The following is a 57,671-nucleotide window of genomic DNA, read 5'->3' as shown; positions in this document are numbered from 1 at the left end:
GTGTTCTGGAAAGTGACGCTGTTCAGCACATCGTCACCCGTGCGCAGGCGGAAGAGCGCGACATCGCGGCGGATGCTGAGCATTTCTTCAAAGTGGCTGATAGCGCTCTGGATGTTCTCCGTCGTCGGCTGCAAATCCGGGTTGGCGAGCAGCGGTTGCCACTGCGACCAGTTGTCCTGCGTCGTCCACGACGGCGGCAGACCGTGACCCCACCCGTTATCCTGATAGGTAAAGTCGAGCGCGTTGTACCAGTCGCCGGAGTCGTAGCTGTTCTTGTCGCCGGACTTGGACCGCAGCATTTCATCGCCCGCGTGGAAGAAGGGCACGCCCTGTGAGAGCATGACCACGTCGATCGCGAGGTTGTTCATGCGCACGCGATCTTCCAGCGATGCAGCCAGCGGCGCTTTGACCTGAATGATGTCGAACAACGCTTCGTTGTCGTGCGCGGCGGCGTAGACGATATGTTCCTGCGGGTCGAGCGTGTAGCCTGTTGGGCTGCCGTTATAGTAGACATCCGCGCCCGTCCCGATGGTGCCCTGGTAGTTTTCGAAGGTGTAATCGCGCAGGTTGCCCGCCAACGCCACGCGGATTCGATCCTGGAACAGCATGAGCAGGTCAAGCTGCACGGCGGGATCGCGCGTTTCGTCTTCGCTCGGGTCGGTATACAACCCGTTGATGAAACCCTGTTCCTGCAAGCCGCCAAACGGACTGCCGCCGCGGAGTGAGTCACGGATGCGGTCGTTGAACGTGCCGATGCCGGTGCCGCCGAGATTGAGCTGGGTCGCGTTGAGGCCGCGTGCGTTCTGCGCGACTTCGCCGAAATCCCAGCCTTCGCCGTACACGTAAATCCGTGCGCCGTCCACGCCGTCATTGTCGACGGTCAGACCGTCCAGCGCCGCCCGCACATCGACCATATTCTGGACCATGTGGTGACCCATGAGGTCGAAGCGGTAGCCATCGACCTTGTACATGGTCGACCACGTGATGAGCGAGTCGATCATCAGCTTTTCCATCATCGCGTGTTCGGTCGCAGTATTGGAGCAGCAGGTGCTCGATTCCACGCCGCCCGAGGCGTTCAGGCGGTGGTAGTAGCCGGGGACGATGCGGTCCAACACGGCGTTGGCGGACTGCCCGGCCGCGTTGGTGTGGTTGTAGACGACGTCCATGACCACGCGCAGCCCCGTTTGATTGAGCGCCATGACCATCTGGCGGAATTCGAGGATGCGCTGTGCGCCGTTCGGGTCAGTGCTGTAGCTGCCTTCCGGTACGGTGTAATGCAGCGGGTCGTAACCCCAGTTGAAGCCGTCTTCACCGCGCACCGGGCCGATGAGCGCCTGCTGCTCTTCCGAGTCAGCGGGCAGGGCGGCCAGTTCAGCGCGGTCGATCTCACTGCGTTCAGCGCTGTTCTCGTTAATCGTAGCGATGTCGAACGACGGGAGCAGGTGGACGTGTGTCAAACCCGCGTCCGCCAGCGCGCGCAGATGCTGCATGCCGTTCGATTCGGTCTGCGTGAAGGCGAGGAACGTGCCGCGCAGGTCTTCCGGTACGGATTCGTCGTAGATGCTGAAGTCGCGTACGTGCAGTTCATAGAGCACGATGTCTTCGAAGGCGTCGAGCTCCGGCTTGGCGTAGTCGCTCCAGCCTTCGGGCATGAGCGCAGGGTCGTTCAGGTCAACGATCTGGCTGCGCTGGCTGTTCAGAGACAGGCTGAACGAGTACGGGTCGGTGACGAGATTGCTCTCAATCGCCTGCGTGGTCGGCGCGTAGACCGTCACGTCGTACAGGTAATACTTGTTCTTCCAGTCGGCTTCACCTGTGACGCTCCAGACACCCGTGGCCGCATCGAAGGTCAGGTTCTGGCGGGTGAAGTCTTCGGTCGTGGCATCATCGAACAAACGGACGCGCACCCGCTGCGCGGTTGGTGCCCACACGCGGAGAGTCGGCACGTCGCCATCCCACGTCACGCCGAGCGCACCGTCATAGGTGTACAGATTGTCGAGCACGCCGGGGATCTGGATGCCCGTCGCGTCGAGCAAGCGGCCTTCCGACGAGATCGCGGCGACGGCGAACTGCATGCGCAGGATGCCGGGCACTGCCGCGAGATCCGACTCGGCGATTTGAAGGGCGCTGTAATTCGCCAGATGCGGGAACTGCGCCAGCACGTCGGCGCTCAACCCTTCGGGGTTATAGCTGAGTTCAATGGATTGGCCGCCGCTGATGCCATCGCCGGCCAACTCCATGCCCGCTTCGAAGGAATAGTACAGCCGGTAGGTCGCGCCTTCCTGTGGGTCGATATTCCACGCGATGGTATCGGCGGACACCCACTGGGCCAGCGAGGTGAAAAGGCTGCCCACGGCGGCACCTCCAGTATCAATCGACAGGATGTTGGTCGAGGTGTCAAACGAGAACTGGGTCAGCGTCCCTTCTTCGGCGACTGTGAAAGCGATATTCGCGCCATCCTGCGCGCCGTCCAAGCCGTAGTTGAGCGCCCAACTCTCGTTGACAGCAACTTTAGCTTCGTAGGCACCGGGGGGAATCGCCGCGGTGGCATAGACGTATACGCCGTCACCGTCCGGGTCTTGCAGCAGTGTGCGCAGGCAGTCCGGTGCCCAGTCGCCGGGGCAGCCGATCTCATCCTGGAATGAACCGGGCACATTGGCGATCAGCGAATTGACGCTGTCTGTCACCCAATGAGTCGTGTGGCTGTACACAAACTTGACCGTAGTGTCTTCCGCCAAAGAGAGCGGAATGTTGGCGCCGCCGGGCAGCGCGTTCAGCCCATAGTTGACATCCCAGGTGCCGTTCAGCGCGACTTTGTATTCGTAATCGCCTGCGGGGAGGTCAAACGTCGCCTGCCAGAGATCATCGTCGGCGTCGTAGACGAGGGCCGTGACATCACAATCGGTCTGCCAATCGCCAGAGCAGCCGAGCACACTCTGAATCGTGCCGGGGACGACCACCATATCCGGCTGGGGTTCAGGTTCGCTCGGCGCAGCGGGCGCTTCGACGATCACGGCTTCACCATTGACGCTGTGCGTCACGGTATGCGCTACCGGGTCAAACACAAACTCGACGGACGAGTCCGCTTCCAGCTCCAACGGAATGTTCGGGCCGCTGGGCACACCATCCAGCCCGTAGTTGACCGTCCAACTGCCGTCGAGTGCCACCTTATATTCATAGCTGCCCGCCGGGATGTCGAAGGTCGCGCGCCACAGCCCGGTATCGGGGTCAAGTGTGAGCGCCGTGACTTCGCATTCCGGTTGCCAGTCGCCGGGGCAGCCCAGGACACTTTGAATGGTGCCGGGGACAACCACTAAGGTCGGTTGGTCTTGAGCGAGGGCGAGAGAGGTGGAGAGCAGCAGCAAAACGAGTAATAAGAGGAACCGTTTCATATTCTTGCAATCACTCCTTTGAAAAATCGACGTTTAGAGCGATATTACGCATCATGATTGTAGCTAGAACTCAGCCTCTAAACCACTTAGAGAGGAATGAATATGAATCCACGCATTTGTATGGTTGGCAGCTCAAATATTGACTTGATCGCGCGGGTGCCGCGCATCCCCGCGCCCGCCGAAACTCTAATTGGTTCGCGCTTTCAAATGGGCTTTGGCGGAAAAGGCGCGAATCAGGCAGTGATGGCGGCGCGCTTGGGGGCGGAAGTCACCGTGGTGACGAAACTCGGGCGTGACGTGTTCGGAGAAAGCACGCTGGCCAACTACCGCGCTCAGGGCATCGACACCAACTATGTGTTGTTTGATGAGAAAGAAGCGTCGGGCGTGGCGCTGATCGCTGTCGAAGAAGGCAGCGGCCAGAACTCGATCATCATTGCGCCGGGAGCGAATTTCACGCTCACGCCCGCCGAGGTGCGCCTTGCCAGCCGCGCGATCCAGAGTGCTCAAATCGTCATGTGTCAATTGGAAGTTCCCATCGAGATTTCACTGGAAGCGTTTCGTGTGGCGAAAGGCGGGGGCGGGGTGACGACCATCCTCAACCCCGCGCCCGCCGCGAATCTGCCGATGGAACTGCTCCAGCTCACCGATATCCTGATTCCGAATGAGGTCGAAGCAGCCATGCTGACGGGGCTGCCGACGACTACCGACGCCGAAGTGATCACCGCGGCGCGCAAATTGCAGGAATGGGGTGTGAAAACGCTGGTAATCACGCTGGGGAGCCGCGGCGCGCTGCTAATCGATGGCAACGAGGAGCCGGTATTCGTCCGCGCGGAAGCCGTGCAAGCCGTCGATTCGACCGGCGCAGGCGACTCGTTCGTGGGCAGCTTTGCCTATCTGTTGGGATCGGGGCGCAGCGTGCGCGACGCGGTCGAACGCGGGTGCGCCATTGCGACGCGGTCAGTGCTGCGAACAGGCACGCAGACCTCATTCCCGCAGCGCGATGAGGTCGCTGACCTGCTGTAACCGAGGGCGATAAAGGCATCGGGCGATCTACTGGATCGCCCGATGAGTTATTTCTTCTTTTTCTTGGTGCGTGGGTCGTCCTGTTCAGTTTTCTGGACGACTTTATCAAGTTTGCCGAGAATGTTGTCGGCCTCAACTTGGGTACCGGGCTGCTTGGCGGGGGCTGCCGGTTTCTTCTTGCGCTGCTTCTGATTCTTATCTGGCATAGTTTGATGCTCCTCTGGATGAAATTCATCCTGTAATGATTATATGCCCGAACACTAGTCTAGCTCGTGAGAACCGTGTGAGTATCAATCAGTAGGGTAACTATAATGAAGCGGGCGATCCACTGGATCGCCCGCTGGTCACTTGCTCTTGTTTTTGAGATCTTCTTCGATCTGTTCCCTATCGCCTTCGGCGGTATCGGGGTTATGCGAAACTTTGCGATCCCGACTGCCGAGCGGCTTGTCACCTTCCGCCTGGCTCGTTTCGCGCGAGCCTTCTTCGGCTAACGGATCTTTGCGCTGCTTCTCGTCTTTGTCAGGCATAGCCCATCTCCTTGTAATGTGAGATGTCATTGACTATACCTCTGAAACGTAATGCTCGTCGTTAGAACCGGGTGAGCGTCCTAGATCATCGGGTGGTCGTGCAGGTACTCGATGAAACGCGTACCGTGCGCGCGCCCGTAAAGCAGCGTGAGATCGCGCAGACCGTCACGCGCCGCCTGATTGCCAAAATCGCCTTCGCTCATGCGCCACATCCAATTCCCTGCGGGGACGTTGGGCGTGTTCATGCGCGCATCCGTGTCGAGGCTCAGCACGTCCTGCATCGGCACAACCGCCATGTGACTGACCGAGGCCTGAGCGATGCGCATGAGCGTCCAGTTCGCTTCGGTGACTTCCTGATTCACGTATAACTCCACATGGCGGCGGATGTGTTCGTTCGTCTCTTTGTCAGAATGCCACCAACCCAGCGTCGTGTTGTTGTCGTGCGTTCCGGTGTAGACCACGCTGTTTTCGATATGGTGATGGGGCAGGAACAGGTTCGCCTCGGGCAGGTTGCCCCACGCGAACTGCAGGACCTTCATGCCCGGCAGACCGAGACCGTCGCGCATCGCTTCGACGCCGGGGGTGATCACGCCGAGATCTTCGGCGATGATGGGCAGGGCCCCGAGCGCGGCTTCAATGACACGGAAGAAGGGAATATCCGGCCCCTTGACCCACTGCCCGTTGACAGCGGTTCGTTCCTCATTGGTCGGAATTTCCCAGTAGGCTTCAAAACCGCGGAAATGGTCAATGCGGATGATGTCGACCTGAGTCTGCACCGCCTTGAAGCGACGAATCCACCAACTGTAACCATCTTTCGCCATTTCCTCCCACTTGTAGAGCGGGTTGCCCCAGTACTGACCGGTCGCGCTGAAGTAATCCGGCGGGACGCCCGCGACGACGGTCGGGTTGCCGACCTCGTCGAGATAGAACAGATCGCGGTTGGCCCACACATCCGAGCTGTCATGGGCGATGAAGATCGGCACGTCGCCGATCAGCTTGATACCTTTGTCGTTGGCGTACTTTTTGAGCGCGCTCCACTGCAAGGCGAACTGCCACTGGCGGAACTTGTAGTCTTCGATGTTTTCTTTATGGCGGTTAAGCGCATCTACGAGCGCCTGCGGGTCGCGCAGTGCGACATCGGCTTCCCATTCCACCCACGGGCGGCCATCGTGCTCATCCTTGAGCGACATAAACAGCGCGTAATCGTCGAGCCAATCTTTGTTTTCGGCACACCACTCGGTGAACTGCTGCTGCTGGGCTGGCGAGGCTTTTTTAGCAAAATTCTGATAGGCGAGCGTGAGTTTGTATTTGTGATAAGTGAAGATCCAGCCGTAATCGACATGATCGGTGGGGAAGGGCGGCAGGTCGGCGAGGTCTTCCGGGGCGAGCCAGCCATCCGCAATGAGCTTGTCGAAGCTGATCAGGTACGGGTTGCCGGCAAAGGCCGACAGCGTCTGATAGGGCGAATCACCGTAGCTCGTCGGGCCGAGCGGCAGAATCTGCCAGAGGGTTTGATACGCCGATTCGAGCCAATCGACGAAATTGTATGACCACTGGCCGAGGTCGCCGATACCGTAGCGCCCGGGCAGGGAGGTTGGGTGCAGCAGCACACCACTAGAACGAGGAACGAGCATCCATGTGTCCTTTCAAAAACACGCAATTTGCCCTTAAACATAGCACAAAACCCCCCGCGTGTGATAGATTTTAGGCTTGAGAGCGAAATGACAAAGATCACCAATGGAACATATCACAGGTACGGTTGAGCGCATCACCTTCTATAACGACGAGAACCATTACGGCGTGATTCGCATCAAGGCGGAAGAAAAATTCCCGACGATTGAAGGGCCGGATGGGACGATCACGGTGGTGGGAGTGCTGCCGGGGATCAACGTGGGGGAAACAGTGCGCTTCAGCGGCGCTTGGGTGAGCGACCCGCGCTATGGCAAGCAGTTCAAAGCGGAGACGCTCACCCCGGTGACGCCGTCGACCGAAATCGGGATCGTCAACTATCTCGCCAGCGGCATCGTCAAGGGGATTGGCGCGAAGACCGCGCGCAAAATCGTCGATCACTTTGGCACCGAGACGCTCAATGTCCTTGACCGCGAACCGCTGCGCCTGCACGAGGTGCCGGGACTCAAACGTGAACTGGCGCGCGATCTGGCGCTGGCGTGGCAAGAGAACCAAGCTATCCGCCAGACGATGATCTTTCTGCAAGGTTATGGTGTGACCAGCAAGATGGCCGCGCGCATCTTCAAGTTTTACGGCGCGGCGGCGATTGCGACCGTCAAAGAGAACCCCTATGCGCTGGCCGACGAAGTGAACGGCATTGGTTTCATCCGCGCTGATGAAATCGCGCAGAACATGGGGCTGCCGGCGGACGCGCATTACCGCATCCGCGCCGGGCTGGTCTACGCCTTGAATCAGATGACCAAAGAGGGGCATGTCTATATGCCGCGCCTTGAGCTTGTCAACAAGGCCATGGAGATGCTCAAGATCGACAACGTGGGGCGCGTGCAGGCCTCGCTGAGTCAGGAGACGCTGGCGGGTAACCTGATCATCGACGCGAACATTGGCGACGGCGCATTAGGCATGGAAGCGGTCTACCTGCCGCTTTTCTACCACGCGGAGCGCAAAGTGGTGCGCCTGCTGCGAGAACAGGTCAGTGAAGAGTCGGACATTCGCCGCCACGTCAAAGGCTTGAAGTGGGCGAAGTTCCTGAAGGATCTGGCCGAGTTTAATGAGGTTGATTTAACCGAGCAGCAGCAAAGTGCCGTGCGCGCCGCGCTCGAACATAAGGTCACGGTGTTGACGGGTGGCCCCGGTACCGGCAAAACCACGACGCTGCGCATGGTCATCCACGCGCTGGATTCGCTCAAGCACAAGTTCGCGCTGGCCTCACCGACGGGGCGCGCGGCCAAACGCCTCGCCGAAGCCACGGGTCATCCTGCCAAGACGATCCATCGCCTGTTGGGTTGGACGCCCGGCGAAGGCTTTGTGTACGACGAAGATCAGCCGCTGGAAATCGACATGCTGATCGTGGACGAAGCGTCGATGATCGACTTGCTGCTGTTCAACGATCTGCTCAAGGCACTGCCGCCGAACGCGCATTTGATGCTGGTCGGCGATGTCGATCAGCTCCCGAGTGTGGGCGCGGGCAACGTGCTGCGCGATGTGATCGACAGCGGCGTGGGCTATGTCACGCGGCTCAATGCGATCTTCCGTCAGTCGAACACCAGCCATATCATCGTCAACGCGCACCGCATCAATCAGGGTGAACCGCCGCTGACGGATAACAACAGCGCCGATTTCTTCTAGTTCGGCGAGGACGACCCGGCACGAGCGGCGGAATTGGTGGTGGATATTGTCAAGAACCGTCTGCCGACCAAATTCGGCGTGGATCCGATCAACGATGTGCAGGTGATCGCGCCGATGTATCGCGGCGTCATCGGCGTGAACGCGCTCAACGAGGCGCTGCAACGCACGCTCAACGGCGATAAACGCATGGCGGAAAAGGTGCTCGGCGGGCGGGCGTTCCGCGTGGGCGACAAAGTCATGCAGACGCGCAACAACTACGAAAAAGATGTGTTCAACGGCGACATCGGGCGGTTAGTCGAAATCGATTTTGAGGAGCAGGCGTTCGGGATCGACATCGACGGTTCGTTCGTGATGTATGACTGGACGGAGGCTGACCAGTTGATTCACGCCTACGCCATCAGCACGCATCGCAGTCAGGGCTCGGAATATCCAGTGGTGGTTATGCCGATCATGACGCAGCACTACATGATGCTGCAGCGCAACCTGCTCTATACCGCGGTCACCCGCGCGAAAAGCTCGTCGTGCTGGTGGGCAGCCGCCGCGCGGTACAAATGGCCGTGGAGAACAATAAGGTCGCCGAGCGGTATAGTGGACTTTTGCAGCTTCTACGAGGATAGGTTGTAACAGCATGGCGAAATTTGTATCCCGTTCCGGACAGCTGCCGATGACGGCGGACGTGGTGATCATCGGCGGCGGCCCCGCAGGCGCTAGTGCCGCGTGGGCGTTGGAGTGCGCGTCACCGGGAATTCGCACAGTCATCATTGAACAGGGGAGTCAGCTTGCGTCCGGGGCGTCGAATGCCTCGCTGGAGAACTTCCGCACGTGTTGGACATCGCTAGGAAACGCCCGGTTGATGGGGCGCAGCATTGACGTGTTTCGTCATGCACAGGATTTGTTGGGCGCGGACATCGGCGTGAAGGAACGCGGTTACCTGTTCCTTGGCTTTAACGAGGAGCAAGCTGATGGTTTGCGCGCCGATGTGCAGCGTTTGCACGAGATCGGATTGACGCATGTCGAATATCTCGATGCCGCCGAACTGCAGGCGCGTTTCCCGCAGGCTGGACCACGCGCGGTCGCGGGCAAATATGACCCCATTGCCGGATGGTTGGATTCACACGCGCTCGTGCATGCCTTTGTCCGTCAGGCGGCGAACTGCCAGGTGCTGCTCGATGTGCCCGAGACGCGTATTGAGGTAGAGGGCGGGCGCGTGGTCGGCGTGTGGACGCCGTCTGGACGCATCAGCACGGCCACGGCGATCATCGCAGCCGGTGCGCGGTCGCGGCAGGTGGGGCGGATGGCGGGGGTCGAATTGCCCGTGGTGGTACGCCCGCGCCAAAGCTTTACGACCCCGTGGCGCCATGCCGACTTTCCCGAACATTCGCCGATGCTCATTGGCGCGGCGCCGTTCGCGCACGTGCGTCCCGAGGCGCAGACTGGAGCGATCTTCGGTCACGAGTACAACTGGAATGATAAACTGGTCAAGGCGGATGGCGAACCCGCCCATGATTACCTGATCGACCCGATTTATCCCGTCTAACAGCTCAAAGACCCGCGGTTCCCTTCGGTGACGCTGGCGATTCTGGCCCGGCAGTTTGGGCATGCGGACGGCGAAGGTTTCGCTAATCCTCGCTATTTACGCGGCATCGATCACCGCATCAACTACTACGTCTTCCGCGACAACGCCTACTACGCCGATGAGCAGGGCGTTCGCCGCAAGTATGTGAGCCAGCGCGCCATCATTGACGCGTGGTCGGAGGTCGGCGGCCTCTACCTATCCATTGCGCATGCGGGACACGGTATCATGTCCAGCCCGGCGGCGGGCGAGATCATGGCGGCGCGGGTGCTCGGTCAGCCGCTGTCCGACCCGGCATTTGCCGATTTCAATGTTGATGCTCCGTACGCCGATTATGATCGCGGCGGCCTATCTAAAGATTAGCACCCCATAACGATAAGGATACCGAATGCAAGGCGCAGCACCCGGCGGACCTGAGTCCGCCACTTTGTTGATCTCGTGCCCCGACCAACCCGGTCTGGTGGCGACCGTTACCGAATTCATCTTTCGTAACCAGGGCAATATTCTGCATCTCGACCAGCATGTGGATACTGAAGCCAATGTGTTTTTCATGCGCGTCGAGTGGGATTTGACCGCTTTCACCATTCCAGCCGCGGCGATTGCCACGGCGTTCACCGCCATCGCTGAACCGCGTCAGATGACGTGGGAACTGCATTTCTCGTCGAATGTGCCGCGCATGGCGGTGTTCGTCTCCAAGCTCGGCCACTGCCTGTATGATATCCTGGGGCGCTACCAGTCCGGCGAATGGCGAGTAGAAATTCCGCTGATTGTGAGCAACCACCCGGATATGCGCGCTGTTTCCGAGAAGTTCGGGATTCCATATGTCGAATTCACGATCACCAAGGAGAACAAGCGCGAACAGGAAGACCAGCAGATCGCACTGCTGAAGCAGCACCATATCGATTTTGTGGTGCTGGCACGCTACATGCAGATCATCTCGCCGGAAATGGTGGCACAGTTCCCCAACCGCATCATCAACATCCACCACTCATTTTTGCCTGCGTTCATCGGCGCGAAGCCGTACCATGCGGCGTTCGCGCGCGGTGTGAAGATCATCGGCGCGACGAGCCACTACGTTACGTCCGATCTCGACGCTGGCCCGATCCTCGAACAGGACACGGTGCGCGTGAATCACAAAGACTCAGTTGAGGATTTGGTGCGCAAGGGGAAAGATGTGGAGAAACTCGTGCTGGCACGGGCGATTTGGTATCACCTGCAGCGGCAAATTCTCGTTTATAACAACAAGACGGTGATCTTCAACTAAGCTTGTGTCTGAAGGACGCCAAAAGAGGACGAGATATACAGGGTGTCTAAAAAGCGCACAGTTATCCCGGTTAGGGGGCCGCCCAAGGCCCCCACCAACACCCCCCCCCCCCCCGGGGGGGCCCCCCCCCCCCCCCCCCCCCCCCCCGGCCCCGGCCGGGGCCGGGGGGCCCTCAACCCCGAACGGCCGCAAACCACAGCCCCTACAACTTTCGGAAGACCACTTGAGGATCCTTCGAACCGTAATAAAAGGGCGCAGCACGCTGCGCCCCGACAATCAATTCACTCACGAAAGCTACCCCTCAATCAACAGTGATTCGGGGTCTTCGATCAATTCCTTCACGCGGACGAGGAACTGTACGGCTTCGCGACCATCCACGATGCGGTGATCATAGCTCAGCGCGACGTACATCATCGGGCGGATGACGATCTGGTTGTCGACCACGACCGGACGCGGCTCGATTTTGTGCAGGCCAAGGATGCCGACCTGCGGCGGGTTGAGGATTGGCGTGCTCATCATTGAGCCGAAGACGCCGCCGTTGGTGATGGTAAACGTGCCGCCGCGCAGGGCTTCGAGAGAGAGTTCGCTACGCCAATATCGTAGTACTTCTTCAGCACGATTTCGTCGGTCTGGATTTCGGCGTTGATGCGCGGTTGGAACTTGAGCGCGCCGATCACCGCCTTGACGAAGAACGATGAGAGGCCGAGGCTAACGCCGTAGCGTTCCTTGAAGGCGTTCTTGCGGCGCTCGCGCAGTTCCTGCACCGCGCTCATGTCAATTTCGTTGAAGGTGGTGAGCATGGCTGCGGTGTGCTGCGCCTCGACCAAGCGCGCGGCAATCGTGCGGCGGCGGCGCGACATCTTGATGCGTTCTTCGGCGCGACCATCGTTCGCCGTGACAGGCATGGGCGGCTGGAACGGCGTCGGCACCACCGGGCGCGGCGCGGGCGTCTGGGTGGCGGGCTGATGCTGCGCTTCGAGGTAACGCTGCACGTCGCTCTTGGTCACGCGTCCACCGGGTCGACCGGGCGGCACCTGCGCGAGATCGATGTCCTGCTCTTTAGCGACGCGCTGGGCGACCGGGGTCGCGGTGATGGCTGGTTTGGCGTCGACGGGTTCCTGCGTGGCCGGGGCAAGCGTTTGTTCCGGCGCTGGATTGGGCGCAACGGCGGCATTGTCGTCGATCGAACCGAGCACGTCACCGATTTTGACGTCTGTGCCAGCCGGATGATCGATTTTGCTGAGCACGCCGCTCTTCTCCGCGCCGACTTCAAGATCGACTTTGTCGGTTTGCAGGACGACCAGCGCCTCGCCAACGGCCACAGGGTCGCCTTCGTTTTTCAGCCAGCGGGCGACGGTCGCTTCGACCACCGATTCGCCGAGATCCGGTACTTTGATTTGGAATGCCATGCTCTACCTCTACCTAACGATAATGTCCGCGAGACTTTCCTGAACGTCCACGCTGAAGGCCTGCGCGATCAGCGCCTCTTGATTGATCTTATGCCGTGTCGCCGAGCCTTCCGCCGGGCTGGAGTTGCGCGGTCGCCCGATGTAGCGCAGCGGCAGCCGTCCCTTAAGCTGATCTTGCAGCAGCGGGCGGGCAAATTCCCACGCGCCAGCGTTTTCCGGTTCTTCCTGCAGCCACACGATTTCGGTCGCGTTGGTGTAGCGGTCGAAAATCGGCTGCAAGTCTTCCGTGGGGAAGGGGTACAACTGCTCGACGCGCACGAGGGCGACTTCGGGATGATCGGCGCGCGCTTTGCTGTTGACGATATCAATGTACACCTTGCCGCTGCACAGAATCACGCGTTGGACGGCTGCCGGAAGCGCGGTATCGTCGATGACGGGCTGCCATTGACCCTCAGCCAGTTCGTTGAGCGACGAGATCACCAGCGGGTGGCGCAGCAGGCTTTTGGGCGTCATCACGACCAGCGGCAGTGGATCGCTTTCCAGCAGGAGTGCCTGCCGCCGCAGCAGATGAAAGTACTGCGCGGGTGTGGTCGGGTTGGCGACCCGCATATTGATATCGGCAGTCGCCTGCAAAAAGCGTTCGAGCCGCGCGCTGCTGTGATCCGGCCCCGCGCCTTCGTATCCGTGCGGCAGCAGCATGACGAGCGATGGCGTCAGCCCGAACTTGGCGCGGGCGGAGACGACAAATTCGTCGATGATGACCTGTGCGCCATTGTCAAAGTCGCCGTACTGCGCTTCCCACAGCACGAGCCGGCGCGGCGCTTGCACGTTGTAGCCGAATTCAAAGCCGAGCGCGGCGGCTTCGGACAGGGGGCTGTTATAGATTTCGTAGGCGGCGCGGGCCTGCGGTAAAGCTTGCAGCGGTACGAACGGGTCGCCGGTCGTCTGATCCGTGAGGATGGCGTGCCGCTGGCTATACGTGCCGCGCCCGACATCCTGACCAGTTAAACGCACAGCGATGCCGTCTTCGAGCACGCTGGCGACGGCCAAGTCTTCGGCGGTGGCCCAGTCGATTACGCGCTCGTCCAGCTTCTCGACCGCGTCGCGGCGCTTCTGCATGGCTTGTGCCAGCTTGGGATGCACATTGAAGCTCACCCGGCATGGTGAGCAGCGAGCGGTTAAGTTCGCGCAGGCGTTCGACCGGGATGGCCGTGACGAGCCGACGCGCGGTCTTCGGCACGGGTGGCGTGGGCAGCGGCTCGATCAAGTCGCGTTCCGGGTCGAGCCCTTCGAGCACCGATTGCAGCTTCAGATTGTGATCCTTGACGAGATCCTCGGCACGGGCGCTGCTGATCACGCCGCGCTTGACGAGCGTATCCGCCCAAATCTGACGCACTGTCGGGTGATTCTTGATCTTGGTGTACATCAACGGCTGCGTGAAGAATGGCTCGTCGCCTTCGTTGTGACCCCAGCGACGGTAGCCAATCAAGTCGATGACGAAGTCGCGCTCGAACTCGGCCAGGTAGCCAAAGGCGATGCGGGCGGCTTCGATGCAGGCTTCCGGATCGTCGGCGTTGACGTGCAGCACCGGGATTTTGAAGCCCTTCGCGAGATCGCTGGCGTAGAGCGTGCTGCGCGAGTCGACCGGATTCGTGGTGAAACCGAGCTGATTGTTGGTGATGATGTGAAGCGTGCCGCCGGTCCAATAGCCGGGGAGCTGCGACAGGTTGAGCGTCTCCGAAACGATGCCTTGACCGGGGAAGGCCGCATCGCCGTGAATGAGAATCGGCTGCGTGATGCCCGGGTCAAAGGCTGGCTTGCCGCGCTTGCCGACATCTGTCCCCGCGGCGCGCGCCATGCCTTCCACGACCGGGTTGACGAATTCCAGATGGCTGGGGTTGGGGGCCATCGTCACGACCGAGTCGACGGGGGAGCCATTCTTGATGGCGCGGCGACCGCCGAGGTGGTACTTCACATCGCCCATCCAGCCGATGTCGTCGCCGTGGCGGTGTTTGCGTACCGGGTCTTTGAATTCGGCGAAGATGTTGGTGTACGACTTGCCGAGCGTGTGGGCGAGCACGTTCAAGCGGCCACGGTGTGCCATGCCGATGAGGATGTTTGTTTCGCCCGCGTCGGCCAGCAGCGCGATGATTTCGTCCAGCATCGGCACCATGATGTCGAGACCTTCGATGCTGAAGCGGTGCTTGCCGGGGAAAATGCGGTGAATGAAGCGCTCAAACACTTCAACTTCGGTCAGACGCTGGAGCAGCGCTTCCGAGTCGAGGGGTTGGCTGCGGACGGAATAGCGCCCGCTCTCAATCGCTTCGCGCAGCCATTCGCGCTCTTCCGGGCGGCGGATGTGGTCGAAGTCGTAACCAATGCTGCCCGCGTAGATCGCGCGCAGTAGTTCGGTCGCGTCCAGCGCATTGCGCGCCGAAGCGAGCACCCCGCCGACTAGGCTGGCGGGCAGACGGCGCAGATCGTCTTCGGTCAAACCGTACGACGACATATCGAGCGAGGGATCGCCGAGGGGCTGTGAGCCCAGCGGGTCAAGCTGCGCGGCGAGATGACCGTATTCGCGAATTGCTTGCGCGTACTTGACGACAGCGGCGACTTTGGCGACATCGGGCGTCACCATGACCGGAGCAGCAGCGGCCTCCGAGGCGTTGGGGGCTGGCTCTGGCGGAGTCCAGCGCTCGAAGAAAGCGCGGGTAGCCGCATCGACCGAGGCGGGGTCGTGCAGATAGCGTTCGTAGAGTTCAAAGACGTAGGCTGCGTTGACGCCAGAAAACGGATTCCATGTCATAGAGGGAGTCCACAATCCTGAATATTGTGCTTAAGAATAGCCATGAGTCTATCATCAAAGTCGGAATATACCCACCGTTTTTTCGGGTTTTTGTGCGTTAAATGGTATTATCAGCCAATTGATAACGTTCCCATAGGCACCAGCCACACCACTGGATTGATCGCTCATGAAGCAGGGTCTCGAAGAAATCGCAAAACTCGCGGGCGTGTCCAAATCGACCGTATCCCGGGTCGTCAACAATCAGCCGAATGTCAACGAACGCACACGGCAGCGGGTGCTCGAAATCATCCGCGAGGTGAACTTTCGCCCGAATAAGGCGGCGCGCGCGCTGGTCACGCAGCACACCAAGGTGCTGAGTGTGGTCATTCCCCAGCCGCTGGCGGCGACTTTCACCGATCCGTATTTCCCGCGTCTGCTGCAAAGCATTTCCGGCAAAGCGAACCAGCAGGATTACGCGATCATGCTGTGGATTGGCGACAACGCCGAGCAGGAAGACCGCTTTACGGATCGCATCTTGAACAACAGCTTTTTCGACGGTGTGCTGATCGCGTCGGCAGTCGATGATGATCCGCTGGTGGAACGCTTGAAAGATGCCGGGTTTCCCTACGTCTTGATTGGACCGGCGCAAAAAGGCGTGCCCTACAACGTGGATGTCGACAACCTCAGCGCATCGCGCGAAGCGGTCCGTCATCTGATCGCGCTGCATTATCGGCGCATCGGCACGATCACCGGGGTGCTGAACATGGGCGCGGCGCAGCATCGTCTGCAGGGCTACCGCGAGGCGCTGGCGGAAGCCGGCCTCGACGCCGATCCGAACTTGATTCTCTCCGGCGATTACAACGAAATTCAGAGCTATGAGGCGATGCGCCACTTGATCGCCCACGGCGTCGACGCGGTGTTCTGTGCCAGTGACGTGATGGCACTGGGGGCAGTGCGCGCGATCACTGATGCTGGCTTACGGGTCGGCGTCGATATCGGCGTCGTCGGGTTTGACGACATGCCGTTCGCGTCGACGCTGCACCCGCCGCTCACGACAGTGCGTCAGCCGATTGCTGACCTCGGTGATCGCGCCACGGACATCCTCATGCGCTTGATCGAGGAAGAACCTGTGCTGCAGGATCACGTGCTGCTGCCCGCGCATCTCATCGTGCGGCAGTCGTGCGGGGCATCCGTGCGCAGCTAGTTCAATTTGAACGAACTAAGCAGACAACAAAGCGCCATCCTAGGATGGCGCTTTTGTGTAGGCTAGCTTGGCAGTTTCTCGACGGCTGTCGGCTTGGTGGAACTGGCAACTGCGATTGGTCGCCGCCGTTTGGCGCGCCAGCGATTCCACGTGCCAACGATGCCGTAGGGGAAAACCATCACCACGATTATGAAGATGAAGCCCGAGATCAGCATCCAGCTTTTGCCGATGTCGAGCACGAGGTCGGGCGTCACGGTGATTACTCGGTCACGCAGCAAGCGGTCAAGCAGATGCAGTGTGGTCGCGCCGACGACCGGGCCGGTGAAGGTGCCTGCGCCGCCGATAATCGTCATGAGCAGCGGATCAATCGTGTAGGCGACGCTCAAGAGTTCCGGGCCGACCTTCTTGTTGAAGACGACCTGGAGGACACCCGCGACTGCCGCCAGCATTGCCGCAACCGTGAAGGCCATCAGCTTGAAGTACAATGTATTGTAGCCGATGGTCTTGGCGCGTTCTTCGTTCTCGCGCACGGCCAGCAGCACCGCTCCGGTCGGCGAAAACATCAGCCGTCGGATGAACAGGAACGTGAGCACGAAGATCGCCAGCACGATGTAATAAAAGGTGATGCGGTCGGCAATGGGGTTAAGCCAGGTTGGCAAGGTGGTGAGCGTAAAGCCGTCTTCGCCTTTGGTCAGCGGCAGGCGACCCCAGAAGATGTAGAACGATTCGGCAATCGCCAGCGTGAACACCGTGAAGTAGACCCCGCGTAGCCGCAGGGATGCCAAGCCGATCAAAAGGCCGAGCACGCCGCAGATCAGCACGGCGCCGAGCACGCCGACGATCACCCCCATGTCGGGTGACAGATCGGTATATTCGAGCGCTAGCCCGAGAATGTAGCCCCCCATACCGAAGAACAGCGCATGCCCGAACGAGATGATCCCCGAAAACCCGAACAGCAGGTTGTAGCTGATGGTGAAGATGGCGAGGATGTAGATTTCGATGATGGTGCCCTGCCAGCTCACCGCCGCGCCGCGGGTGGCGAACGGATCGCTGTTGGTCAGCGCGCCGATGAGGTGCGGCAGCGAAATCAGCAAAATCAGGATGATGAGCAGACCAGTATTGGATTGGAGCGTTTTGCGCCAAAAGGTCATGCTAGTTCTCCTTACCGAACAGGCCGCTGGGACGAATGAGCAGGATCAGCACGAGCAGGAGCATGGGCGTGAGGCTTGCCCACACGGGCGCGTTGACGCCTGGCGAAGCCGACCAATCCTGAATGACGGCAACGGCCACGCCGACGAGAATGCTGGCGATAGCGGTACCGCCATAGCTGCCCAAACCGCCGAGCACGACAATTGCGATGGCGGAGAGCAGAAATTGGTTCGCTAAGCCCGTCGAAGCCCCGAGGAAGGGGGCGGCGACTGCACCACCGAGCGCGGCGACGGCACACCCAAGGGTAAAGACCAGTGTGAACACGGCACGCACGTTGATGCCGAGCGCTTCGACCATCTGGCTATCTTCTACGCCCGCGCGGATGATGATGCCAATGCGCGTGCGCTGGAGCAGCAGACCGATCCCGATAATCAACAGGAAGCCCGCGCCGATGACGAATAGACGATAGGTACTGAACTGCTGCTCAAACACGGTGAAGAAGCCGGAACGCGCGGTGAACATCGCCGTCCAACTGTAGGGCGTGGGCGTCCACACGACTTTGATCAGTTCGCCGATGACGAGCGCGACGCCGAAGGTCAGCACGATCTGAAAGATGGGGCGGGCGTAGAGCGGTCGCAGCAGCGCGCGCTCAAAAAACACGCCGAGCACACCGCCGACCAGCACCGCGGCGAGCAGCGAAACCACGAAGCGCACATCGCCATTGGGCAGGACGCTGATGAGCTGCGGCGAGTGATGCACGGCATAGCCGACATACGCGCCAATCATGAAGAACGACCCTTGTGCAAAATTCAGCACGTCCATGAGACCGAAGACAATCGACAGGCCGGATGCGACCAGAAAGAGGAGCATCGCCTGAAATAAGCCAGACATAATGGTGATGCCGAAGCTGCCGAGATCGCCATTCGCGTTGACGAAACCAAACAGGAGCAGCGCGACCGCGACGACGGCGATCAACCAATAAGTTTTGTTCATAAACCGCTCCTTTTAGGCAACGCCGAGATAGCGCTGGATGAGCGCGGCATCGTTGATCAGGTTGGTCATCTCGCCGGTGTGGACGCTGCAGCCTTCTTCGATGACGACGTAGCGGTCGGCAAGCTTGCTCGCCATGCGGAAGTTTTGTTCCACCAGCAGCACGGTTGTCGTTTCGGCGAGTACACGGATGGCGTGCATCAACTGCTCAATGATGACCGGAGCCAGACCTTCGCTCGGCTCGTCAATCAGCAGCAGGCGGTTATCCGGCACGAGCGCGCGCGCAATCGCGAGCATCTGCTGCTGCCCGCCGGAGAGCTTACCACCGGGGAGCGTATATAGGCGTTTCAAGTCAGGGAAGAGTTCGAAGATGAAGTCGACTTTACGGTCGAGGTCACCCTTGCTGCGTTCAGCGATTTCAAGGTTTTCGCGCACGCTCAGCGCTTTGAAGATCGCGCGGTGTTCTGGCACATAGCCGATGCCGAGCTTGGCAATCGTGTAGGGGCGCTTGCCGACCAGCGGCTGACCCTCGAACAGGACGGTGCCCGTGCGCGGCGGGGTAATGCCCATGATGCTCTTGAGGGTGGTCGTCTTGCCCGCACCGTTACGCCCGAGCAGAACCGTGATGCTGCCTTGCGGGACGGTCACGCTTACACCTTCGAGGATGTGAAACTGCCCGATGAAGGTGCTGATAGCGCCCACTTCGAGAATGTTATCCGCCATGTCCGCCTCCATAGTCACTGAAATCGCCATAGAGTTCGCCGAGGTACACGCTTTGCACGGTCTTGTTGGCCGCGATTTCGGCGGGGATGCCTTCGGCCAGCACACGCCCGGCATTCATGACGGTGATCTTGTCCGAGATGTTCATGACTACGTTCATGTTATGTTCGACCATGATGATGGTTTTGCCGCCTTGCTGGCGGATGGTATCAATCGTGCCGATCAGCTCGGGCACCTGCTCCGACGCCATACCCGCCGTGGGTTCGTCGAGCAGCAGCATTTCAGGGTTCGGCGCGAGCAGAATCGCCAATTCCAGCTTGCGTTTACCGCCATGTGGCAGGGTATTTGCGGGCATATGGACCATATCGGCGAGGCCGACGAGTTCAATGACTTCGGTCGCGCGCTTGATGTAGTCTCTGAAGGAGTCGGCGCGCCGGAACAGGCGGAAGTTGATTGTGCCCAGCGCCTGCGCCGCGAGGCGGACGTTTTCGAGCACGGTCAGGTTGGGGAAAATGTTGGTGATCTGGAACGAGCGCCCGATGCCGAGATGGGCGCGCCGGTGGAGTGGCAGGTAGGTGATATCTTTGCCGTTAAACAGTACCGTGCCGGCGGTGGGGCGGTGATTGCCCGTGAGCAGATTGAAGAAGGTGGTCTTGCCCGCGCCATTCGGCCCGATAATCGAATGGAGGCTGCCGCGCTGCACCTCAATGCTGACCGCGTCAACCGCCACCAGACCGCCAAAATCTTTACGCAAAGCGCGTGTTTCGAGAATGATGTCTTTTTGGGTCATAGAATCTCTTTTGACATGGGGGCCAGGTTGCCCTCGCCCCCACCACTAGTTACAGCTTAGGACGAAGCTTCGAGGCTCGCCAGGAATTCTTCGTTCAGAGCGCAGCGTTCTTCACCTGCTTCGCACGGCGGGATGATATCCAGCGCCGGGACTTCCTGCAGCAAGGTGTAGAACTTCTGATCCGGGTCATCGAGGTTCGCGAGCTGGACGATGTACATCGGGACAAGCGCCTGATGATCGCCGGGGCGGATAATGTACGTGCCCTTCGGGCCGTCGAACTGGAGGCCTTCGAGCGCGGGGATCAACGACGCGGGCAGCGTATCGCCGCTGGTCGAGCTGACCGCCGACGAGAGCGCCTGCGCGGTCGCGAAACCGCATTCCGTGAACAGATCGGGCACGTCGCTGTAGACGGCCTGATGCTTTTCCACGAGCCAGTCATTGATTTCGTTCTGCGGCAGGGCGTACTGGTAGACGATCCAGCTCACGTTGCCGATATTGCTCGGGTCGCTCAGGGCGACAATGTCGTTGCTGTTGAAGGCTGCGACGACCGCCATCTGATCCTTGACGCCCAGTTCGTCCAACTGCTGGAACAGGGTGACGCTGGTGTCGCCCGCCCAAATCGGCAGGACGGCATCGGCACCGCTGTCCAGAATCTGCTGGATGTAGGTGGTGAAGTCGGTGGTTTCCAGCGGCGCGAAGATCGGTTCCTGAACGAAGTTGATGCCACCCGCGCCGAGGACGGCCTGCGCCGCACCCGCCGAGGCCCGACCAAACTCATAGTCCGCCGCGAAGATCACGAAGTTCGTGCCGAGGTTTTCCTGAGCGTAGGGGACGAAGGACAGAAAGTCCTGATAGGTGTTGCGGCACACGCGGAACGTGTTGACATTGAAGTTTGCGCCGGTGATGGCCGGGGAGGCACCGGGGGCGGCGAACAGCACCACATCGTAGTCCAACGCGACCTGCTGCAAAGCGACGGTCACGCCGGAGGACGGCGCGCCCACGAGAATTTCGACGCCTTCCTGTTCGATCAGTTCACGCGCCTGGCTGGTGGCCGTGTCGGGATCGCCGCCGTTGTCACGGACGAGGATTTCGACCGGACGGTCGCCGATGGTGAGGGTGGCGAGCGCTGCGTCGATGCTCTCAAATTCGGTCGGGTCGATGCCCGCCGAGTAGAGCAGACCGAGCTTGAAGCCGAATTCCAGCTCATAGCCGTAAATGGTCAGTGCACCGGACTGATCCGTCATCAAACCGATCTTGAGCGGTTCACCCTGTGCGGCAACAATGCTGACGCCAAACGCCAACACCAACACTGCGACTAACGAAAGTAAAGCGAATTTCCGAAGCATGTCTTTCTCCTCTAAATTTTATACCGCTGTATCGGCTTGATCGCCGGAATACACTCACTTGGCTCCGAGATGCGCGACGAAATACCCGTTGAATTCGTCCGGGCGTTCGATGTACGGAGAATGGCCCGTGTCCTGCATGACGATTTCCTGATATTGGCCGCCATTGGCCGCGTAACTGTCGAGGACGGCGCGCGTTTGGCTGACCATCGGCTGCGGCGGGTAAATCTCCATGCCCGGCCAACCGGGGACGTAGCCGAGGCTGCCCAACGTGCCAAATTCCAGCAGTGATTGGTCGGAGATGATCAGGTCGTGGCTGCCGCGCACCCACAGAATCGCCGGCTTGTGGGGGGCAGTGATGAAGCGCTGCACGTAGTCGCCGACGTACTTGGGCGACAGGCCGTTGGTCGGGCCGAGCACGCCCGGAGCGACGCCCGGCCAGTTGGTCGAGGCGACATGATCGCCGGGATAGTCTTCGGGGCCGACATGCGCGGCGAGGATCGACGAAAGCAGATCTTCTTCACGGGGCGGGACGAACGGCGGTTTCCAGTAAAAGCCGTTCATGACGCCCCGCGGGGAGCTCTGCGGATTGTCGAGCGAGCGGTCGCCTTCGCTCATGCGTTGGGCAAACGCGGCGTTGACCGTGCCGCCGCCGGAACCCGCAAAGTCGGGGAAGGTCGGCGTGCCGTTGATGTCTTTGGTGCCGCCGTAGCCGTAGGGCGAACCGGGGCAGACGACGGTTGCGGTGAGGAAGCGCTGCGGGTAGTCGGCGAGCAAGCGCCACACAACCGACCCGCCGAGCGAATGACCCGCGACATGCACTTTGTCGTAGCCGAGCGTGTCGAGCAGTGCGATCGCATCGTCGGCGAGGTCGCCCATACCGCGTGTGGCGTCGATCTTCTTGGCGCGATCCGCATCGCCATAAGCGCGCTGATCTGGCGCGATGCCGCGGTAGCCCGCCGGAAGCATGGTCATGATCTCCTCCCAGTAAGTCGCGGAGGAGGCGTTGCCGTGCAGGAACAGCACCGGAATGCCGTCCTCGGGGCCGAAAAACAGGACGCGCGTGGTGATGCGCGGGCTGGTGATGGTTTGGGCTGTTATGCCGGGTAGCGTCGGAATAGGCATCGTTTTCTTGTCCTCAGAATAAGCCAACTATGTCATGACGGACGAGGCGTACCCCGTCCAAAGAAGATGTCTAACTAACGACCATACTGCTCGACGAGCTGTCGCTTGTCGATTTTACCGGGACCGGTCTTCGGCAGTTCAGCGACGAAGACGACGGTCTTGGGAACTTTGTACTTGGCTAGGCGGTTCGTCAGGAAAGCGATCAGTTCGTCGGCTGTGAGCGTTTGCCCCGGCTTGACGACGATCACTGCGCGTCCAACTTCGCCCCACTTCGCATCTGGTACCCCGATCAGCGCGGCTTCCGCGACGGCGGGGTGCGCGTGCATGACGCTCTCGACTTCCGCCGGGTAAATGTTCTCGCCGCCCCTGATGATCATGTCCTTCAAGCGGCCCACGCTGGTGTAGTAGCCCTCGTCATCGCAGCTCGCGAGATCGCCGGTATGCAGCCAGCCAGCGACGATGGTCTTGGCGGTCGCTTCGGGATTGTTCCAGTAGCCGGGCGTGACATGCCCGCCGCGGATGAGCAGTTCGCCCGGTTCAGAAGCGCTGCACGCTGATCCGTCCGGGCGGACAACTTTGACATCGACATGGAACAACGGGAAACCGACCGCGCCTGGCTTGCGGCGGACATCGGCTTGCGGCAGCCAAAAGGTATTCGGTCCGGCTTCGGTCAGGCCATAGCCCGTCTTGAAGTCGACACCTTTGGCCCAGAACTTCTCGAAGACTGGTAGAGGGCAGGGCGCGCCGCCGCTGATGATCAGCTTGAGGCGCGAGAAATCCGCCGCTTCCCAGCGTTCATGTGCCTGCATGACCACGAACATGGTCGGCACGCCGAAGTAAAGCGTGACGCCGTGCTGGTCGATGAGGTCGAAGACGCTCGCCGCATCGAAGCCCTTGCACACGATGCTCTTGCCGCCGATGTGAATGAGCGGGAGCGTGAAGACGTTCAAGCCGCCTGTGTGAAACAGCGGCGAGTTGAGGATGGCGACATCGTGCTCGTCCAAGCCCCACGAGACAACCGTGTTGATGCTGTTCCACGTCATGTTGCCATGCGTGAGGATCGCGCCCTTGGGCAAGCCCGTCGTGCCACCCGTGTAGCAAATCACCCACGGATCGTCGAGTACCAGCTCGGGGCGGTCGGCGAGCAACTTGGGCTGCTGATCGCGGTCGCGGAAGGCGCAGTCCGACGCATCAGCCTTAGCGCCAAAGGCGACGAAGTGGCGCACACTCAGCACATGCGGACGCAGCGCGTTCACCTGCTGAGCATATTCATCCGAATAGATGAGCACGAGCGGCGCGGCGTCGATGAGCAGGGCTTGCAGCTCGGTGACGGTCAAGCGCCAGTTGAGGTTTTGCAGGATCGCGCCGATCTTGCCGCATGCCATCCAAACATCGAGATAGTCGAGGCTGTTGGCGGCATAGACGGCCACTCGGTCACCGCGCCCAACGCCGAGCGAACGCAGATAGTTCGCGGTGCGGTTGGCGCTCGCATTCCACGCGCGGTAGCTGATCTCGCGCCCGGTTGCGGCTTCTTCCAGCGCAATCCGATCCGGCGAGAGCTTCGCCCGGCGATCCAGCCAGTCGGTGACGTAAAAAGACTTTTGCGTTTCCATCACGATAACACTTTTTGCGCTACGGCTTTTTTGTCGATTTTACCCACGGCGGTCTTCGGGATGGCGTCCACAAACACCACGTTTTTCGGAACTTTGTACTTGGCGAGACGGTCACTCATGAAGATGGTCAGCGCCTCGGCGGTGATTTGGCCTTTGGCGACGACGACCGCCCAGCCGACTTCGCCCCACTTGTCATCAGGCACACCGATGACGACCGCTTCGGCCACGTCGGGATGCGCCATGAGCACGCTTTCGATTTCGGCGGGATAGACGTTCTCACCGCCGCTGATGATCATGTCTTTGATGCGCCCGATCACCCAGATGTAGCCTTCATCGTCGGCGCGGGCGAGGTCGCCCGTGTGCAGCCAGCCATCAACGACCGTTTTGGCGGTCGCATCCGGGTTGTTCCAGTAACCGGGAATGACGTGCATGCCGCGGGTGATAAGTTCGCCGGGTTCATCTGCCACGCACAGTGAGCCGTCTTCGTGGACGATGCGGACATCGGCATGAAATACGGGTACGCCAATCGCGCCCGGTTTACGCTGAATATCGTGGTTGGGCAGCCAGATATTGTAGGGGCCGCCTTCGGTTAGCCCGTAGCTGACGCGGAACTGCTGCACGCCTTTCGCCCAGAACTTCTGGTAGATCGGCTCGGGGCAGGGCGCCCCGCCGCTGAACATCGCCTTGATGCTGGAAAAGTTCGCTGTTTCCCAGCGGGGATGCGCCTGCATCAGCGCGTACATGGTCGGTACGGCGAGGTAGACGGTGACCTGCTGCTGCTCGATGAAGTCAAGCGCCTTCTCCACATCGAAGGCTTTGGTGACGATCACCTTGCCACCCACGTGGAACAAGGGCAGCGTGAAGATGTTCAGCCCGCCCGTGTGAAAGAGCGGCATACTGAGCAGGAAGACATCATTCTGGTTAAGGGGCACGCTCATCACGGCATTGACGCTGTTCCACGTCATGTTGCCATGCGTGAGAATCGCGCCTTTCGGGATGCCGGTCGTGCCGCCGGTATAGCAGATCACCCACGGCGCGTCGGGGTGGAGCTCGGGCAGCTTGTCCCACGCCGTTGGGCAGGATTCACGTTCCGCGAAGGGCAGATCGGCCGAATCGGCCAGTTGATTGAGCGCGACGAAGCGCCGTACCGAGGGGATGTCCGAGCGCAGGGTGTTGACCTGACTGACGAACTCGTCGGAGTAGACGAGCACGACGGGCGCGGCGTCATTGAGCACCACACGCATTTCGGGAATCGCCAGACGCCAGTTCAGCACTTGAAGAACTGCTCCAGTCTTGTTGCAGGCCATGAGCAAGTCGAGGTATTCGACACAGTTGGTCGAATAGATAGCAACGCGATCGCCCGCCTGCACGCCGAGCGAATCGAGCATATTGGCCGTGCGATTGGCGATGGCGTTCCACGCGCGGTAGCTGATGTCGCGCCCGCTCAGCGCATCATGCAGGGCGATGCGGTCGCCGCTCAGTTTGGCGCGACGATCCAACCAATCGGTGACAAAGAAGGACTTTTGCGGTTCCACAAGGTTAACCATGTCAAATAAAGTTGATGCCGGGGACAAAGCGCCCCGTGCGCGTCATGTATTCGGCATACTGCGGGTAGACTGTCCGCAGCATGGCTTCTTCAAACCGGGCTTTCTGACCAAAAAAGACGATGAACACGACCGTCATCAGGAGCGGCACGATGTGACCGTGCGCTAGGGCCGCGCCGAAGGCTCCGAAGATCACCCCGGTGTAAATGGGGTGGCGAATCCACTTGTAGACGCCTGTCTCCACTAGGCCGACGTTCTGATTGGGCGTGGGCGTGATGTTGGGCAGCGCCGCGTTGCGCCGCATGTGTTCCAGTATGCCGAACATGATCACCGCAAAGGCGGCGATCACAATCAGGAAGCCGGGCAGCACCAGCCCGCCGCCGACCGGAAACGCGATCAACAGCACCGCGAACACGCCGAACAGAACAAACTGGAGGAGGACGAACAGCACAGCGCGGCTCATCGGCTAGCCCCACCGCACCGCGACGGCGCTCCACGTATAGCCTGTGCCTGCGCCCGCCAGCACGATCAAATCGCCGGGCTTGATTTTGCCCTGCGCCAACCCGAGCTGAAGCGCCAGCACTTGATCGACACTTTGCACATGGCCGTGATCTTCCAGATAGATAGATTGTTCGGCGGTTAAGCCGACCGATTGCAGGATTTCCAGATAAAACGAGCGCTTCATATGCGTGATGCCGAGAAATTTGACATCTGCGAGTTTCGCGCCGCTCTTGTCGACGGCTTCGGTGATCACGCGCTGGAAGTTGCCGAGCGACGAACCGCCGAGTCGTTCCGCCATGTAGTCGCCGTTCTGCACGTCGAGCCGCCCGCGCAAATCGCCGATGCCGTCGTCGGCAATGCCCACGACTGCTTCCGGTTCGCGCGTGACGATCACCGTCTCCGAGAGTGTGCCATCGGTGATGGCGGATGCGCCCAGAATCAGGTTTTTGGTTGCGCCGCGCTGGAGCAGCATCGCGCCGCCGCCCGCGCCAAAGTTGAACATGAAGCGTGAGCGCGCGTTTTTCAGGTTGATCAGGTCGTTTTCGCGGCTGCCCGCAGCGAGCAGCACCGTGTCGAGGCTGGAGTCGCCGAGCATCATGCTCTTCGCCATGTTCATGGCAATCGGCGCGCCCGCGCACAGCGCGTACATCTCGAACGAGTAGGCATTGACCGCGCCGACATTGGCCTGAATCTTCGCGGCGGCGTTCCACACCAGATGATCTTTGAATTCGCTGCCGTGCGAAATCACCAGCTTGATCTGTTCTGGCGTGATGCCTGCCGACTGAATCGCCTCGATTGAAGCGCGCGAGGCCATCGCCGTCACGCTGTCGTCGTCCCCGGCGATGTGGCGCTGGCGAATGCCCATTTTGTCGCGCAGCACCGCTTCGGGAATACCGGTCGCCTCGACCAAATCCGCGGCGGTCTGGATGGCACTGGGGAAGTAAGTCCCCATGCCGATAATGCCTACGTCAGTCATGCGTTCTCCCTGTAGACCACGCGGCCTTCGACCATTGTGAGCTGCACATTGATGCGCTCATCCACGAGGATCAAATCCGCGTCTTTGCCGAGTTCAATGCTGCCTTTACGGTTCGAGATACCAACATTGCGCGCGGCGTTGAGACTCGTGGCCTGCCAAATGTTGGCTAATGGCTCACCCGTCGCCGCCATGAAGTTGCGCACCGCTACGTCGAAGGTGAGGGTGCTGCCGGCCAGCGTGCCATCAGGCAGCCGTGCCGCGCCGTCTTTTATGGTGATCACGCGGTCGTCAATGGGGTATTCACCGTCGGGCATGCCCGCGCCGCGCACCGCGTCGGTGATGAGGATGACGCCATCCGCGCCCTTGGCCAGCCAGACCAGCTTCATCGCGGCGGGATGCACGTGAATGTTGTCGGCGATGAGCTCGCAGCGGAGTTGGGGCAGGGTGAGCGCCGCACCGAGCGTACCCGGTTCGCGGTGATGCAGCCCCGTCATGGCATTGAAGGTGTGCGTTGTCTGCGTCAAGCCCAACTCGACGGCGGCGCACATGTCGTCGTAGGTAGCGGCGGTGTGTGCGGCAGATACAGCTATGCCACGCTGCGAACACTCGCGAATCAGCCAGTGGTTTTCCGGGTATTCGGGCGCAACGGCCATCAATCGAATGCAGCCTGTATTCAAAAAGTCGAGGCCTTCATCGCGGTCAGCGCGGCGAATGTAGGTGGTGCTCTGTGCCCCGCAGCGCGCCGGGTTGAGGAATGGCCCTTCGACATGCGCGCCGACGAGGGCCGCGCCGCGCATTTCGGTGCCAGTTAAGGCGGCGATAGTTTCGAGCGCGGCTTGAATGCGTTCACGTGAATCCGTCCATGTGGTGGCGAGAAACGAGGTGACTCCATGCCGCGCGTAAAACCCGGACATGGTGTGCAGCGCCTCGGGAGTGGCGTCCATTGCTTCGAAGTTTGCGCCGCCGTGGACATGCACGTCGACGAAACCGGGGAGCAGCGTCGCGCCTGCGGCATCGATCACGCTGTCGGCTGTGGGGGCGTCACCGCGACCGTACGCGGCAATCCGACCATCACGTACGAGCAGCCAGCCACGCGGAATTACGCCGAGTGGGGTGATGATCTGCGCATTGACAAAAATACTTGAAACAGGAATCAAAATTAGTTCACCTCAAACAATTACTGACATGGTAGGTTGAGACGGGGCGCGGCGCAACTACATAAAAAGGTTGTTACCGCCCACGCGAACGGAGTATAACCAATCTGGCGGCGCTGGGGGTGGCCCAGTTCGCCGCGAAAGAGGAACAGCATGCAGGTACTCATACTTGATATCGGAAGTTCGTCCGTGCGGGCGATGATTTTTGACGAGCGCGGCACACTGGTACACAGCGCTCGGCGCACCTACAGCTTCGATGTGATTCCGGCTGGCGCGGCGACGATGGATGCAGAAGTGCTGCGCCAGCACGTGGAAGCGGCTATCGATGAGGTGCTGCCGTTTGCGGGGGAAATCTTCGCAGTGGGCATGGACACATTTGTCGGCAATGTGCTCGGCGTGGATGTTCGGGGGCGAGCGCTCACTCCGATTTACACCTATGCCGACACGCGCAGCGCCGACGATGTGCTCGCGCTGCGTCAGAAGATCGATGTGCGCGCCATGCATCAGCGCACGGGGACGGTGCAGCACACGGCGTATTTGCCCGCCCGGTTGCACTGGCTGCGGCGCACGGAGCCAGCACTGTTCGCGCAGGTGGCGCAGTGGATTGACGCCGGAAGCTACCTTTACCGCTGTTGGTTTCCTAGTGCTGTGGTCCCGATGAGCTATTCGGTCGCTTCCTGGAGTGGGATGCTCAACCGGGAGACGCTGACGTGGGATGCGCAGTGGCTGGACACGCTCGGACTGAACGCAGCGGTGCTGCCCGGACTATCCGACTACGATAGTCCGCTCAGCGGCACGGTGCGGTGGCCGCAGTTGGCAAACGTGCCGTTCTTCCTTGCGGTGGGGGATGGCGCGGCAGCTAACATTGGGACCGGCTGCACCGATCCATCGAAAATCGCGCTCACGCTTGGTACAACTGCGGCGTTGCGCATAGTCACAAGGGTCGCTCGGCCACGAGTGCCGTTTGGGCTGTGGAATTATCGCGTAAACCGGGTACAGCATCTGATTGGCGGGGCGACGAGTGAAGGTGGAAACATCTTCCAGTGGGCGCGTTCGACGCTCAAGCTCACAGAAGCAGACATGCAAGCGGTTGGCGAGCGTCCACCGGACGCGCATGGCCTCACGTTTCTGCCGCTGTTGGCGGGCGAGCGGAGTCCCGGCTGGTCGGCGCATGCGACCGGATCGGTGATTGGTCTGCGCCTCTCCACCACGCCGCTCGACGTACTCCAAGCGGCGCTGGAAGGCGTTGCCCTGCGTCTCGCCGCCATCGCCGATCAACTGGATGCCCCGGACGCCGCCGTCATTGGGAGCGGTGGGGCGCTCTCACCAACGTGGGCGCAGATGATTGCCAATACGCTCAACCGTACGGTGAGTGTGCTGGAATCCGAGAGCGCGATCACCGCGTGGGGGACGGCGGTGCTCGCGTTCGCTGCGCTCGGCGTGGATGCGCAGGCGGCGAGTCCGGCGCTCGGCGCGGTATACACGCCGCAGCCGGAGCACGCGCGAATCATGGCGGTGGCCCTAGCGCGCCAGCAGGATCTGTATGCTCGGCTGTATGCGCCCGTGTAGAAATCACGGAAATTTGCTATAGTTTTTAGCCTACAACTTGTGCTGACAAAGGACGCGCATGAAACCGTTGACGGTGCTATTCCTGTCGAGCTCGTATAAGGGCGATGTCCTGCTGCGGACGGTCAAAGAATTGGGCTGCCGCGTCATTCTCCTCACCGAAGAGTCGTTGGCCGACCAACCGTGGCCGCATGACGCCATTGATCACTTCATGACGACGCCGGATTTGCGCCGCTATCAGGACGTGATCAACACCATCACCTACATGTGCCGAGGCTGGCAGATCGATCATATCCTGCCGCTCGACGAATTCGAAGTCGAGCTGGTAGCGATGCTGCGCGAACATCTGCGCCTGCCGGGGATGGGCGTCACCGCGGTGCGCAACTTCCGTGACAAGCTGGTCATGCGCGAGAAAGCGCACAACGCCGGGGTGCGTGTGCCGGAATTTGTCCAAATCCTCAACTACGATCATCTGCGCGAGTACATGGAGCGCGTGCCCGCGCCGTGGGTGCTCAAACCGCGCACCGAAGCCGGGTCGATGGGCATTACCAAGCCGGAGAACAGCGAGCAGGTGTGGCGCACGCTCGATCAACTCGGTGATCGCCAGTCATACTATCTCCTCGAACACTTTGTCCCCGGCGATGTGTATCACGTCGACGCGTTGACCGTAAACAAGCGTGTTGTGTTTGCCAGCGTACAGAAGTATGGCAAGCCGCCGCTACAGGTCTATTCCGGCGGCGGCGTGTTCAGCAGTCGCATTCTGCCCCGCGAATCACTCGAGTCCCGCGAACTGATTCGCCTTAATGAAAAGGTCATCGTGGATACACTGGGCATGGCGAATGGGGTGACGCATGCTGAATTCATCCGGGCGCACGACAACGGCGAGTTCTATTTCCTCGAAGTCGCGGCGCGCGTGGGTGGGGCGTTCATCGCCGATATGCTCGAACACGCGACCGGATTCAACCCATGGCGCGAATGGGGGCGGTTGGAAATTGCCATGCTGCGCAACGAAACCTACGAGCCGCCGCGCATCCGTGACGATTACGGCGGCCTGCTCGTGACGCTGGCGCGTCAAGCGGAGCCCGATCTATCAGCCTACAATGCGCCAGAAGTGGTGTGGAAAGCCGATAAGCCGCACCACGCAGTGCTGGTCTTGCGGTCACCGGACGCCGGACGGATCGAAGCTTTGCTCGGCGACTACAGCGAACGCTTTGTGTACGATTTCAGCACCTCCGCGCCGCCGATGGATGCATCGCGTACCGGACAATCGGGTTAATCACACACACGGATTGAAGCAGAAACGTTATGCCCTTGTTCAGTGCCAATGTTCCCTACGCCGAAACCTTCCAACGGGGCGTGCTCTCGCTCCATGAGCGATTAGGCGCGTCGACACACTATACCGGACGCGGAGTCGTGATCGCTTTCATTGACTCCGGCTACTACATGCATCCCGACTTAGGCGACCGCATCCTCGTGCATGCGGACGCTTCGACCAATCACATTATCGAGCAGCATGAGGTCATGACGCCCGACGATCTCAGTTGGCACGGCCAGATGACCAGCGTCGTCGCCGCGGGCAGCGGCTGGGAATCGGGCGGGCGCTTCAAAGGTCTCGCCGCCGACAGCCGCCTCGTGCTCATCAAGATCACTAGTCCGCGCGGCTTGGTCAAAGAGAGCGACATTCTGCGTGGCCTGCGCTGGTTGATCGATACGCACGTCCATTATGGCGTCAAAGTGGTCAACCTCTCGGTCGGTGGCGACTTCGTCAGTTATGACCCCGAGCATCCCATCTACAAGGCGATTCGCAAGCTGGTGGACGCGGGGTCACGGTCATCGCGGCGGCGGGTAATCGCGGGCACGACTCGCTGGTGCCGCCCGCGAGTTCGCCCCACGCCATTACCGTGGGCGGGTACAACGACTCGAACACGACCGATCGCACGCAGTGGTCAGCGTATCACAACGACTATGGGACGGGCTATGATGGCAGTTCCAAGCCGGATGTGACCGCGCCCGCCGTGTGGATCGCCTCGCCGATTCTGCCCGGGTCAGGTGTGGCACGCGAAGCCTATTGGCTCGGTCCGCTGCTGCAATCGGAGAGCGAACGCGGCTTGAAACGGCTGCTGACGCGCGGCTATGCTGACTTGGGCTTGTCGCTCGAAGAAGCGCAGCATCCGGGCGAGCACTTGTACGCGCAGCTGCAGGCGCGCATCAATACCCACAAGCTGATTGATGGGAAGCATCAGCATGTCGATGGCACGTCGGTGTCGGCGGCGATTGTCACATCGCTGGTCGCGCAAATGCTCGAAGCGAATCCCCGGCTGACGCCGGCGGCCATCCACTCCATTTTGCTGCGCACAGCGGTGCCGCTTCCGGATGTCGGGCGGGCGCAGCAGGGTGCAGGTACGATCCATGCGGCTAACGCCGTTCTAGCAGCAGTCGAGGAGCAGATATGAATCGTGAATATCACCGCTGGTACAGCCCGTCGCTCAACCGCCACATGGATTTGCTCATTTTCGGGCATGCGGGTGCGCGGGCGCTTGTTTTCCCCACATCAATGGGCAAGTTCTACGAGTGGGAAGATCGCGGCATGATCAACGCGCTGCGCGAGCCAATCGAAAAGGGGTGGCTGCAGCTCTATTGTGTGGACAGCGTCGATACCGAGAGTTGGTACTGCTGGTGGGCGCACCCCGGCGGTCGGGCGTACCGGCATCACCAGTACTTCGAGTATTTGCACAATGAAGTGCTGCCGCTGATGAACCAGAAGAACAGCAACCCGTACCTGATCACGGCCGGGATGAGCTTCGGCGCGTTCCACGCCATGAGCTTCGGCCTCAAGTATCCGCACCGCGTAGATCGGATTCTGGCGATTGCCGGGTTGTACGACATTCGCCGCTTCACAGGCGGCTACAGCGATGACTACGTGTACTTCAATAACCCGATGCAGTTCATCGCCGGAGAGAATGATCCGGGGCGCCTCGCGGCGCTTCAGCATCAGAGATCATCATCCCGGTGGGCAACACCGATCCGCTCGTCCAGCACTCGCGCGATATGTCCGGGCTGCTCTGGAGCAAAGGCATCGGTAATGGGCTGCGGGAATGGGACGGTTGGTGTCACGACTGGCCGTACTGGTACCGCATGGTTCCCATGTATATGTTTGGCAATGCTTAAGAGATAGGGCGCACAGAAGTGCGCTCTGTTTTTTCTGGCAACACTGACAAGCAGACTGCACTACAATTACGCTATACTGGATTTTTCGTAAAATTTCTGAGGAACTCTCATGGCAAGCGAACCGCTCAAAATTGGATTGTTTGTAGGTCGGGAGTGGTCATGGCCCCCGGCTTTTCTGGACGAAGTGAATCGCCGCACGGCGGAGACCGGAGTAGTCGCCGAATATGTGCGCATCGGCGGCACGATGATCAATGAGCCGGTCGATTACCGTGTGATTGTGGATCGCATTTCCCATGAAGTTCCGTACTACCGCCTGTTCCTCAAGCATGCGGCGCTGCAAGGGGTGAAGGTCGTCAACGATCCATTCATGTGGACGGCGGATGACAAGTTCTTCGGGGCGGCGCTGGCCGAACGGGTCGGCATCGCGCAGCCGCGCACGGTCGCGCTGCCGAACAAAGAATATGTGCCGGGTATCGTCCACAATGAGAGCCTGCGCAACCTGCGTTATCCCATTGAATGGGAGGGGCTGGTGAACGCGGTCGGCGGGTTTCCGTGCATCCTTAAAGACGCGCACGGCGGTGGCTGGAAAGAAGTGTACGTGATCAAAGACATGGACGATTTATGGGACAAGTACAACCAGTCCGGCCTGCTGTCGATGATCCTGCAAGAGTACATAAAGTGGGATGATTACGCCCGCTGCATGGGCCTCGGTCAAAGCGATGTGCGCGTGATGCGCTACAACCCGAATGCGCGGTACTACAGCCCGGAGCATGGTTTCTCCCAGGATTTGTACGAGCGCCTGTACAACGATACGTTGACCATCTGCCGAACGTTCGGCTACGACATGAACACCTGTGAGTTCGCGATCAAAGATGGCGTGCCGTATGCTATCGACTTCATGAACCCCGCGCCGGATATGGATGTGAACTCGCTGGGGCGTGGGCATTTCGAGTGGATGGTCGTGCACATGGCCGATATGACTATTCGGTTAGCGCGGTCGAATGAGGGCACGCGGGATCGCTATACGTGGGGTGAACTGGTGAAGGCGCGTTCTGAGAAGGCGGTGTAGCCATGCTCGGCGACGCGGTAAGCTACTATCATGGGCTGCTGAACGATCAGATCGCTGCTGAGGCGGACGGAATCATGCGCTGGAAGTTCCGCCAACGTAACCTGTATTTCGGCGAGCGTCCGATCTGCACAGTGCTGCGCCCGTATTTCTACTTCGCTGATCAATGGCGCTATCTCAAGTATGAAACCCAGATTCTCCTGAGCGCTTTTCGCCGGGCGCATGAGGCGTGCCTGCACAGCGCCGATATGCGCGCGCAGCTCGCGCTCGAAGACTACGAAGAAACGCTCTTCAGCCTTGACTTTGGCGGTGCCGTGCCGTGGACAACCACGCGCCTCGATTCGTTTTTCCACGCCGACCGCGGCGAACTCCATTACGTCGAATACAATGCGGAAACCCCGGCGGGCATGGGCTACAACGACATTCTGGCCGATGTCTTCCTCGAACTAGATCCGATGAAGCGTTTTCAGGAGATGTACCACGTCGAGAACATGACGCTGGTCGGCGATCTCACGTCGGCGCTGGTAATGGCCTACCATGAATGGGGTGGGGTGGGTACGCCACAAAGTGGCATTGTCGACTGGCACGAGGTGCCGACGCTCAGTGAGCATGAGATCATCCGCGCCCATTTTGAAAAGGTTGGCATCAAAGCGATTCTGATTGATCCCCGTGAGCTGGAGTATCGCAGCGGCAAACTGTGGGCGTACGACTTCCGGATTGACCTCGTGTACAAGCGTGTGCTCTACAGCGAATTGGTCGAACGGATGGGGATGAACAATCCCATTCTCAACGCGGTGCGCGACCGCGCTGTGATGATCACCAATTCCCCGAGCGCCAAACTGATGGCGAAGAAGGCGAGCTTCGCATTTGTGAGCGATGAGCAGAACGCGCATCTGTTCAACTCGGAACAACTGCGCGCGATTCACGAACACATTCCGTGGACACGGCTGGTGCGCGAACGCAAGACGATGTATCAGGGCGAACAGGTTGACCTGCTGCCGTTCCTGGTGCAGAACCGCGAGCGCTTTGTGCTCAAGCCGAATGACGAATACGGCGGCAAAGGGGTGGTGCTCGGTTGGGAGACGCCATCCGAGGTCTGGGAGCAGGAACTCAAGCATGCCCTGTCCGCTCCGTTCGTAGTGCAGGAACGGGTGAACACGATTGTCCGTGACTTCCCCGCGCTGGTAAACGGCAAGCTGGATATCAGCCCGCGCTACGTCGACGCGAACCCATATGCCTTCAATGGGCGCACGGTGTATGGCTGCCTGACGCGGCTGTCCTCACTCTCACTGCTCAATGTGACGGCGGGCGGTGGCTCGGTCGTGCCGACCTTCCTCCTCTACAAGAAATAGACACCGCAGACCGGGGCGATCATGATCGCCCCATTTTAGCTCTAACTCACCATTTATTTGTATTGTAATTATGCTATATTGACTGCGGTGGTCTGATACATAGAAGGAAGCTACATGCCCTTACAGACTGGATGGAAGCCGAGACTCGGCGCGGTGCTCCTGGAAGGCGATGAGCAGCAGCGGTGCGAATTCACGGTTTGGGCGCCTGAAGCGCGGTCGGTTGACCTGCACCTGATCGGCGAGCCAGATCGCTACGTGTCGATGGCGCACGGCGACAAAGGGTACTTTCACGCGGTGGTGAACGGCATTACAGCGGGACAGCAATACCTGTACCGGCTGAATGGGGAGGGCGAGTACCCCGATCCGGCAGCGCGGGCCATGCCTGACGGCGTGCATGGTCCGTCAGCGGTAGTTGAGCGCGATTTCAATTGGTCAGAGTGGAGTGGTTTGCCCATTGACGACTATATCATCTATGAGCTGCACATTGGGACATTTTCGCCCGAAGGAACCTACCTCGGCGCAATCCCGCACCTCGATCACCTCGTCGAGTTAGGCGTGACCGCGGTAGAGCTCATGCCTGTCAATCAGTTCGCAGGGACGCGTGGTTGGAGCTACGATGGTGTGCTGCTGTTCGCGCCGCACAACACCTATGGGACGCCACACGACTTCAAAAGTCTGATCGATGCGTGCCATCAGCGCGGTCTCGCCGTGATTCTCGACGTGGTGTACAACCACTTCGGACCGGTGGGCAACACGATGCACAACTTCGGTCCGTATATGACTGACAAGTATCGCACGCCGTGGGGCGCGGGCATGAACTTCGACGACATGTACAGCGACGAGGTGCGCGCCTACTTCAGCGAGAACGCGCTCTACTGGATTCACGAGTTTCACCTCGATGCGCTGCGGCTCGATGCGACGCATTTTATGTATGATTTCTCCGCCGTTACGTTTATCGAAGACCTGATCGAGCAGGTCGGGCACTACTGCCAGAGCAGCGGTCGCCAGATCTATCTGATTGCCGAAAGCGACCAGAACCTCGCCGATCTGGTCATGCCGCTGGAACAGGGCGGCTTCGGCATGGATGTCCAGTGGAACGATGATTTCCATCACGCCCTGTTCGGCAATGTGGTCGGGGCAGAGTCGAGCTATCACGAAGACTTTGGCACGCTGCCGCAGATGGTGAAGGCGTACCGCGAAGGTTTTGTCAACACGGGGAACTACGTCCCATCGCGCAAGCGCAAACATGGCAGTTCATCGGCGCATGTGCCGGGCAACCGGTTCATCATCTTCTTCGACGATCACGATCAGATCGGCAATCACATGCCCGCAGATCGGCTCATCAAGTCACTGAGTTTTGAGCAGTACAAGCTGATGCTCGGCGCGGTGCTGCTCGCGCCGTATATCCCGATGCTGTGGATGGGCGATGAGTACGCGGAAACGGCCCCCTTCGAGTTCTTCGTCGACTTTGACGACGATGATCTCAAACAGGCGGTGCGCGAGGGACGGAAGGCGGCATTCGCGCATCTGATTCGAACCGATGTCGAAATCCCCGACCCCACTTCTGAGAAGGTATTCTTGGAATCCAAGCTCAACCTCGATCTCAAGCACACGGGCAAGCACCGTGTGATGTTCGAGTTCCACAAGCATATGATCGGGCTGCGCCGTTCGCTGCCGGCGCTGCGCGTCCCCGACAAAGATCGCACCGAAGTCATCGATTTTGAGCACAAGTTGCTGATCTACTTGCGCCGCTGGTCAGCCGATGCGAACAGTGAGGTCGCCGCGCTGCTGAATCTCGGCGCTGATCCGTGTGCCGCGCGCATGCCGCTGCCTGAAGGGCGGTGGCGCACGCTGATCGCTTCGGCGGACGCGCGCTGGGCGGAAACGTCTGACTTAAGCCAACCCGCGGCTGAGGACTTGCTCGAGTCGACAGGTGAGGTTGAAATCACGCTGCCCGGGTTCAGTTTCGTCGTCTACGCGCGCGCTGAGGAGCGATAAACATGGCTGAACTTCAGCGTCTCGTCGAGCAGACGGCCCAGGAATTGATTGCCAAGCGGCACATTCCTCGGGCAACCTATCGCGTGCAGTTCAATGCACAATTTACCTTCAAGGACGCGGAAGCACTGATCCCATATCTGCACGACCTCGGAATCAGCGATGTGTATGCCTCTCCGATTCTCAAGGCGTTTCCCGGCAGTAGCCACGGCTATGACATCTGCGATCACAGCCAGTTGAACCCGGAACTAGGCACGCGCGCGGATTTCGACCGCTTCAGCGCGGCACTGCAGGCGCGTGATATGTGGTTAATCGTGGATGTAGTGCCGAATCATATGGGCATCGCCGAGAACTGCAACGCATGGTGGAATGATGTGCTCGAAAACGGGCGAAGCTCCGCCTATGCCAACTACTTTGACATCGATTGGACGCCCGTCAAACCAGAGTTGGCGGGCAAGGTACTGATCCCGATTCTCGGCGATCAGTATGGTCAGGTGCTGGAAGCGGGACAGATTCAACTGGCGTATCAGGCAGGGGCATTCTGTCTGCGCTACGGTTCCCACGAATTGCCAGTTGCGCCGGGAACGTACAGCCTGATTCTCGAACCGCCTGCCGCCGCGCTGACCGCGCAGTTGGGCGCCACCGCCGAACCTGTCATCGAGCTGCAAAGTATTCTGACGGCGATCAATTACCTGCCCGGGCGATCCGAAGTTGATGCGGCGAAAATCACTGAGCGCATGCGCGAAAAAGAGGTGATTAAGCGCCGAATCGCCGCGCTCTACAGTACGACACCCGAGGTCCAAACCGCTTTCTCCGACACGATCAGTCGCCTGAATGGGGTGGTCGGCAATCCGCATAGTTTCGACCAACTGGACGATCTGGTCAGCGCACAGCCGTACCGCATGGCTTACTGGCGGGTGGCCGCCGAAGAGATCAATTACCGCCGCTTCTTCGACATCAACACGATGGCAGCCATTCGGGTGGAGCTGCCAGAAGTCTTCGATGATACGCACGCGCTGATCTTCGAGCTGATCGCCAAGGGGCAGGTTTCCGGTCTGCGCATCGATCACCCCGACGGGCTGTGGAATCCGCCGGAATACTTCCGACGGCTGCAAGAGCGCTATATCACTGAGATGGTGCTCCGCCAAGACTCCGCACTGGATCGCGCGGATGTGGAAACGGCGGTGAGCGCCTGGTTTGCTGCGTACCAAGCGGACCAGTCCGAGGTCCGCGACTACCCGCTGTATGTGGTCGTCGAGAAGATCCTGTCGGAGAAAGAGCCGCTGCCGCGCAATTGGGCGGTTTACGGTACGACCGGCTACGACTTCATGAACCTCGTCAATGGGGTGTTCGTGGACAGCCGCGCGGGAGCCGCGATGACTGAAATCTACGGAGGTTTTGCCGGAAGCACGCGACCCTTTGCCGATATGGAAGGTGACAGCAAACGCAAGATCATGCAAGAGGCGCTGTCGAGCGAGGTGAACTCGCTCGCACACCAATTGGAACGGTTGAGCGAGCAGAATCGGCATACGCGCGACTTCACGCTCAACGGCTTGCGCCATGCGCTGCGTGAAATCATGGCGTCGCTCTCGATCTATCGCACGTATATCAACACAGATGACGATGTCGCCGAGCGCGATCGCCACTTTTTGGATGAGGCAGTGCGTGACGCCAAACGACGTAATCCCGGGGTGTTCGCCAGTGTTTTTGATTTCATCCGCGACACGCTGCTGCTGCGCAACAGCGAGGAGTATGACGACGAGCTGGTGCGCTTTGTCATGCGTTTCCAACAGATCACCAGCCCGGTCATGGCCAAGAGCATCGAAGACACGCTGTTTTATGTTTACAACCGTCTCGTGTCGCTCAATGAAGTGGGCGGCAGTCCGGCGAACTATGGTTTGTCGTTGGAGGAATTCCATGCCCAGAACATCAAGCGCTGCAAGCTGTGGCGCTACGCCATGCTGTCAACGTCGACGCACGACACCAAGCGGAGCGCGGACGTTCGCGCGCGGCTGAACGTGCTTTCGGAAATCCCGCGCGAGTGGGAGCGCATGCTGGCGGAGTGGCGCGCGCTCAATGCTGATGACAAGATCGATGGGCTGCCGGATGCGAATGACGAGTATTTGCTGTATCAGTCGCTGATCGGCGCGTGGCCGCAGGCGCTGACCAGCGCTGACGACTGGCAAACCTTTTGTGAGCGGATGTGTGCGTACATGGCCAAGGCGACCAAAGAGGCGAAAGTTCACACCAGTTGGACGAACGCCGACGAGGCTTACGACGCCGCGCTCCGCGACTTTGTGGTCGCTGTACTGCGTGACGGCGAGGCGAGTCCATTTGTGCAGATGTTCTTACCGTTTCAGCGGCGCGTCGCCTATTTCGGGTGGTTCAACACGTTGAGTCAAGAACTGCTCAAGCTGACGTGCCCCGGTGTGCCGGATACCTATCGAGGAACGGAAAGCTGGGACTTCAGCCTGGTAGATCCCGACAATCGCCGCCCCGTCGACTATGACCGGTACCGAACGATACTCAATGAGGTCAAACAGCTTGGGGTGCCGAGCGCGGACTTGGTGCATGACGTGCGGATCAAGCTGTTCATTGTGCAGGCAGTACTCAACTTTCGCCGCGAACACCCCGGTTATTTCGGCGAATCCGATTACGAGCCAGTTGCCGCGGCGGGTGCAAAAGCGGACCATGTGATCGCCTTCCGCCGCATTTATCAGGGGAGGGGCATCCTCGTCATCGTGCCGCGTCTGCTCGTCGCTTTGACGGATGGACAGGAGCGCCCTCCGACTGGCGACGTGTGGGGCGATACACGCATCACGGTCGAAGGTGGTTCATACCGGAACGTATTTACGGGCGAGATGATCGACGGCGGACAGGTTGTGCTTTCGCAAGCCTTGCGGTATTTTCCAATCGGTTTATTTGAGCCGAGCTGACATGGAAGGTGCCGTATGCTGGCCGCACGGTTATACGCTCCCCGCGATATGCGAATCGATCAAGTCCCTATGCCGGAAGACCCCGAACCCGAACATGTGCTCATCCGCGTGACCGCGGTGGGCGTGTGCGGGTCGGACTTGCACACGTATCTGGACGGGCGGATTGGCGATACAGCGGTGCAGCAGCCGCTGACCCTTGGGCATGAATTTGGCGGGGTGATAGAACAGGTGGGGGCCAATGCGTTCGACGGTAACGGCGACCCACTGCGCGTCGGTCAACGCGTGGCCGTCGACCCCGCGACGCCCTGCTGGCGCTGTGAGATGTGCGAGCATGGGCATCCGAACTTGTGCCGACGTCTGCACTTTTGCGGCTTATTCCCGGATGATGGTTCACTCTGCGAGTACATGATCGTCGGGGCGCGTGAGTGCTACCCCGTGCCCGATGCCATCAGCGCTGTGGGCGCGGCCATGCTCGAACCCCTGGGCGTGGCGCTGCATGCTGTCGATCTCGGCAAAGTGAAAGTCACGAACAGTGTGGCGATCCTCGGATGTGGGCCGATTGGTCTGCTGATCGCCAAACTTATTGCGATGAGCGGCGCGCACCCGGTCTACGCATTTGACAAGTTCGCGTGGCGCGCGGAGAAGGCGAAAACGTGGGCCGGTGTGACTGAGGCGTGGACGATCGACGAGCATGACCCCGTCCGCACGATCAGTGAAGTGACGCACGGGCGCGGTGTCGACATTGTATTCGAGGCGGCGTGGGCCGATCACAGCATCGCGCAGGCGGCGGAAATAGCCCGCTTAGGCGGTCGCTTGGTGCTAGTCGGCATTCCGTCGGAAGATCAAGTGGTGATGAAGCATTCGACGGCGCGGCGTAAAGGCCTGACGATCATGATGTCCCGGCGCATGAAGCACGTCTACCCGCGCGTGATTCAACTTGCTACCCAGCAGAACGTTGACATTGATGGGTTGGTTTCGCATCGCTTCCCGCTCTCCCAAGCCGACAAGGCGTTCGCGCTGAACGTCGATTATCCCGAAGGCATTGTGAAGGTTATGATCACGCCGGACGGCAAGTAAGCGTTACTCCGGAAAGTCGATGAAGGCGGCAGGGATATCCTCAGCCAGATAATGATCCGTTTCAGGATGGTAGAACTGCACCCCGGATTGATGAGCGTCAGCGGCACGGACCGTCAGGATAATCGTTTGGCCGCCGTGCCGTGAGCCGACCTGCGTTGCCCGGTCAAACCGCGTCGTCAAATGGACATACTGACGAGCTTGTCGCTGCAGTCCATCAGCGCGAATAGCCGTCAGCGCGTGAGCCGATGTGCCATGATAGAGTAGGGGCGGTGGTTCAACTGGCTCATAGGTGATGGCACGCACGGCGCTGTGCCCGTACAGCGCCCGGATGCGCCCATCTGCCAGCTCAAAACGCTTTTTCCCCGTGGCATCACCGTCTACCACCTGCAGCAAGTCGCTGTATTGAAACCTCCCCGGATAGCGCTTCGTCACCTGTTTCCACACCGCATCAACGGCGACGAAGCCCTGCGCATCCAGTTCCAAACCAAATTGGTCTGCCTGATGACGCAAAAGCAGTGAAAGAAACTTTGACAGTTTGGTAAGGTCAGGCACGGGTCAGAACCTTTCACAAAAGTGTTATCTATGCCCATTATAGAAGGAAACCATTTTCATAGGCTCCACAAGTTGGTTATGACTATTGGACTGCCTTGGCAATACAGCATCTGCTAACATTAATGTTCACGTGTTTTCAGAAGGGATTTCGTCACTTGGATACTGTCGTCAAGCCCGCACCCCGCGCCAATATGCGCTGGCTGTGGCGCTATGTGATGAAGTACCGCGCGGCCGCCTACGGATCGATCATCACGGGCTTCATCGGTGGTTTGACCGCCGCATTGGAACCATATGTCATTGGTCTCATCATCGACCACGTCCGCTATGGTTTCACCCCGGCAGCCCAACCCGTCCCGCTCAATACGCTCTACGATTTCATCCGCGTGCAGACCGCGCCGGGGATGATCGTGCGCGATATCGCTATGCTGATCGGGTTCGCGATTATCACGGTGATCGCGTTCATTTTTCAGCGCAACTACAGCGGGACCATCGCCTATTCGGTGTTGTTCGATATCCGGCGTGACATTTTCGACAACCTGCTCACGCTGGAACAGGGTTTCTACCATCGCCATGCGCCGGGCGATCTCATCTCACGTATGTACAGCGACCTTGATACCGCATGGCGCCTGCTCGTCATGGGTTTCACCAGGTTTGGGAGCGCTTTTTTCACCCTGATCGCGACGTTTGTGCTGCTGGCGACGGTGAATTTGCCGCTGACGGTCATCGTGTTCGTCGTGTTGACGATTTCGACTGCCTTCCAGATGTACGCGGGCAAGAGCCTCGCGCCAGTGTACGAGAAGGTGCAGGATCAAGCGGGCGATTTATCGGCGTTGGTGCAGGACGCCTTCAGTGGCATCCAGACGATCAAGACGTTTGGGCGCGAGAGCGGAGTTAACCGCCGCTACGCTGAGGAAAACGCCGAGTACCGCCGCCGCTGGCTCTTTTTCAAGCGCCGCAACGAGCCGGTTGGCATGCTGCCCAACATGATCAGTCAATTGGCGGCGGGGGTGGTCGTGTTGTTCGGTGGTGTCCTCGCCCTGAACGGCCAACTCTCGCTCGGCAACTTCACACAGTTTCTACTGTATCTGGGCATGATCAGCAACGTGCTGCTCCAACTCGGCACGATTTACCAGCGCTACCAGCAGACGCGCGGCGCGCTCGTGCGCATTACCCCACTGCTCCAGCCTGCGACCATCTCCAGCACACCCGACGCGAAGTCGCTTCCAGAGGCGCGCGGTGAGATTGTGTTCGATCACGTCACGGTTCAGTTAGATGGAACGCGTGTCCTCGACGACGTGTCGCTGCACATCCCGGCGGGGCAGGTGACAGCGCTGGTCGGCGCGACCGGGAGCGGCAAGACGCTGCTGGTCAACCTGCTGGCACGGGTGCTCGATCCGACCTCCGGACGCGTGCTGGTCGATGGCGTGGATGTGCGCGCCTTAAAGCTCGACGAACTGCGCCAACACATCGCCTATGTGCCGCAGTCAACCTTCTTGTTCAGCACCACGTTGGCCGAAAACGTGCACATGAATCGACCGGGGGTGGGTGAGGAACAATTGCAGAAGGCCGTGACAATGTCGCGCCTCAGCAACGACCTCCCACAGCTGCCGCAAGGGATGCAAACACTGGTCGGCGAAAAGGGCGTGATGCTCTCCGGTGGGCAGAAGCAGCGTGTGGCGATTGCACGCGCCATTGTGCGCGACCCGGCGATCCTCGTGCTGGATGACGCTCTCTCCAGCGTGGATACGCGCACGGCTGCCGATATCCTCGCCGAGCTGCGACATGTGGTGGCGTCGCGTACGAGCCTGATCATTGCGCACCGTATCGCGACCGTGAAGGATGCCGATCACATTGTTGTCATGGCGGATGGGCGCATCGTCGAACAGGGCACGCATCATGCTTTGATTGCCAAGAACGGCGCGTATGCCCGGATGGTCGAGCGCGAGTTGAAGGACGACACTCAGACCGACGAGATAGAGGAGGTCAGCGCCCATGTCCGCAAGGCTTGAATCAGCCGCCGATACGATTAATGTCAAGATCAGCGACCGTTATCTGACCAGCATGATCGGGCGCTTCCTGCGTCCCTACTGGTTCCAGATTCTACTCGTGTTCGGCATGTTGATCGCGGTGGCGGGGCTGTCGCTGCTCATGCCGCTGCTGATTCAGCGCGCGGTCGATGGCCCGATCCGCAGCGGTGACTTATCGGGACTCATCCCGTATGGTGTCACTTACTTTGCGCTGATCTTCGTCATCTTCATCCTGCGCTTCGCGCACACGTACCTGCTGCAAACCATCGGGCAGAATGCGCTTGTGAACCTACGGCAAGAGTTGTTTGAGCACATCATGCGGCAGGATATGCGCTTTTTCAACACGACTCCTGTCGGACAGTTGGTGTCGCGCCTCTCTAATGACATCGACGCGCTGACCGAACTGCTTTCAACGAGCATCGTCGTGCTGGCGAGCAATATCGTGCAGTTGATTGGCATCGTCGTGGTGATGCTGGCGCTCAACTGGCGCTTGGCGCTGCTCAGTTTGCTGCTGCTGCCGATAATGACGTCGGTGACGGTCTACTACCGCAAGCGTATCCGCGCGCAGTCGACGCGTTTTCATCGGTTGGTCGGCGAATACCTCGCCTACATCAACGAGCAGTTCAACGGTATGCTCATCGTGCAGTTGTTCGGGCAGCAGGCGATCAGCCGCGAAGGGTTTCGCCGCCTGAATCAGGAGTATGTCGATATTCACAGCCGCTTTCGCGATTACTACACGGGTTATGCATCATGGTTGCAGATTTTGACCAGTGTTGGCCTAGCGATTGTGCTGTACGGCGGTGGTCAGGGAGTGTTGGCGGGTTGGGCGACACTCGGGACGCTGATCGCGTTCTTGGAGTACACACGCCGCACGTTTGAGCCGATCAACCAGCTTTCCGAGCAGATTGCCCAGATCCAGACGGCGTTTTCGGCGGGCGAACGCATCGCCAAGATGCTGCACGTCGCGCCGGAGATCACTGAGACGGCGCAGCCCCTCAAGCTGGACGAACGGCAGCGCCACAGCGTCACCTTTGACCACGTCAATTTCGGGTACGAGCGCGGTCACCTCGTGCTGCGTGACCTCGAATTGCATGTGCCTGCCGGACAACGCGTCGCGGTCGTCGGCGCGACGGGCGCGGGCAAGACGTCGCTGGCCGGGCTGTTGGCGCGTTTCTACGACGTGAACGAGGGCAGAGTACTGATCGATGGGGTAGATGTACGCGAAATTGGCTTACATGACCTGCGACAGTACGTGACGGTTGTGCCGCAGAATCCGTACTGTTTTGATGGGACGGTCGCGGATAACCTGCGCCTGTTTGACCCAACGGTCAGCGATGAGACGATGATCGCCGCGGCGAAGATGGCCTGCGCGCACAGATTCATCGAACGCCTGCCCGGCGGCTATGACTTCGAACTGCTGCCCGGTGGCGCCAATCTGTCGCAGGGGCAGAAGCAGCTGCTGGCACTGGCGCGCGCGCTGATTCACAACCCGAACAGCATCCTCGTACTCGACGAAGCGACCAGCAGCATCGATACGGAAACCGAGGCGATGATTCAGGAAGGGCTGGAGCGTGTGCTGCAAGGCCGCACCAGCGTGGTCATCGCGCACCGCCTGAGCACGATCCGTGAAGTCGACCGCATCCTCGTCATGAAGAACGGCCAACTCATCGAAGATGGCACGCATGCCGAACTGCTGGCGCTGGATGGTTTGTACGCGCAGTTGTACCGCCGCCAATTTCTTGAACTGGAATCGGCATAAACGCGGTATCATTGGCGCGCACAAGGGAGACAAGTTCGACATGCGAGTCATTGTTGAAGCAGAATATTTCGGCGCGGTGAAAGTCGTCCGCCCGGATGCATTTGAAGACCATCGAGGGTTTTTTCTGGAGGCGTACCGGCAAGACGAATTCGCCAAAGTGGGGCTGCCAACCAGCTTTGTGCAGGTGAATCACTCCGGTTCGGTCAAGAACGTGGTGCGCGGCTTACACTTCCAGTGGGAACCGCCGATGGGGAAGTTTATGCGGGTGATTCGCGGCGCGGCGATGATGGTCGCCGTGGATTTGCGTAAGGGATCGCCGACATTGGGGCGCTGGGCGTCGGTGGAAGCGTCAGCGGAGAATCGTTTGGCGATGTGGGCTCCGGCATCGTTTGCGCGCGGCTTTGCGGTGCGGTCGGATTTTGCGGAGATCGAGTATCTGTGTACCGGGACGTACTACGGCGCCAATGAGTCTGGCGTACTCTGGAATGATCCCGACATTGGCATCGATTGGGGCGTGGCCGAGCCTATTCTGTCCGACCGGGACACCCAAGCGCAGACGCTCAAAGCGTGGCTCGCGCGTCCCGAGTCGGATAACTTTAGCTATTCGCCGTAACCATTCGGGTGCTTGACGTGCCACTGCCACGCCGTTTCGATGATCTGCTTCAGCTCCGGAAAGCGCGGTTCCCAGCCCAGTTCTTGCTGAATCGTCGTGCTGTCCGCCACAAGCACGGCGAGATCACCGGCGCGGCGTGGCCCCATCTTCACCGGGATCGCGTGGCCCGTAATGGCGCGGGCGGTCTCCACCACTTCTTGGACTGAATAGCCGCGACCATTGCCAAGATTAAAGTAACGACTGCGTCCATCCGCGAGCGCCTCGAAGGCGAGGATATGCGCGGTTGCCAAATCATAGATGTGAACGTAATCGCGGACGGCGGTGCCGTCGTCGGTCGGGTAGTCATCGCCGAAAATCGTCACGAATTCGCGCTGACCGAGCGCAACTTGCAGCACAATCGGAATCAGATGGCTTTCCGGCTGATGATCTTCGCCGATGTGCCCATCCGGATGGGCACCGGCTGCGTTGAAATAGCGCAGGCAGCAGTATTTCAAGCCGTAGATTTGATCCATCCAGTAGAGCAGTCGCTCGATCATGGCTTTGCTTTCGCCATAGGGGCTGCCCGGCTGGACGCGCTCGGTCTCTTTGATTGGCATGGTCTCCGGCTTGTCGAACAGCGCTGCTGTCGACGACAGGATGAAGCGCTTCACACCGTGTTCCGCCGCTGCTTCGAGCAAGTTCGCCGCGGCGAGATAATTATCGCGCAGGTATTTAAACGGCTTGACCATGCTTTCCGGCACGACGATGTACGAGGCGAAGTGGAAAATGCCGTCGAACTGGTGGTCCTTGAAGAGCTGCTGCACTTTCGGCTGATCCAGCAGGTCGCCTTCCACAAACGTCGCTTGCGGGTGGATAGCACTGCGATGCCCGGTGACCAGACTGTCGTAAATGACAACCTCGTAGCCCCCGCGAATGAGCATGTCCACCATGTGACTACCGATATAGCCCGCGCCGCCCGTGACCAAAACTTTCATTGAGTTACCCTTTATCTGCGCTGAAACAAAACGTTCTAAGCATAGCCATCTAGTTCACCGGGCACAAGTGAACATTAGAACCGTTTGAGCGCCTCGTCGACCGTGTCGGTCATCTGAAAGACCTGATCGAACTTGGTCATGATAAGGATGCGCTTGGCGTTTTCCTCCGTCGGGGAGACGAGCTTGACATCGCCACCGCCCTGACGCGCGCGCTTGAGCAGGTTGACGAGGGCAGCCATGCCCGCGCTGTCAAGGAATGTGACACGGCGTAAATCGAGCACGAAGTTGCTGACGCCATCTTCAAGCTGCTTATACAACCGGTCGCGCAGTTCCGGCACTCCAAAGGCGTCAATGCGGCCATCAATGGTAACGATCGAGATTCGGGTTACGCGCTCAGTGATCAGAATGTTCATTGGATCAACTCCGTGCAGAAGAATTGCGGTATGATTCATAATCATAGCGCAGCAAGCCAAAAAACGAACGAAAAGTATTGGTTTGACTTTGGATGGAATGAAATTTGCTGTAATTAAGCGGCAGCCCAGTACACTATGAGGCGGTTTCCGGCGAGGTGAGGCGATGTATCAGGTACGGGATTGGTTATGGATTGGTAAATATACGGAGACGCTGCTGCCTGATGTCCTAAGCCAACACGGAATCACGGCGATGCTGCAGCTCGCCGCGCCGGTGGTGCAGCCCGGCGTTGAATCGCTGTATCTGATCGTCGAGGACGGCGTGCCGCTGCATCCGGTCGTATTGGAACGCGGCATCAAGTTTGCGCGCGCGCAGAAGGCGCAGGGGCATCAACTACTGGTTGCGTGCGGTGCTGGCATCAGTCGATCCAGTACTTTTGCGACGGCGGTGCTCAAAGAAGAGGAAAACCTCACGCTGCTCAGCGCTTTCGAGCAGATTCATCTCGCTCACCCGTATGCCATGCCGCACCCAGAGCTCTGGAAATCGTTGTGCACCTATTATGGTGAAGACACCCCATTCCTGACGGTGTGGCGGCGCTTTCGCACCATCACAGGTGAGTAGACGCACGGCGCAACCAGCGCTGCGGGACACGACGCTCGTGCTTTACGCCACCCGACCATGAGCGATAGTGTGAGGTCTGGTCGGTTTCCCCTTAAATGTCCGAATAGCCATCCGACAAAAGGCGGAGTTTTCGCTCAGGCGAAATTCTCAACCAGATTCGTACCTTAGCTGGCAGTATTCTATGTCGAGATGCAGTTTAATCTATGACATCTGTCAGTTGCGATTCGGTAGGGTCGTATTGATCAAATCTGTGAAGAAATCCACTCTGTAATTACGTGTGCCGAGTGATTTGCATATAATGCCTAGTGGAGCACGCGTTACGTAACACATCTTAACGGAACACTCAAATCAACATCCAGGAGTAGGTGATGTCTAAAAAGGTTCTCGTCGTACTTTCCGAATGGGGTTACTGGGGTGAGGAACTCGTTGGTCCCCTCGAGTCTCTCGACGCCAAGGGGTATGAAACAGTCTTCATGACCTCAAAAGGCAAGCGTGCGCACGCGCTCCCGCCGAGCATGGAACCGGGATATTTTGACCCGCCGCTCAAAAAGGTGGTGACGGACGAGTACTATGCTCAGAAGACTCGCGCAATTGATCAGTCGACTCGCCTCGACAACCCGATCAATCTGTCGACATGGTTCCCGGAACGTCCCTACTTCAATGATGCGAATTTCGGTCACGCGCTCGAAGCGTACTACACCGAACGTGATGCCAAGTGGGAAGAACTGAAGCAGTACGACGCGCTGCTGATGGTTGGTGGCAGTGGTCCGCTGATCGACATGGTCAACAATCAGCGCCTGCACGACGTGATTCTCGGTTTCGTCGCGCTGGATAAGCTGGTGGTCGCGGAATGCTACGCCGTGACGTGCCTCGCCTTCGCCCGTGAATGGACGGATCGCAAGAGCATCATCGCCGGCAAGCATGTTACCGGTCATGCACTGGAATATGATTATAAGGATGGCACGGGCTTCCTTGGCACCGACCTCAACATGGGGCCGCCGCCGTACCCGCTCGAATTCATCCTGCGCGATGCGACGCAGCCCGGTGGTCAATACCACGGTGGCGTTGGCCGCACCCGCTCCACCATTCTGGATTTCCCCTTCCTGACGGGCCGTTCCACGCAAGATTCGCACCTCGTGGGCGAACTGATGGTCGAAGTGCTCGAAAACGGGCTGCGCCGCTACGGTTGGTAATACAGCCTACCCGGCTGACTCAGGTCAGCCGGGTAGCATATGAGGAGTGTGGCTGATGCCAGTTAGAACTGGGCGCTTTGCGGTCATTGAGCAATTTCTTGCTGATGGCATGAATGTGATGTTCGGCAACCCGGGGACAGTGGAGCAGGGCTTCCTCGACTCGCTGGAACAGTACCCCGATTTTAAGTACATCATGGGGCTGCAGGAAACGATTGCCGTCGCCATGGGCGATGGTTATGCACGTGTCACCAAGAAACCGACGCTCGTGCAGCTGCACAGTGGGGTGGGCTTGGGGAACGGTATCGGCATGATGTATCAGGCGATGCGCGGCCATGCACCGCTGGTCGTGATTGCTGGCGAAAGCGGCATCCGTTACGACGCGATGGACGCACAAATGGCGGCGGATCTGGTCTCGATGGCCAAGCCGGTGACCAAGTGGTCGACGCGCGTGGTCGACCCGAACTCGGTGCTGCGTGTGCTGCGCCGCGCGGTCAAAATCGCGATGACGCCCCCAATGGGGCCGGTTTTCGTGTGTCTGCCCGCGGATATCCTCGACGCGCCGAACAATGAGCCGGTCTTCCCGACCCCGCTGCTCGATACCCGCGTGGCGCCGACGACCGAACAGGTCGCGAAAGCGGCGTCGATGCTGGCCGGTGCGCAGCATCCGATCATTATCATGGGCGACGGGATTGCCTTCTCGCACGCTCAGGCTGAACTCCAGCGCGTCGCGGAACTGCTGGGCGCGGAAGTCTGGGGTGCGGACTCATCCGAAGTCAACATGAGCTATACGCATCCGCTGTTTAAAGGGATGACGGGGCACATGTTCGGCGCAGCGAGCGCCAAAGCGTCGCAAAAAGCTGACGCGGTGCTCGTCGTCGGCACGTATGTCTTCCCCGAAGTGTTCCCGTATCTCGACCCTGCCCAAGTGTTTGCTCCGAATGCCAAAATCGTCCACATCGACCTGAACGCCTACGAAATCGCCAAGAATTTCGCGGTAGATCTCGGTCTGGTGAGCGATCCCAAGCTGACGCTGGGGGCGCTGGCGACGGCGTTAGAAGGCGTTCTGAGCGAGAGCGACCTGCGGGCGGCGCGGGAACGGTTAGAAGCGAGTCAGGCGGCCAACGAAGCCGCGCACAAAGCGGCGGTCGACAAAGACGCGTCGCTGCGGACAGCCACGCCGATGCGCGCCTCGGCGTTCATGGAAGAACTGTCCAAGCATGTCCCCGACGATGTGATCATCTTCGACGAAGCCCTGACCTCGTCGCCATACGTGACGCGCTATATGCCGCCGCATCTGCCGGATCACTTCTTCCAGACACGCGGCGGGTCGCTGGGCGTTGGTATTCCCGGCGCGCTTGGTCTCAAGCTGGCCCGTCCGGACAAGACGGTGATTGGCTTCACGGGCGATGGTGGCAGCATGTACACCATTCAGGCGCTGTGGACGGCTGCGCATTACAAGATCGGCGCGAAATTCGTCATCTGCAATAACCAGAGCTATCGCCTGCTGAAGGATAACATTCTGCAGTATTGGCGCGAACAGGTTGGCGATCCAGTGCACGAGTTCCCGTCCGGTTTTGACCTGAAAGATCCGGTTATCGACTTCGCGACGCTGGCGCGCTCGATAGGTGTGCCGAGTGTGTGCGTGGATCGTCCGGAGAATGTGGGTGCGGCCGTCAAGCAGATGTTAGAAACACCGGGACCGTTCCTTGTCGACATGGTCATCACCAACGAAGTCCCCGGCTTGTAATTCGAATCAGAAAAGGAAGAAGAAGTCATGACGCAAGCTGCCGTTAGTGCACAGTTGAACGAAGCGGAAGTCCGCGCGATGGTACTCGATTGGTACGAAAAACTGGATGTGCACGCGCCGATGGTCGATATCCTGCCGCTGCTCGTGCCGGATAACCTGTATATGAAGTTCCCGGAAGTCACGTTTACGTCGCTGCAGGGCTTTGAAGGCTGGTATCAGCGCGTGATTCGCACCTTCTTCGACGAAGTGCACACGATGAAGGAACTGAACGTCAAAATCAGCGCCGATGGCGCGAAGGCCGACATCAACCTCGTCGTCCACTGGGAAGCCAGCGTGTGGACGCCCGGCGATCGCTTCAGCAAGCGCATCAAGATGGATGCGGTACAGTCGTGGATCGTGGTGCCGTCGCCCGTGACCGGTAAGCCCGCTGTACAGTCGTACAGCGTGGACGACCTGATCTTCGAGCCCGACAGCGCGAAGCTCTAACTCAGGTGACTCACAGCCGGAAGGCTGAGTTGAACACGGTTTAATTTGTCAGGTTTTAATCTACGCAACGGAGACTGAAAAATGGCGAACACTGATCTCGTTCTCAAAATGTATGATCTATTCGGCAAAGGCGACATGGAAGGCATCAAGCGCGATGTTTTCCACCCCAACATGAGCTGGACCATGCCCGGCCACCATCCGCTGTCTGGCCGTATGGAAGGCGTTGATTCGGTTATCGCGTTCTTCGGTGCGCTGTTCCAGGCGGGCATCCGTGTGGATAACATTCACTTCGGTGAACTGGACGACGGAACGGTCGTCGAGAAGCACACCGGTCACGGCCAGATTGGCAGCGAAGAGTTCATCTTCCCGACTTGCACCAGCTATGGCATCAAGGACGGCAAGATTTTCGAAGTGCGCGTGCACACGGGCGACCAGCACACGGTTGACCGTTATATGTGGACTGTGTTCAAGCTCAAGGGTATTCCTGCTCGCCTCGCCGAGTAGTTCGTCATCCAAACAGAGAAGGTGACTTCATGGCAAAAGTAACTCCCGAGATGGTGCAGGCGGCCTATGGCGCGCTGGGCACGCTCAATCGGCAGGAAATGCTCAAGTACTGGCACGAAGATATGGTGTGGCAGGTTCCCGGCCACAACCCGCTCTCCGGTTGGTACCACGGGATCGACGCTTTCATCGGTTTCATGACGCGCGTCGGCGAACTGTCCGGCGGCAGCTTCCACATGAAGCTGATCACCGTGATGACCAATGACGAATTCTCGTGCGATGTGACCAATAACCAGGGCACGCGCGCGGGCAACACCGACATCAAGTTGAACATTGATGTTGCACACGTGCTGCACTGGAAAGACGGTCGCGTGCTCGCCGGTAAAGGCGGGATCTTCGGCGACGGCACGGATCAGTACGATCACTTCTGGTCGGCGCGCGTTTAGGTTGGCTAAAAGAGGGCTGATGCTGCACACGCAGCATCAGCCCCATTCTTACTTAAACCTTCTTACGAGTGCTCGAAAAGCAATCTTGCCATAGGGAGCGGAAAATGCCAGTTATCACAATTCGGTTTATCAAGGATGTTGTTGCTACTCCCGAACAGAAGCGGGAACTGATCATCAAGATGACGGACACGTTCGTCAGCGTGTTGGGTGACGTGGTTCGCCCATTCACTTACTGCATTATTGAAGAAACCCCCGTGGGTGAGTGGGGGATTGCGGGCGTACCGATGCCGGATCTGGAATATCTGATCGGCGATGAACACGCTCAGGTCATTGCGAAGTCGAACGACATCATGCGCTACAACATCAACCTGATGAAGGAAGCGCAGCAGAAGGGTGAACAGCACCCGGAGGCGAAGGCGGGCTTCAAGCCGCACAGCGATGCGGAAGCGGACGCCATGTGGCGCGTCGGCACGAGCATTGACCACGAAGCGTATTTCTTTGAATGGTTCGAAGAACTGTGGAACAAGAAGAATTACGATTTTGCGTTTAAGCGTGTTTCTCCGAACTTCACGGCGCACGGCGCTGGTGGTCAGGAGATCAAGCAAGGTCCCGATGGTGTGTCGGCCATGGTGCGGGAGTGGCACAAGGCCTTCCCGGACGCACATATGACGATGGACGAAGTGATCACCGAAGGTGAGCTTTCGACCATTCGCATGACCTTCACCGGTACACACACCGGCGAATTCTACGGTATTAAGCCCTCGGGCAAGAAGATCAAGGTGACCTCCATCGGCATCGACCGCGTGGTCGACGGCATGATCACCGAAGGTTGGGGCGAACTTGACATGTTCGGCATGATGCAGCAGATGGGTGTGATCCCCAGCCCCGGTTCGTAATTGAGTCTTGAGTCAGCGCATACGCTAAACGAGGAACGAAAATGCCAGTTATCACCATTCGCTTTATCAAAGATGTTGTCGCCACGCCCGAGCAGAAGCGCGAGCTCATCGTCAAAATGACAGACACGTTCGTCGGCGTGCTGGGCGACGTGGTTCGTCCGTTCACCTACTGCATCATCGAGGAGACTCCGGTTGGTGAATGGGGCATCGCTGGTGTTCCGATGCCGGATCTCGAATATCTGGTGGGTGAGCAGCACGCCCAAGTGATCGAGAAATCCAACTCGATGATGCGCGGGGCTATCGCCCAGATGAAGGCATCCGCCGCCGAGCAGGAAGCCGCGAAAGCTGCCGAACTGGAAAAGCGGGCGGATGATATGTGGCGCGGCAGCTCTCTGTAGCGACTACCTGACCATGCAGCAATCTGTGCCTACCTTCAAGGAGTAGAATCATGATTAGCGCGGCTGAAAAGCGTAAGTTGATCAAGTACATGTACGACGAAACCAACAAGGGTAACGCCAAGGTGCTGTTTGAAGTTCTGGCTCCGAACTTCGTGAGCTACGGCGGCGCTGGTTTCCAGGATTTGCACGGTCCGGAAGCTTTCTATGGTTTGTGGCAGACGTTCACAGCGGCCTTCCCTGACCTGCACTTCGAAGTGCAGATCGTCGTCGCTGGTGATGATGAATGGGCGGCGGTGCGCGGCATTCAGACGGCGACGCATCTCGGTAATTTCCTCGGCATGGTTCCGGCGACCGGTAATAAGGTTGAATGGACGGGTACCGCGTGCTTCAAGTTCGATGAAAACGGCAAGATTGTCGAACGTTGGCAAGACCTCGACAACCTGACCCTGTTCCAACAGATGGGCGTTATTCCTCCGTTCGGTTCGGCTGGCGGCTGATCCGCATAATCCTAAAGGAAAAGAACCATGACTATTCAACAGAATAAGATCATCATGTACCGCCTGCTCGACGAAGTGTGGAATCAGGGGAAACTGGAAGTCGTCGACGAAATCATGTCGGCGGATCACACCAGCCCGAGCGCGCCCTTCCTGCCGCCCGGCCCGGAAGGCACGAAGATCATCGTGAACATGTTCCGCAAGGCGATGCCGGACTATCACCTCAAGGTCGACCTGATCATGGCGGATGAGCACAAGGTCGTGGCGCGCTTCACCCAGCATGGGACGCACTCGGGCGAACCGCTCATGGGCATGCCTCCCAGCGGCCGCCGCGCGGAATGGACGGAAATTGCTGTGCTCGAAATCAAAGACGGCAAGATCGTGAAGAGTTGGTACGAGACCGATATGTTGGCGATGGTCAACCAGCTGAATCCGCAGAACTAGGTAGGGAATGGCACGGGGGAGGAAACTCCCCCGTATGGCAGCATTTCTGCTATCAAAGGAGCAGGAGCCGATGACTCCTCGTGAGATCATTGACAAGTACTACGAGTTAGCGAGTGCCGGTAACTGGGATGCGTGGTGCGATTTGTTCCACGCCGACTACGTGATGGACGAGCAGCTCGCTGGACGGATTACGGGGATGGACAATCTCCGCAATATCATGAGCGGTTTTCCGCAGGCGTACAAGAAGTTCGAGAACTCCCCCAAGCATATCCTCGTTGATGGTGATCAGGGCGCGGTGGTATCGCACATTTCCGCGTTAGCCATGAAATATCAGAACGAGCCGATTGAAGCTGAAGCCATGAACTACTTCCAGTTCAAAGATGGCAAGATTATCTACATGGCGAACTTCCACGACTCCAAACCTTTCGCTCCGTTTCTTCGCCAACTCTCAGAGGGGTAGGTTACGTCATGTCGCAAAACACTTATGATTTCATCGTGGTGGGCGCAGGTGCAGGTGGGGCAGCCGTTGCCAGCCGCCTGAGCGAAGTGCCTAACGCCAAAGTGCTGCTGCTCGAAGCCGGTACGGGCGACATTCCGCCGAATGTGCGCATTCCGGCGGCGTGGCCAACGCTCCTGTTCAGCGACATTGACTGGAAGTACTCCAGCACGCCGCAAAAGGGTTTGAACGGCCGCCAGACACCGGAACCGCGTGGTCGCGTGGTCGGCGGGTCGAGCAACCTGTACATTATGATGCACATCCGCGGCCATGAGTCGGATTTCGACAACTGGGCGTACAATGGCTGCCCCGGTTGGGCGTACAACGATCTCCTTCCGTTCTTCCAGAAATCGGAAGATCAGGATGACGACACCAACCCCACGGGCGGCAAGGGCGGCGCGATTGCCGTGTCGAACGCCAAGAACTACAACCCGAACCCGCATTCGGCGCGCTTCATCGAAGCGTGTAAGGAACTGGGCTTCCCCGAAACGGCTGACTTCAACGGGCCGAACATGATTGGCGCGGGCTGGCATCACCTGAACGTGCGCAATGGCAAGCGCCATGCGGCCAACGAAGCCTATATCGAACCGTTTATCGGCAGCCGCCCGAACTGGACGCTCAGCCCGAATTCGCTGGCGACCAAGCTGATCATTGAAAATGGCCGCTGTGTCGGCGTGGAATATATCAAGGACGGCCAGAAGACGTCGGCGCGCGCCACGGGTGAAGTCATTGTGTGCGGCGGCGCGATCGAATCGCCGAAGCTGCTCATGCTCTCCGGCATTGGCCCGGCGGCGCACCTCAAACAGCATGGCGTCGACGTGGTCGTGGATCTGCCCGGCGTCGGCCAGAACTTCCACAACCATGTCCTCACCGGCATGATCTATGAAACTAAGGAAGCGCTGAACGCCCCGAATCTGCAGATGTCGGAATCAGCGTTGTTCTGCAAATCGGATCCCGGTTGGGTTGGCCCCGATATTCAGATGGCGTTCATCAGCGCGTCGTTCGACATCATCGTCGGGCAGGCGAACCCCAACAGCATCAGCATTCTGCCCGGTGTGGTGCGTCCGCTCTCGCGCGGGTCGGTCACGCTGGCGAGCGGCAATCCGCTGGATTACCCGCTGGTCGATGCCAATTATCTCGGCGTGCAGTCGGATGCGGATCGGCTCGTGTGGGCGTTCAAGCTGGGACGCGAAATCTTCCACAGCAAGACGTTCAGCGAAGTGCTGACCGGTAAGGAACTGCTGCCGCATCCGGAAGAAAGCGTCAAGACGGACGCCGAAATCATGCAGTTTGTCCGCAACAATGCGGCGTCGTATCACCACCAGTCCGGCTCGTGCAAGATGGGTCTGGACAGCATGGCGGTGGTCGATCCTGAACTGCGTGTGTACGGTGTCGATGGCCTGCGCGTGGCGGATGCCGCCGTATTCCCGCAGGTGCCGTCGGGCAACTGCCACTCCGCGATCCTCGTCGTGGGCGAAAAGTGCGCGGACTTCATCAAGAAGGCGCATAACCTGCAGTAACCCGCGGTCTGCGGTCACCCGTAAGTGAAAATCTGCATGGCGGTTGGTTGGAATGTCTCCGACCAGCCGCCCTTCACGAAAGTAGGGCGCATGAAACTACAGGGCAAGAAAGTCGGCATTCTCATCGAGAGCGACTTCTACGAAAAAGAGATCTTCTACTACGAGCATCGCTTTCCCGAAGAGGGGATCGAACTCCATTTCCTCTCGCGCTTGTGGGGGCAGCCCTACCTGACCTTCAAGGGACACGAAGAGCATTACCCGTTCGAATGTCACGAGAGTTTTGAAGGCATGAGTGACGAGGAACTGAACAGCTACTCGGCCATTATCGTGCCGTCGGCGATTGTGTCGGATCGGCTGCGCTACACCGAAGACATCAACAAGCTGGCTCCGGCAGTGCAGTTCGTCGAACGCGCTTTCGCCAACAAGAACATCATCAAGGGGATCATTTGTCACGGCCACTGGATCATCTCCCCGGTGCCGCACCTGTACCGTGGGCGCAATGTGACCGGGCACATCAACCTGCTCGGCGATATCCG

At 59.4% G+C, this 57,671-nt stretch carries 51 protein-coding genes and 2 pseudogenes (2 of these 53 running past the window's edge); 32 read left to right on the top strand and 21 right to left on the bottom strand.

Translation table 11 applies throughout. The features are described from left to right. Positions 1-3,392 carry the 5' portion of a pullulanase-type alpha-1,6-glucosidase gene (gene pulA / locus IPK17_RS24220; protein WP_343420269.1) on the bottom strand. 289 nt of this gene lie to the left of the window's left edge, so 3,392 of the gene's 3,681 nt are visible here — the first part of the coding sequence; its start codon is at positions 3,390-3,392; the stop codon falls past the left edge of the window. Between the two features lie 102 nt (positions 3,393-3,494). Between pulA and rbsK the strand changes: the two genes are divergently transcribed. Beyond that, complete coding sequence (rbsK, locus tag IPK17_RS24215; RefSeq protein WP_343420268.1) at positions 3,495-4,415, top strand: ribokinase; 921 nt, start codon at positions 3,495-3,497, stop codon at positions 4,413-4,415. Positions 4,416-4,462: 47 nt separating this feature from the next. On the opposite strand, the gene IPK17_RS24210 is transcribed toward rbsK, so the two are convergent. The 3 genes from IPK17_RS24210 to malQ form a co-directional block, all read right to left on the bottom strand. Next, positions 4,463-4,621 (bottom strand): hypothetical protein, encoded by a 159-nt coding sequence (locus IPK17_RS24210; RefSeq protein ID WP_343420267.1) that lies wholly within the window; start codon positions 4,619-4,621, stop codon positions 4,463-4,465. Positions 4,622-4,759: 138 nt separating this feature from the next. Then, positions 4,760-4,942 (bottom strand): hypothetical protein, encoded by a 183-nt coding sequence (locus IPK17_RS24205; RefSeq protein WP_343420266.1) that lies wholly within the window; start codon positions 4,940-4,942, stop codon positions 4,760-4,762. A gap of 80 nt (positions 4,943-5,022) precedes the next feature. Further along, complete coding sequence (gene malQ / locus IPK17_RS24200) at positions 5,023-6,576, bottom strand: 4-alpha-glucanotransferase (RefSeq protein ID WP_343420265.1); 1,554 nt, start codon at positions 6,574-6,576, stop codon at positions 5,023-5,025. 103 nt (positions 6,577-6,679) lie between these two features. Here malQ and recD2 point away from each other — a divergent pair, with 103 nt between their 5' ends. Genes recD2 through purU form a run of 5 tightly spaced genes read left to right on the top strand, consistent with a single transcriptional unit; the run spans position 6,680 to position 11,094 of the window. Beyond that, positions 6,680-8,257, top strand: coding sequence for an SF1B family DNA helicase RecD2 (gene recD2 / locus IPK17_RS24195; RefSeq protein WP_343420264.1), 1,578 nt, complete (start codon positions 6,680-6,682; stop codon positions 8,255-8,257). Between the two features lie 39 nt (positions 8,258-8,296). Beyond that, the gene (locus tag IPK17_RS24190) at positions 8,297-8,881 is read left to right on the top strand and encodes an ATP-binding domain-containing protein (RefSeq protein WP_343420263.1); all 585 of its coding nucleotides are present in this window, start codon (positions 8,297-8,299) and stop codon (positions 8,879-8,881) included. A gap of 4 nt (positions 8,882-8,885) precedes the next feature. Then, entirely contained in the window at positions 8,886-9,794 is a 909-nt protein-coding gene (locus tag IPK17_RS24185; protein ID WP_343420262.1) for an NAD(P)/FAD-dependent oxidoreductase, read from the top strand. 27 nt (positions 9,795-9,821) lie between these two features. Continuing rightward, positions 9,822-10,193 carry a hypothetical protein gene (locus IPK17_RS24180; protein WP_343420261.1) on the top strand — a complete coding sequence of 124 codons (372 nt, stop codon included), beginning with the start codon at positions 9,822-9,824 and terminating at the stop codon, positions 10,191-10,193. A gap of 25 nt (positions 10,194-10,218) precedes the next feature. Next, a complete protein-coding gene (gene purU, locus IPK17_RS24175; RefSeq protein WP_343420260.1) occupies positions 10,219-11,094 on the top strand; it encodes a formyltetrahydrofolate deformylase in 876 nt (291 codons plus the stop codon). A gap of 294 nt (positions 11,095-11,388) precedes the next feature. On the opposite strand, the pseudogene IPK17_RS24170 reads toward purU, so the two are convergent. The 3 genes and pseudogenes from IPK17_RS24170 to IPK17_RS24160 form a co-directional block, all read right to left on the bottom strand. Continuing rightward, positions 11,389-12,503 (bottom strand): annotated as a pseudogene (locus IPK17_RS24170) (2-oxo acid dehydrogenase subunit E2). 9 nt (positions 12,504-12,512) lie between these two features. After that, positions 12,513-13,517 (bottom strand): 2-oxoglutarate dehydrogenase component E1 family protein, encoded by a 1,005-nt coding sequence (locus IPK17_RS24165; RefSeq protein ID WP_343421503.1) that lies wholly within the window; start codon positions 13,515-13,517, stop codon positions 12,513-12,515. Then, positions 13,477-15,309, bottom strand: a complete 1,833-nt coding sequence (locus IPK17_RS24160; RefSeq protein WP_343420259.1) for a thiamine pyrophosphate-dependent enzyme — start codon at positions 15,307-15,309, stop codon at positions 13,477-13,479. Before IPK17_RS24160 ends, IPK17_RS24165 begins: the two co-directional genes overlap by 41 nt. A 166-nt stretch (positions 15,310-15,475) precedes the next feature. Here IPK17_RS24160 and IPK17_RS24155 point away from each other — a divergent pair, with 166 nt between their 5' ends. Beyond that, on the top strand, positions 15,476-16,492 hold the full coding sequence (locus tag IPK17_RS24155; RefSeq protein WP_343420258.1) for a LacI family DNA-binding transcriptional regulator: 1,017 nt from the start codon (positions 15,476-15,478) through the stop codon (positions 16,490-16,492). A 62-nt stretch (positions 16,493-16,554) separates the two neighbouring features. Here IPK17_RS24155 and IPK17_RS24150 read toward each other — a convergent pair whose 3' ends face one another. The 11 genes from IPK17_RS24150 to nagA all read right to left on the bottom strand — a co-directional run bounded on the left by IPK17_RS24150 (position 16,555) and on the right by nagA (position 28,400). Continuing rightward, positions 16,555-17,643: a branched-chain amino acid ABC transporter permease gene (locus tag IPK17_RS24150; RefSeq protein WP_343420257.1), complete on the bottom strand. Its 1,089-nt coding sequence runs from the start codon at positions 17,641-17,643 to the stop codon at positions 16,555-16,557. Position 17,644: 1 nt separating this feature from the next. Next, entirely contained in the window at positions 17,645-18,634 is a 990-nt protein-coding gene (locus IPK17_RS24145; RefSeq protein ID WP_343420256.1) for a branched-chain amino acid ABC transporter permease, read from the bottom strand. 12 nt (positions 18,635-18,646) lie between these two features. Beyond that, positions 18,647-19,354 carry an ABC transporter ATP-binding protein gene (locus IPK17_RS24140; protein ID WP_343420255.1) on the bottom strand — a complete coding sequence of 236 codons (708 nt, stop codon included), beginning with the start codon at positions 19,352-19,354 and terminating at the stop codon, positions 18,647-18,649. After that, complete coding sequence (locus IPK17_RS24135; protein WP_343420254.1) at positions 19,344-20,141, bottom strand: ABC transporter ATP-binding protein; 798 nt, start codon at positions 20,139-20,141, stop codon at positions 19,344-19,346. The genes IPK17_RS24140 and IPK17_RS24135 overlap by 11 nt, the downstream gene beginning before the upstream one ends. Positions 20,142-20,197: 56 nt before the next feature. After that, a complete protein-coding gene (locus IPK17_RS24130; RefSeq protein ID WP_343420253.1) occupies positions 20,198-21,487 on the bottom strand; it encodes a substrate-binding domain-containing protein in 1,290 nt (429 codons plus the stop codon). A 54-nt stretch (positions 21,488-21,541) separates the two neighbouring features. Further along, positions 21,542-22,609: an alpha/beta hydrolase gene (locus IPK17_RS24125; protein ID WP_343420252.1), complete on the bottom strand. Its 1,068-nt coding sequence runs from the start codon at positions 22,607-22,609 to the stop codon at positions 21,542-21,544. Positions 22,610-22,683: 74 nt separating this feature from the next. After that, complete coding sequence (locus tag IPK17_RS24120; protein ID WP_343420251.1) at positions 22,684-24,222, bottom strand: acyl-CoA synthetase; 1,539 nt, start codon at positions 24,220-24,222, stop codon at positions 22,684-22,686. Next, positions 24,222-25,757, bottom strand: a complete 1,536-nt coding sequence (locus IPK17_RS24115; protein ID WP_343420250.1) for an acyl-CoA synthetase — start codon at positions 25,755-25,757, stop codon at positions 24,222-24,224. Before IPK17_RS24115 ends, IPK17_RS24120 begins: the two co-directional genes overlap by 1 nt. 13 nt (positions 25,758-25,770) lie before the next feature. Beyond that, on the bottom strand, positions 25,771-26,229 hold the full coding sequence (locus tag IPK17_RS24110; protein ID WP_343420249.1) for a methyltransferase family protein: 459 nt from the start codon (positions 26,227-26,229) through the stop codon (positions 25,771-25,773). Positions 26,230-26,232: 3 nt separating this feature from the next. Continuing rightward, positions 26,233-27,243, bottom strand: a complete 1,011-nt coding sequence (locus IPK17_RS24105) for a 3-oxoacyl-ACP synthase (RefSeq protein ID WP_343420248.1) — start codon at positions 27,241-27,243, stop codon at positions 26,233-26,235. Next, complete coding sequence (gene nagA, locus IPK17_RS24100) at positions 27,240-28,400, bottom strand: N-acetylglucosamine-6-phosphate deacetylase (RefSeq protein ID WP_343420247.1); 1,161 nt, start codon at positions 28,398-28,400, stop codon at positions 27,240-27,242. The genes IPK17_RS24105 and nagA overlap by 4 nt, the downstream gene beginning before the upstream one ends. Positions 28,401-28,550: 150 nt before the next feature. Between nagA and IPK17_RS24095 the strand changes: the two genes are divergently transcribed. The 9 genes and pseudogenes from IPK17_RS24095 to IPK17_RS24050 all read left to right on the top strand — a co-directional run bounded on the left by IPK17_RS24095 (position 28,551) and on the right by IPK17_RS24050 (position 41,557). Then, positions 28,551-29,966, top strand: coding sequence for a gluconokinase (locus IPK17_RS24095; protein WP_343420246.1), 1,416 nt, complete (start codon positions 28,551-28,553; stop codon positions 29,964-29,966). 58 nt (positions 29,967-30,024) lie between these two features. Next, positions 30,025-31,239, top strand: coding sequence for an ATP-grasp domain-containing protein (locus IPK17_RS24090; RefSeq protein WP_343420245.1), 1,215 nt, complete (start codon positions 30,025-30,027; stop codon positions 31,237-31,239). A 29-nt stretch (positions 31,240-31,268) separates the two neighbouring features. Further along, positions 31,269-32,416, top strand: a pseudogene (locus IPK17_RS41120) (S8 family serine peptidase). After that, positions 32,413-33,138: an esterase family protein gene (locus IPK17_RS24075; RefSeq protein WP_343420243.1), complete on the top strand. Its 726-nt coding sequence runs from the start codon at positions 32,413-32,415 to the stop codon at positions 33,136-33,138. The pseudogene IPK17_RS41120 and the gene IPK17_RS24075 overlap by 4 nt, the downstream one beginning before the upstream one ends. Before the next feature lie 102 nt (positions 33,139-33,240). Then, positions 33,241-34,200: an ATP-grasp domain-containing protein gene (locus tag IPK17_RS24070; protein WP_343420242.1), complete on the top strand. Its 960-nt coding sequence runs from the start codon at positions 33,241-33,243 to the stop codon at positions 34,198-34,200. Positions 34,201-34,202: 2 nt separating this feature from the next. Then, positions 34,203-35,549 carry an ATP-grasp domain-containing protein gene (locus IPK17_RS24065; protein WP_343420241.1) on the top strand — a complete coding sequence of 449 codons (1,347 nt, stop codon included), beginning with the start codon at positions 34,203-34,205 and terminating at the stop codon, positions 35,547-35,549. Between the two features lie 114 nt (positions 35,550-35,663). Beyond that, complete coding sequence (gene treZ / locus IPK17_RS24060) at positions 35,664-37,547, top strand: malto-oligosyltrehalose trehalohydrolase (RefSeq protein WP_343420240.1); 1,884 nt, start codon at positions 35,664-35,666, stop codon at positions 37,545-37,547. A gap of 2 nt (positions 37,548-37,549) precedes the next feature. Further along, positions 37,550-40,480 (top strand): malto-oligosyltrehalose synthase, encoded by a 2,931-nt coding sequence (treY, locus tag IPK17_RS24055; RefSeq protein WP_343420239.1) that lies wholly within the window; start codon positions 37,550-37,552, stop codon positions 40,478-40,480. 15 nt (positions 40,481-40,495) lie between these two features. Beyond that, on the top strand, positions 40,496-41,557 hold the full coding sequence (locus tag IPK17_RS24050; protein ID WP_343420238.1) for a zinc-dependent alcohol dehydrogenase: 1,062 nt from the start codon (positions 40,496-40,498) through the stop codon (positions 41,555-41,557). 3 nt (positions 41,558-41,560) lie between these two features. On the opposite strand, the gene IPK17_RS24045 is transcribed toward IPK17_RS24050, so the two are convergent. Then, the gene (locus IPK17_RS24045) at positions 41,561-42,109 is read right to left on the bottom strand and encodes an RNA 2'-phosphotransferase (protein ID WP_343420237.1); all 549 of its coding nucleotides are present in this window, start codon (positions 42,107-42,109) and stop codon (positions 41,561-41,563) included. Positions 42,110-42,264: 155 nt separating this feature from the next. Here IPK17_RS24045 and IPK17_RS24040 point away from each other — a divergent pair, with 155 nt between their 5' ends. Genes IPK17_RS24040 through rfbC form a run of 3 tightly spaced genes read left to right on the top strand, consistent with a single transcriptional unit; the run spans position 42,265 to position 46,508 of the window. Further along, positions 42,265-44,118 (top strand): ABC transporter ATP-binding protein, encoded by a 1,854-nt coding sequence (locus IPK17_RS24040; RefSeq protein WP_343420236.1) that lies wholly within the window; start codon positions 42,265-42,267, stop codon positions 44,116-44,118. Beyond that, positions 44,102-45,895, top strand: a complete 1,794-nt coding sequence (locus IPK17_RS24035; protein ID WP_343420235.1) for an ABC transporter ATP-binding protein — start codon at positions 44,102-44,104, stop codon at positions 45,893-45,895. The genes IPK17_RS24040 and IPK17_RS24035 overlap by 17 nt, the downstream gene beginning before the upstream one ends. Before the next feature lie 40 nt (positions 45,896-45,935). Further along, a complete protein-coding gene (rfbC, locus tag IPK17_RS24030) occupies positions 45,936-46,508 on the top strand; it encodes a dTDP-4-dehydrorhamnose 3,5-epimerase (RefSeq protein ID WP_343420234.1) in 573 nt (190 codons plus the stop codon). Here rfbC and galE read toward each other — a convergent pair. Continuing rightward, positions 46,496-47,482, bottom strand: a complete 987-nt coding sequence (galE, locus tag IPK17_RS24025) for a UDP-glucose 4-epimerase GalE (RefSeq protein ID WP_343420233.1) — start codon at positions 47,480-47,482, stop codon at positions 46,496-46,498. The two genes, rfbC and galE, sit on opposite strands and share 13 nt — an antisense overlap. A gap of 74 nt (positions 47,483-47,556) precedes the next feature. Beyond that, positions 47,557-47,895, bottom strand: coding sequence for an STAS domain-containing protein (locus IPK17_RS24020; protein WP_343420232.1), 339 nt, complete (start codon positions 47,893-47,895; stop codon positions 47,557-47,559). A 163-nt stretch (positions 47,896-48,058) separates the two neighbouring features. Between IPK17_RS24020 and IPK17_RS24015 the strand changes: the two genes are divergently transcribed. The 13 genes from IPK17_RS24015 to IPK17_RS23955 all read left to right on the top strand — a co-directional run. After that, entirely contained in the window at positions 48,059-48,514 is a 456-nt protein-coding gene (locus tag IPK17_RS24015; protein WP_343420231.1) for a dual specificity protein phosphatase family protein, read from the top strand. 368 nt (positions 48,515-48,882) lie between these two features. Then, complete coding sequence (locus IPK17_RS24010) at positions 48,883-49,707, top strand: type 1 glutamine amidotransferase domain-containing protein (RefSeq protein ID WP_343420230.1); 825 nt, start codon at positions 48,883-48,885, stop codon at positions 49,705-49,707. Positions 49,708-49,762: 55 nt separating this feature from the next. Further along, positions 49,763-51,454 (top strand): thiamine pyrophosphate-binding protein, encoded by a 1,692-nt coding sequence (locus IPK17_RS24005; RefSeq protein ID WP_343420229.1) that lies wholly within the window; start codon positions 49,763-49,765, stop codon positions 51,452-51,454. A gap of 27 nt (positions 51,455-51,481) precedes the next feature. After that, a complete protein-coding gene (locus tag IPK17_RS24000) occupies positions 51,482-51,940 on the top strand; it encodes a hypothetical protein (protein WP_343420228.1) in 459 nt (152 codons plus the stop codon). Between the two features lie 81 nt (positions 51,941-52,021). Then, positions 52,022-52,444: a nuclear transport factor 2 family protein gene (locus tag IPK17_RS23995; protein ID WP_343420227.1), complete on the top strand. Its 423-nt coding sequence runs from the start codon at positions 52,022-52,024 to the stop codon at positions 52,442-52,444. Positions 52,445-52,473: 29 nt separating this feature from the next. Then, positions 52,474-52,887: a nuclear transport factor 2 family protein gene (locus IPK17_RS23990; RefSeq protein ID WP_343420226.1), complete on the top strand. Its 414-nt coding sequence runs from the start codon at positions 52,474-52,476 to the stop codon at positions 52,885-52,887. Between the two features lie 104 nt (positions 52,888-52,991). After that, positions 52,992-53,783, top strand: coding sequence for an ester cyclase (locus tag IPK17_RS23985; protein WP_343420225.1), 792 nt, complete (start codon positions 52,992-52,994; stop codon positions 53,781-53,783). A 41-nt stretch (positions 53,784-53,824) separates the two neighbouring features. Next, positions 53,825-54,181, top strand: coding sequence for a tautomerase family protein (locus IPK17_RS23980; protein WP_343420224.1), 357 nt, complete (start codon positions 53,825-53,827; stop codon positions 54,179-54,181). Positions 54,182-54,231: 50 nt separating this feature from the next. After that, the gene (locus IPK17_RS23975) at positions 54,232-54,678 is read left to right on the top strand and encodes an ester cyclase (protein WP_343420223.1); all 447 of its coding nucleotides are present in this window, start codon (positions 54,232-54,234) and stop codon (positions 54,676-54,678) included. Positions 54,679-54,705: 27 nt separating this feature from the next. Then, the gene (locus tag IPK17_RS23970) at positions 54,706-55,119 is read left to right on the top strand and encodes an ester cyclase (RefSeq protein ID WP_343420222.1); all 414 of its coding nucleotides are present in this window, start codon (positions 54,706-54,708) and stop codon (positions 55,117-55,119) included. Between the two features lie 70 nt (positions 55,120-55,189). Further along, entirely contained in the window at positions 55,190-55,579 is a 390-nt protein-coding gene (locus IPK17_RS23965) for a nuclear transport factor 2 family protein (protein WP_343420221.1), read from the top strand. A gap of 8 nt (positions 55,580-55,587) precedes the next feature. After that, entirely contained in the window at positions 55,588-57,135 is a 1,548-nt protein-coding gene (locus tag IPK17_RS23960; protein ID WP_343420220.1) for a GMC family oxidoreductase, read from the top strand. 90 nt (positions 57,136-57,225) lie between these two features. Then, a protein-coding gene (locus IPK17_RS23955; RefSeq protein ID WP_343421502.1) for a DJ-1/PfpI family protein crosses the window boundary here: on the top strand, positions 57,226-57,671 show its 5' portion. The gene runs 142 nt beyond the window's last position; only the first 446 of its 588 coding nucleotides appear in the window; its start codon is at positions 57,226-57,228; the stop codon falls past the right edge of the window.

This window comes from Candidatus Flexifilum breve, assembly GCF_016713355.1.
Note: the sequence above shows the minus strand (reverse complement) of the source record. Positions and strands in the feature narration are given on the sequence as shown.

Coding starts and splice junctions, on each gene's coding strand:
- IPK17_RS24075 (WP_343420243.1), top strand. CDS start 32,413: ATGAATCGTGAATATCACCGCTGGTACAGCCCGTCGCTCAACCGCCAC.
- IPK17_RS23990 (WP_343420226.1), top strand. CDS start 52,474: ATGGCAAAAGTAACTCCCGAGATGGTGCAGGCGGCCTATGGCGCGCTG.
- IPK17_RS24015 (WP_343420231.1), top strand. CDS start 48,059: ATGTATCAGGTACGGGATTGGTTATGGATTGGTAAATATACGGAGACG.
- IPK17_RS24120 (WP_343420251.1), bottom strand. CDS start 24,222: ATGGAAACGCAAAAGTCTTTTTACGTCACCGACTGGCTGGATCGCCGG.
- galE (WP_343420233.1), bottom strand. CDS start 47,482: ATGAAAGTTTTGGTCACGGGCGGCGCGGGCTATATCGGTAGTCACATG.
- IPK17_RS24005 (WP_343420229.1), top strand. CDS start 49,763: ATGCCAGTTAGAACTGGGCGCTTTGCGGTCATTGAGCAATTTCTTGCT.
- IPK17_RS24140 (WP_343420255.1), bottom strand. CDS start 19,354: ATGGCGGATAACATTCTCGAAGTGGGCGCTATCAGCACCTTCATCGGG.
- purU (WP_343420260.1), top strand. CDS start 10,219: ATGCAAGGCGCAGCACCCGGCGGACCTGAGTCCGCCACTTTGTTGATC.
- IPK17_RS24090 (WP_343420245.1), top strand. CDS start 30,025: ATGAAACCGTTGACGGTGCTATTCCTGTCGAGCTCGTATAAGGGCGAT.
- IPK17_RS24130 (WP_343420253.1), bottom strand. CDS start 21,487: ATGCTTCGGAAATTCGCTTTACTTTCGTTAGTCGCAGTGTTGGTGTTG.
- IPK17_RS24125 (WP_343420252.1), bottom strand. CDS start 22,609: ATGCCTATTCCGACGCTACCCGGCATAACAGCCCAAACCATCACCAGC.
- IPK17_RS24155 (WP_343420258.1), top strand. CDS start 15,476: ATGAAGCAGGGTCTCGAAGAAATCGCAAAACTCGCGGGCGTGTCCAAA.
- IPK17_RS24205 (WP_343420266.1), bottom strand. CDS start 4,942: ATGCCTGACAAAGACGAGAAGCAGCGCAAAGATCCGTTAGCCGAAGAA.
- IPK17_RS23970 (WP_343420222.1), top strand. CDS start 54,706: ATGACTATTCAACAGAATAAGATCATCATGTACCGCCTGCTCGACGAA.
- IPK17_RS24010 (WP_343420230.1), top strand. CDS start 48,883: ATGTCTAAAAAGGTTCTCGTCGTACTTTCCGAATGGGGTTACTGGGGT.
- rfbC (WP_343420234.1), top strand. CDS start 45,936: ATGCGAGTCATTGTTGAAGCAGAATATTTCGGCGCGGTGAAAGTCGTC.
- IPK17_RS24210 (WP_343420267.1), bottom strand. CDS start 4,621: ATGCCAGATAAGAATCAGAAGCAGCGCAAGAAGAAACCGGCAGCCCCC.
- IPK17_RS23995 (WP_343420227.1), top strand. CDS start 52,022: ATGGCGAACACTGATCTCGTTCTCAAAATGTATGATCTATTCGGCAAA.
- IPK17_RS23975 (WP_343420223.1), top strand. CDS start 54,232: ATGATTAGCGCGGCTGAAAAGCGTAAGTTGATCAAGTACATGTACGAC.
- treY (WP_343420239.1), top strand. CDS start 37,550: ATGGCTGAACTTCAGCGTCTCGTCGAGCAGACGGCCCAGGAATTGATT.
- IPK17_RS23980 (WP_343420224.1), top strand. CDS start 53,825: ATGCCAGTTATCACCATTCGCTTTATCAAAGATGTTGTCGCCACGCCC.
- IPK17_RS24105 (WP_343420248.1), bottom strand. CDS start 27,243: ATGACTGACGTAGGCATTATCGGCATGGGGACTTACTTCCCCAGTGCC.
- rbsK (WP_343420268.1), top strand. CDS start 3,495: ATGAATCCACGCATTTGTATGGTTGGCAGCTCAAATATTGACTTGATC.
- IPK17_RS23985 (WP_343420225.1), top strand. CDS start 52,992: ATGCCAGTTATCACAATTCGGTTTATCAAGGATGTTGTTGCTACTCCC.
- IPK17_RS24145 (WP_343420256.1), bottom strand. CDS start 18,634: ATGAACAAAACTTATTGGTTGATCGCCGTCGTCGCGGTCGCGCTGCTC.
- IPK17_RS24020 (WP_343420232.1), bottom strand. CDS start 47,895: ATGAACATTCTGATCACTGAGCGCGTAACCCGAATCTCGATCGTTACC.
- IPK17_RS24095 (WP_343420246.1), top strand. CDS start 28,551: ATGCAGGTACTCATACTTGATATCGGAAGTTCGTCCGTGCGGGCGATG.
- IPK17_RS24065 (WP_343420241.1), top strand. CDS start 34,203: ATGCTCGGCGACGCGGTAAGCTACTATCATGGGCTGCTGAACGATCAG.
- IPK17_RS24110 (WP_343420249.1), bottom strand. CDS start 26,229: ATGAGCCGCGCTGTGCTGTTCGTCCTCCTCCAGTTTGTTCTGTTCGGC.
- recD2 (WP_343420264.1), top strand. CDS start 6,680: ATGGAACATATCACAGGTACGGTTGAGCGCATCACCTTCTATAACGAC.
- IPK17_RS23965 (WP_343420221.1), top strand. CDS start 55,190: ATGACTCCTCGTGAGATCATTGACAAGTACTACGAGTTAGCGAGTGCC.
- IPK17_RS24070 (WP_343420242.1), top strand. CDS start 33,241: ATGGCAAGCGAACCGCTCAAAATTGGATTGTTTGTAGGTCGGGAGTGG.
- IPK17_RS24035 (WP_343420235.1), top strand. CDS start 44,102: ATGTCCGCAAGGCTTGAATCAGCCGCCGATACGATTAATGTCAAGATC.
- IPK17_RS23960 (WP_343420220.1), top strand. CDS start 55,588: ATGTCGCAAAACACTTATGATTTCATCGTGGTGGGCGCAGGTGCAGGT.
- IPK17_RS24185 (WP_343420262.1), top strand. CDS start 8,886: ATGGCGAAATTTGTATCCCGTTCCGGACAGCTGCCGATGACGGCGGAC.
- IPK17_RS24000 (WP_343420228.1), top strand. CDS start 51,482: ATGACGCAAGCTGCCGTTAGTGCACAGTTGAACGAAGCGGAAGTCCGC.
- treZ (WP_343420240.1), top strand. CDS start 35,664: ATGCCCTTACAGACTGGATGGAAGCCGAGACTCGGCGCGGTGCTCCTG.
- malQ (WP_343420265.1), bottom strand. CDS start 6,576: ATGCTCGTTCCTCGTTCTAGTGGTGTGCTGCTGCACCCAACCTCCCTG.
- IPK17_RS24050 (WP_343420238.1), top strand. CDS start 40,496: ATGCTGGCCGCACGGTTATACGCTCCCCGCGATATGCGAATCGATCAA.
- IPK17_RS24150 (WP_343420257.1), bottom strand. CDS start 17,643: ATGACCTTTTGGCGCAAAACGCTCCAATCCAATACTGGTCTGCTCATC.
- IPK17_RS24135 (WP_343420254.1), bottom strand. CDS start 20,141: ATGACCCAAAAAGACATCATTCTCGAAACACGCGCTTTGCGTAAAGAT.
- IPK17_RS24160 (WP_343420259.1), bottom strand. CDS start 15,309: ATGACATGGAATCCGTTTTCTGGCGTCAACGCAGCCTACGTCTTTGAA.